The organism is Nitrospira sp. Nam80, from assembly GCF_965152575.1.
In genome coordinates, this window is the sequence record NZ_OZ224216.1 from 1259367 (window position 1) to 1317037 (window position 57671).

General features: G+C 55.6%; 51 protein-coding genes (2 of these 51 cut by a window edge). 42 read left to right on the plus strand and 9 right to left on the minus strand.

The window, feature by feature from the left end:
• The 15 genes from ACWGXE_RS05915 to ACWGXE_RS05985 all read left to right on the plus strand — a co-directional run.
• On the plus strand, positions 1-217 hold the 3' portion of the coding sequence (locus ACWGXE_RS05915; protein ID WP_447602092.1) for a formylglycine-generating enzyme family protein. Its footprint begins 683 nt before the window's first position; only the last 217 of its 900 coding nucleotides appear in the window; its start codon lies off the left edge, out of view; its stop codon occupies positions 215-217.
• A 382-nt stretch (positions 218-599) separates the two neighbouring features.
• The gene (locus tag ACWGXE_RS05920) at positions 600-722 is read left to right on the plus strand and encodes a hypothetical protein (protein ID WP_447602094.1); all 123 of its coding nucleotides are present in this window, start codon (positions 600-602) and stop codon (positions 720-722) included.
• A 96-nt stretch (positions 723-818) separates the two neighbouring features.
• Complete coding sequence (locus ACWGXE_RS05925; RefSeq protein WP_447602096.1) at positions 819-2720, plus strand: cytochrome ubiquinol oxidase subunit I; 1902 nt, start codon at positions 819-821, stop codon at positions 2718-2720.
• An 85-nt stretch (positions 2721-2805) separates the two neighbouring features.
• Positions 2806-4119, plus strand: a complete 1314-nt coding sequence (locus ACWGXE_RS05930) for a c-type cytochrome (RefSeq protein WP_447602097.1) — start codon at positions 2806-2808, stop codon at positions 4117-4119.
• A gap of 39 nt (positions 4120-4158) precedes the next feature.
• A complete protein-coding gene (locus tag ACWGXE_RS05935) occupies positions 4159-5196 on the plus strand; it encodes a c-type cytochrome (protein WP_447602099.1) in 1038 nt (345 codons plus the stop codon).
• Between the two features lie 38 nt (positions 5197-5234).
• Positions 5235-7019 carry a c-type cytochrome gene (locus tag ACWGXE_RS05940; RefSeq protein ID WP_447602101.1) on the plus strand — a complete coding sequence of 595 codons (1785 nt, stop codon included), beginning with the start codon at positions 5235-5237 and terminating at the stop codon, positions 7017-7019.
• 156 nt (positions 7020-7175) lie between these two features.
• Positions 7176-7733, plus strand: a complete 558-nt coding sequence (mobA, locus tag ACWGXE_RS05945) for a molybdenum cofactor guanylyltransferase (RefSeq protein ID WP_447602103.1) — start codon at positions 7176-7178, stop codon at positions 7731-7733.
• A 30-nt stretch (positions 7734-7763) separates the two neighbouring features.
• A complete protein-coding gene (locus tag ACWGXE_RS05950; protein ID WP_447602105.1) occupies positions 7764-8750 on the plus strand; it encodes a glycosyltransferase family 9 protein in 987 nt (328 codons plus the stop codon).
• A 95-nt stretch (positions 8751-8845) separates the two neighbouring features.
• On the plus strand, positions 8846-10612 hold the full coding sequence (gene argS, locus ACWGXE_RS05955; RefSeq protein ID WP_447602107.1) for an arginine--tRNA ligase: 1767 nt from the start codon (positions 8846-8848) through the stop codon (positions 10610-10612).
• A gap of 12 nt (positions 10613-10624) precedes the next feature.
• Positions 10625-11803, plus strand: coding sequence for a tRNA guanosine(34) transglycosylase Tgt (gene tgt, locus ACWGXE_RS05960; protein WP_447602109.1), 1179 nt, complete (start codon positions 10625-10627; stop codon positions 11801-11803).
• Positions 11800-12123: a preprotein translocase subunit YajC gene (gene yajC / locus ACWGXE_RS05965; protein WP_447602110.1), complete on the plus strand. Its 324-nt coding sequence runs from the start codon at positions 11800-11802 to the stop codon at positions 12121-12123. The genes tgt and yajC overlap by 4 nt, the downstream gene beginning before the upstream one ends.
• Before the next feature lie 29 nt (positions 12124-12152).
• Entirely contained in the window at positions 12153-13802 is a 1650-nt protein-coding gene (gene secD / locus ACWGXE_RS05970; RefSeq protein WP_447602112.1) for a protein translocase subunit SecD, read from the plus strand.
• 32 nt (positions 13803-13834) lie between these two features.
• Positions 13835-14752, plus strand: coding sequence for a protein translocase subunit SecF (gene secF / locus ACWGXE_RS05975; protein WP_447602114.1), 918 nt, complete (start codon positions 13835-13837; stop codon positions 14750-14752).
• Positions 14753-14829: 77 nt separating this feature from the next.
• A complete protein-coding gene (locus ACWGXE_RS05980) occupies positions 14830-18009 on the plus strand; it encodes a PAS domain S-box protein (RefSeq protein WP_447602116.1) in 3180 nt (1059 codons plus the stop codon).
• Complete coding sequence (locus tag ACWGXE_RS05985) at positions 18006-19457, plus strand: sigma-54-dependent transcriptional regulator (protein WP_447602118.1); 1452 nt, start codon at positions 18006-18008, stop codon at positions 19455-19457. The genes ACWGXE_RS05980 and ACWGXE_RS05985 overlap by 4 nt, the downstream gene beginning before the upstream one ends.
• 1 nt (position 19458) lies before the next feature.
• Here ACWGXE_RS05985 and ACWGXE_RS05990 read toward each other — a convergent pair whose 3' ends face one another.
• On the minus strand, positions 19459-20562 hold the full coding sequence (locus ACWGXE_RS05990; protein ID WP_447602120.1) for a WD40 repeat domain-containing protein: 1104 nt from the start codon (positions 20560-20562) through the stop codon (positions 19459-19461).
• 215 nt (positions 20563-20777) lie between these two features.
• Here ACWGXE_RS05990 and ACWGXE_RS05995 point away from each other — a divergent pair, with 215 nt between their 5' ends.
• The 13 genes from ACWGXE_RS05995 to ACWGXE_RS06055 all read left to right on the plus strand — a co-directional run bounded on the left by ACWGXE_RS05995 (position 20778) and on the right by ACWGXE_RS06055 (position 34435).
• Positions 20778-21776, plus strand: a complete 999-nt coding sequence (locus ACWGXE_RS05995) for a hypothetical protein (RefSeq protein WP_447602121.1) — start codon at positions 20778-20780, stop codon at positions 21774-21776.
• An 11-nt stretch (positions 21777-21787) separates the two neighbouring features.
• On the plus strand, positions 21788-22402 hold the full coding sequence (locus ACWGXE_RS06000) for a 4Fe-4S dicluster domain-containing protein (RefSeq protein ID WP_447602123.1): 615 nt from the start codon (positions 21788-21790) through the stop codon (positions 22400-22402).
• A gap of 441 nt (positions 22403-22843) precedes the next feature.
• The gene (locus ACWGXE_RS06005; protein ID WP_447602124.1) at positions 22844-23587 is read left to right on the plus strand and encodes a TorD/DmsD family molecular chaperone; all 744 of its coding nucleotides are present in this window, start codon (positions 22844-22846) and stop codon (positions 23585-23587) included.
• A gap of 100 nt (positions 23588-23687) precedes the next feature.
• Positions 23688-24641 (plus strand): ethylbenzene dehydrogenase-related protein, encoded by a 954-nt coding sequence (locus ACWGXE_RS06010; protein ID WP_447602126.1) that lies wholly within the window; start codon positions 23688-23690, stop codon positions 24639-24641.
• A gap of 266 nt (positions 24642-24907) precedes the next feature.
• Positions 24908-26692, plus strand: coding sequence for a B12-binding domain-containing radical SAM protein (locus tag ACWGXE_RS06015; protein ID WP_447602127.1), 1785 nt, complete (start codon positions 24908-24910; stop codon positions 26690-26692).
• 102 nt (positions 26693-26794) lie between these two features.
• Entirely contained in the window at positions 26795-27916 is a 1122-nt protein-coding gene (locus ACWGXE_RS06020) for a hypothetical protein (RefSeq protein WP_447602129.1), read from the plus strand.
• 26 nt (positions 27917-27942) lie between these two features.
• Positions 27943-28761: a tetratricopeptide repeat protein gene (locus ACWGXE_RS06025; protein ID WP_447602131.1), complete on the plus strand. Its 819-nt coding sequence runs from the start codon at positions 27943-27945 to the stop codon at positions 28759-28761.
• A 23-nt stretch (positions 28762-28784) separates the two neighbouring features.
• Complete coding sequence (gene tatA, locus ACWGXE_RS06030) at positions 28785-29057, plus strand: twin-arginine translocase TatA/TatE family subunit (protein WP_447602132.1); 273 nt, start codon at positions 28785-28787, stop codon at positions 29055-29057.
• 40 nt (positions 29058-29097) lie between these two features.
• Positions 29098-30351, plus strand: coding sequence for an NHL domain-containing protein (locus tag ACWGXE_RS06035; RefSeq protein WP_447602134.1), 1254 nt, complete (start codon positions 29098-29100; stop codon positions 30349-30351).
• Positions 30352-30429: 78 nt separating this feature from the next.
• The gene (locus ACWGXE_RS06040; protein ID WP_447602136.1) at positions 30430-31272 is read left to right on the plus strand and encodes an ethylbenzene dehydrogenase-related protein; all 843 of its coding nucleotides are present in this window, start codon (positions 30430-30432) and stop codon (positions 31270-31272) included.
• Between the two features lie 26 nt (positions 31273-31298).
• Positions 31299-31817: a hypothetical protein gene (locus ACWGXE_RS06045; protein WP_447602138.1), complete on the plus strand. Its 519-nt coding sequence runs from the start codon at positions 31299-31301 to the stop codon at positions 31815-31817.
• Between the two features lie 36 nt (positions 31818-31853).
• Positions 31854-33140: a multiheme c-type cytochrome gene (locus ACWGXE_RS06050; RefSeq protein WP_447602139.1), complete on the plus strand. Its 1287-nt coding sequence runs from the start codon at positions 31854-31856 to the stop codon at positions 33138-33140.
• Between the two features lie 62 nt (positions 33141-33202).
• Positions 33203-34435 carry a multiheme c-type cytochrome gene (locus ACWGXE_RS06055; RefSeq protein WP_447603876.1) on the plus strand — a complete coding sequence of 411 codons (1233 nt, stop codon included), beginning with the start codon at positions 33203-33205 and terminating at the stop codon, positions 34433-34435.
• Between the two features lie 90 nt (positions 34436-34525).
• Here ACWGXE_RS06055 and ACWGXE_RS06060 read toward each other — a convergent pair whose 3' ends face one another.
• A complete protein-coding gene (locus ACWGXE_RS06060) occupies positions 34526-34780 on the minus strand; it encodes a hypothetical protein (RefSeq protein WP_447602141.1) in 255 nt (84 codons plus the stop codon).
• Positions 34781-35169: 389 nt separating this feature from the next.
• Between ACWGXE_RS06060 and ACWGXE_RS06065 the strand changes: the two genes are divergently transcribed.
• From ACWGXE_RS06065 to ACWGXE_RS06085, 5 genes are all read left to right on the plus strand, one after another.
• Positions 35170-37233, plus strand: a complete 2064-nt coding sequence (locus ACWGXE_RS06065) for a sodium-translocating pyrophosphatase (protein WP_447602143.1) — start codon at positions 35170-35172, stop codon at positions 37231-37233.
• 147 nt (positions 37234-37380) lie between these two features.
• Complete coding sequence (locus ACWGXE_RS06070; protein WP_447602145.1) at positions 37381-37578, plus strand: ubiquitin-like protein Pup; 198 nt, start codon at positions 37381-37383, stop codon at positions 37576-37578.
• Between the two features lie 203 nt (positions 37579-37781).
• A complete protein-coding gene (gene recJ / locus ACWGXE_RS06075; RefSeq protein ID WP_447602146.1) occupies positions 37782-39479 on the plus strand; it encodes a single-stranded-DNA-specific exonuclease RecJ in 1698 nt (565 codons plus the stop codon).
• 6 nt (positions 39480-39485) lie between these two features.
• The gene (locus ACWGXE_RS06080; protein WP_447602148.1) at positions 39486-41663 is read left to right on the plus strand and encodes a RelA/SpoT family protein; all 2178 of its coding nucleotides are present in this window, start codon (positions 39486-39488) and stop codon (positions 41661-41663) included.
• A 52-nt stretch (positions 41664-41715) separates the two neighbouring features.
• The gene (locus ACWGXE_RS06085) at positions 41716-43233 is read left to right on the plus strand and encodes a cyclic nucleotide-binding domain-containing protein (RefSeq protein ID WP_447602149.1); all 1518 of its coding nucleotides are present in this window, start codon (positions 41716-41718) and stop codon (positions 43231-43233) included.
• Here the strand turns inward: ACWGXE_RS06085 and ACWGXE_RS06090 are convergent.
• Entirely contained in the window at positions 43230-43712 is a 483-nt protein-coding gene (locus tag ACWGXE_RS06090) for a DUF192 domain-containing protein (protein WP_447602150.1), read from the minus strand. The genes ACWGXE_RS06085 and ACWGXE_RS06090 overlap by 4 nt on opposite strands.
• A 142-nt stretch (positions 43713-43854) precedes the next feature.
• Here ACWGXE_RS06090 and ACWGXE_RS06095 point away from each other — a divergent pair, with 142 nt between their 5' ends.
• Positions 43855-44040: a hypothetical protein gene (locus ACWGXE_RS06095; protein WP_447602152.1), complete on the plus strand. Its 186-nt coding sequence runs from the start codon at positions 43855-43857 to the stop codon at positions 44038-44040.
• Between the two features lie 93 nt (positions 44041-44133).
• A complete protein-coding gene (locus tag ACWGXE_RS06100) occupies positions 44134-44736 on the plus strand; it encodes a flavodoxin family protein (RefSeq protein ID WP_447602153.1) in 603 nt (200 codons plus the stop codon).
• Between the two features lie 435 nt (positions 44737-45171).
• Here ACWGXE_RS06100 and ACWGXE_RS06105 read toward each other — a convergent pair whose 3' ends face one another.
• Positions 45172-46989, minus strand: a complete 1818-nt coding sequence (locus ACWGXE_RS06105) for a M3 family oligoendopeptidase (RefSeq protein WP_447602154.1) — start codon at positions 46987-46989, stop codon at positions 45172-45174.
• A 162-nt stretch (positions 46990-47151) separates the two neighbouring features.
• Here ACWGXE_RS06105 and ACWGXE_RS06110 point away from each other — a divergent pair, with 162 nt between their 5' ends.
• Entirely contained in the window at positions 47152-47484 is a 333-nt protein-coding gene (locus ACWGXE_RS06110) for a hypothetical protein (RefSeq protein WP_447602155.1), read from the plus strand.
• An 18-nt stretch (positions 47485-47502) separates the two neighbouring features.
• Positions 47503-48348: a hypothetical protein gene (locus tag ACWGXE_RS06115; RefSeq protein WP_447602156.1), complete on the plus strand. Its 846-nt coding sequence runs from the start codon at positions 47503-47505 to the stop codon at positions 48346-48348.
• Between the two features lie 13 nt (positions 48349-48361).
• On the opposite strand, the gene ACWGXE_RS06120 is transcribed toward ACWGXE_RS06115, so the two are convergent.
• Entirely contained in the window at positions 48362-48679 is a 318-nt protein-coding gene (locus tag ACWGXE_RS06120) for a tetratricopeptide repeat protein (protein WP_447602157.1), read from the minus strand.
• A 158-nt stretch (positions 48680-48837) separates the two neighbouring features.
• Between ACWGXE_RS06120 and ACWGXE_RS06125 the strand changes: the two genes are divergently transcribed.
• The 5 genes from ACWGXE_RS06125 (at position 48838) to ACWGXE_RS06145 (ending at position 52866) form a co-directional block, all read left to right on the plus strand.
• Positions 48838-49782, plus strand: coding sequence for a histone deacetylase family protein (locus ACWGXE_RS06125; protein WP_447602159.1), 945 nt, complete (start codon positions 48838-48840; stop codon positions 49780-49782).
• A 262-nt stretch (positions 49783-50044) separates the two neighbouring features.
• On the plus strand, positions 50045-50938 hold the full coding sequence (locus ACWGXE_RS06130) for a sulfurtransferase (protein ID WP_447602161.1): 894 nt from the start codon (positions 50045-50047) through the stop codon (positions 50936-50938).
• An 84-nt stretch (positions 50939-51022) separates the two neighbouring features.
• Positions 51023-51379 carry a small metal-binding protein SmbP gene (smbP, locus tag ACWGXE_RS06135; RefSeq protein WP_447602162.1) on the plus strand — a complete coding sequence of 119 codons (357 nt, stop codon included), beginning with the start codon at positions 51023-51025 and terminating at the stop codon, positions 51377-51379.
• 70 nt (positions 51380-51449) lie between these two features.
• Positions 51450-52244 carry a nitrilase-related carbon-nitrogen hydrolase gene (locus ACWGXE_RS06140; protein ID WP_447602163.1) on the plus strand — a complete coding sequence of 265 codons (795 nt, stop codon included), beginning with the start codon at positions 51450-51452 and terminating at the stop codon, positions 52242-52244.
• 64 nt (positions 52245-52308) lie between these two features.
• Positions 52309-52866: a YqgE/AlgH family protein gene (locus ACWGXE_RS06145; protein ID WP_447602165.1), complete on the plus strand. Its 558-nt coding sequence runs from the start codon at positions 52309-52311 to the stop codon at positions 52864-52866.
• Between the two features lie 235 nt (positions 52867-53101).
• Here the strand turns inward: ACWGXE_RS06145 and uvrA are convergent, their stop codons facing one another.
• From uvrA to ACWGXE_RS06165, 4 genes are all read right to left on the minus strand, one after another.
• Positions 53102-55888 carry an excinuclease ABC subunit UvrA gene (gene uvrA, locus ACWGXE_RS06150; RefSeq protein WP_447602166.1) on the minus strand — a complete coding sequence of 929 codons (2787 nt, stop codon included), beginning with the start codon at positions 55886-55888 and terminating at the stop codon, positions 53102-53104.
• A gap of 424 nt (positions 55889-56312) precedes the next feature.
• Positions 56313-56447 (minus strand): HepT-like ribonuclease domain-containing protein, encoded by a 135-nt coding sequence (locus tag ACWGXE_RS06155; RefSeq protein WP_447602168.1) that lies wholly within the window; start codon positions 56445-56447, stop codon positions 56313-56315.
• Positions 56448-56614: 167 nt separating this feature from the next.
• Positions 56615-56953 (minus strand): DUF3147 domain-containing protein, encoded by a 339-nt coding sequence (locus tag ACWGXE_RS06160; RefSeq protein WP_447602169.1) that lies wholly within the window; start codon positions 56951-56953, stop codon positions 56615-56617.
• 229 nt (positions 56954-57182) lie between these two features.
• Positions 57183-57671: the end of a ribonuclease Z gene (locus ACWGXE_RS06165; RefSeq protein ID WP_447602170.1), read on the minus strand. Its footprint extends 528 nt past the window's final position; 489 of the gene's 1017 nt are visible here — the last part of the coding sequence; the start codon falls outside the window, past its right edge — the gene reads right to left on this strand; its stop codon occupies positions 57183-57185.

Here is a 57671-nt window from a genome sequence, read left to right on the forward strand (position 1 = left end):
AAATGCCTATCGAGAGGCCTCGAAATCCGATCCGCGGAGCCCGGATCATGGCACTTTTAGGGTCATCCGTGGGGCTGGTTATGCCAGTTCCGGCTCCGACTTAAGGATCACGAGTCGGAACAAAATGGTGCCTGATTTCCGGGATGAAACCATCGGTTTTCGCTGCGCTCAGGATATGAAAATGGGGGGTGAGTCACGAGCAGCGGCGGAGCGATAAAATCATAAGAAATCAAAGTAGTAAAGGATGAGGAACACAGCCAAAATGATATTGACAACCATTCCAGCCAAAACTATAATGTCGAACACTTTTGAGCTTTTATTCATCGATCTTTCCGTTTTGAAATGATGAAGCGAGACGAATTGATTAGCACAGGGCTGATGGTGTGTCAATTTAAAATACGGCATTAAAACCTTTGGGGGAATTGCAATGGAAGCTGCTCAGAGCGACATCACAGTCAAGATTGGGAAGATGATTTTTTACATTACCTGCGCCGTGAGCATCTGGTTCTTTTACTGGTTCGCAGGTGTTCAATGTCCGTGCTGAGCTGCCATAACTGATCTGAACTCTTTTTGGGAAATTCAGAATTAAGGGGGCTGAGATGGGCCAAACAATCTTGTATTTCTTGATCTCTTTCGTTATCTGCCTGGCATACTTCACCGCGGTCGATCACTTCCTGATGGATATGCAAGGTTTGGATTACTGGTATTTGTTCCGCCAATAACAGGCGAGTTCAGTTCTATCTCTGTTTGGTCACTGTTGCGATGTATTTATGGAGGTAACCATGGGTCACATAACCCGAAAGAAGTGTTTGGCAATCATGGCGCTCGGCGCGATGGTTGGCCTCCTCCTTATGCCCATCTTCGTCTCTCTTCCCGCATTGGCAAGTGGTGGCGGCGAGGCTCCTGCTGGAGCGCCGGCCGATGCTGCGAAGAAGGAAGGCGAAGCGGAAAAGAAGGTGGAGAAGGCGCGAGATGTCTATTACAAGGTTGAGGGTATCGTCAGCAGTGCGCCAGCGCCAAAGACGACCGATAGCGAAAAAGATTACCCTCGGTACAATTTCGAGAGCCGCGTTCTTTTGTGGTTCGCCAATCAGCAGCATCTCTACTATGGAAGTTTCGTTCTTGCGGTTCCGATTTTCTGTATGGTCATTGAATTCATGGGAGTCGTGGCCAAAGACAAGGCGATGGCTAAAAAGTATGACCAGCTGGCCTATGACTTCATCAAGATCAGTCTGACCGCCTATTCGCTTACCGCTATCCTGGGCGGTATTCTCATTTTCACCTTCCTGACATTGTATCCGGCCTTCTTTCAATATCTGTCCAGCATTTTTAGGCCGGTCATGCACATCTATGCTTTGATGTTCGTGGCTGAGAGTGGGACCCTCTACATCTATTATTACGGCTGGGACAAGATGAAGGAGGGATTCCTGAAGTGGATTCACCTTAGCATGTCGGTCATTCTGAACGTCATTGGAACGGTTCTGATGTTCTTGGCTAATTCGTGGATTGGGTTCATGATGTCGCCGGCCGGGGTTGATGAACAGGGGCGCTTCCTTGGGAACATTTGGCACGTGTTGCACACCGCCTTGTGGAACCCGCTTAATCTTCATCGAATTCTCGGAAACATGGCGTTCGGCGGCGGCGTAGTGGCTGCCTATGCGGCGTACCGCTTCTTATCGGCCAAGAACGATGAAGAGCGGGCGCACTATGACTGGATGGGCTATATCGCCATGGCCCTCGGCGTAGCATTTTTGATTCCCTTGCCTTTTGCCGGCTATTGGTTGATGCGAGAGGTGTATGCCTATCGCCAGCAGATGGGTATCACTTTGATGGGTGGATTGCTTGCCTGGCTGTTCATTATCCAGGCCACGATGATCGGGATTCTTTTCCTTAGCACCAACTATTACTTGTGGCAGGCCCTGGGCCGTATGAGAGGTGCTGAAAAGTATCAGCGTTACATTAAGTACCTCGTATTCCTGCTCGTGTGCGGATTCTTGGTATTCATCACGCCGCATACAATAGTGATGACTCCTGCCGAGCTGAAGGCAATGGGAGGCCAGCAGCATCCGGTTCTCGGGAATTATGGCGTGATGTCGGCCAAGAATGGCGGGATCAATGTCATCATTACTACGACGGTTTTAAGTTTCGTCTGGTATATGCGGGGTAATAAGGTTTCCACCGTTTCGTGGGCGAAGTTCGGAAATATCTTTATGGGTGTATTCTTCGCCCTTGCGTACATCAATATTATCTGGTTGGCCATCTATGGTTATTACATTCCAGCCAACGTACGCGTCGGACTATCCGTTCCCCAGGTTGCGACAACTCTGTCCTGTCTATTCTTCATGTTCGCTCTGAATAGCGTCATGATGAAGGGTGCGAAGCAGATGGGGCCGATTGAATGGGGGAAGATATCCGCCCGATCTCAGTATGCGTTGATCATGCTAGCCACGGCGTTCACCTGGATGATGGGCTTGATGGGGTATATCCGCTCATCGGTCCGTCTTTTCTGGCACGTCAATGAAATCATGCGCGACAATTCCCCGTGGGCTTATACTCATACCGTCGGATTCGCCGCGAATATGATTTCGTTTAATGTCTTGTTCTTCTGGATCAGTATCATGTTCGTTTTCTGGCTCGGCACGCTCGGTGCGAAAAAAGCTCCTGTGGAGGCCAAGGCGCCGGTTCCTGGAAGAGCGCCGGAGCCCGCAGTTGGTCACTAACCTAGATTAAGCCAAATGAACGTCATGGGGGGGAGCCTCATTGGTCAGCCGATGAGGTCCTCCCCTCCTGCAGGAGGTTTGAGCTGTGATTGATCTCATAAAAGAGTCGCTCTCTATCGGCTGGCCGGCGCTCATTATTTTGGTCGGCTTGCTCTTCTACTTCAAGGCTACCATTCCCGATCCAGTCGCCAATAAGCGCACTGTGTTCAAAACCTTTATCGGTATTTTAGCTGCGATTCTCTTGTTTATGGCGGTGGCCAATTACAAGATGAATTTCTTCGGTGAATCACGATTGTTGCCTGTTTCCCTGGTCCTCATTACGGCTCTGACGTTTATGATGGCGCTGTATTTCACCAACATCAGCGCCCTACTGAAAATCGGTGGCTTCATGTTCCTAATTGCCGCGGCCTTGTCCGGCTATGGAAACTGGCTGCCGCAGGTCGAAGGTGGATTTCCTCCCAAAGAAGAGAAAAAAGATTTCAGCAATATGCCTCAAAGCGAATTGGCCGATGAGGGCGAAAAGATTATCTTCGGCGGCGTCGGGCAAAATAAGGTTCAGGGTGCAATTGGAAAAGGTCAGTGCCCGCTCTGTCATGCATTTCACAAAGGGATGCTTGGTGAACGGGCTCCTAACCTCGACGGCTTGCCGGAACGATCAGAAAAACAACTGTCGGATCCGAAATATCATAAGGGAAACCCGGCGGGTCGAGATACGGTCCAAAAAGAGGCGTTCCCTGGGTCTGGAACGGCCGAGAACGGACAGGAGTATATCGCTGAGTCCCATGCCTGCCCGAGTTGCTTTGTTGTGTCCGGATACGGTGTGAAGGGGACCAATGACAAGGAGAGCCCGATGCCGGCGATCCATAAGCCACCAATCTCATTGTCTTTGCCGGAGCTGGCGGCTGTAGACACCTGGCTTTACGTTCGCGAGGGAAGAGAGGCGCCGAGCTTCGACGATATCGTGAAGTCATACGAAAAGTTTATACCAGAGGCAGATCGGCCAAAGATGTCAGAGGATAAGCCGGCTGCTGGTGGTGGGACTACGCTGATGGCCGATGGCACCGAACCGGTGGATCAGATCTTTACAAAAGCGACGTGTGTTGCGTGCCATACGATCCCCGGCATCCCTGGCGCGGTCGGCACGGTGGGGCCTAAGCTCGACGAGGGGACTAACGCTCCATTGCGGCTGAAGGACAAGGATTATAAAGGAACGGCCAAATCGACTTCTGAGTACATTATGGAGTCGATTATCGATCCGAGTAAGTATGTGGTGAAGGGTTTCCCCGACAATCAGATGCCGAAGGTGTTCGGACAGAAACTAAGCGCGGGTGCCTTGAAAAAGATTGTAGACTATTTGTCGCAAATTCAAGCGGGCAAAGAGCCGCCAAAGATTTCGTAGCTAGGGGCATTCACCTTAGCATACTTAAGGAGTTCAACGATGAAAGCGATTATGTCCATTGGGGCGTTAATTGGGGTGGTGGCATCGCTTATCCTGATCGGTATGATTTTCGGGATAATACCATCAACCACCGTTCGCCTGGTCGAGGGCTACATGCCCATGCAGTTGTTGAGTGAGCTGGCCATTTTTGTGGCGGGATTTGCCGGCATCAGTTATATGTTGAGCTCATTGGGGATCTCCTTCCCTCGTTTCTGGCAGGGGATCCTTTTTTGGGTATTCATTCTTTTGTATCTAAAGTATCGCGTCTATCCGCCGATTCCGTTCAGTGTCCGTGCCATGTACGGTACAGTATCTCTCATCGCGGTCTTCATGTGGATGTCCAGTAATGAAGAAGACTGGAAAAAGTTCAAGCAGCCGATCATCAACGTTTTGGATGCTCAGACCGGGTTCCATAAGGCGCTTCGGACCTTGTATCTGGTCCTATTGCCGATCCTGATCGGTGGGTTCTCATATAATGCCATGAAGCCGAGCAGTGAAGAGCCGATTGAGCTGCGTACCGTACATCCTGCCCCGCCGGCCAGCACAAAGGTTCATGGAAAGACGTATACATTGCAGACGTCTCAGAACCCGTATCGGGTGAATCCTGAGGGAAAGTACGATCAAGAATATAGCAATGGTCTGATCGTGGAACAGGGCATGGGGCGACTGATGAAACCCAATGCCAATCCGTGGGACGAGAATGCACAAGGTTATTTGAAATATGTAAGGGAAGGCGGCGAAATCTTTTTCCAGAATTGCCATTTCTGTCACGGCGATAATCTTAACGGTCGAGGGCTTCACGCTTTCGCATTCAACCCCATCCCGGCCAATTTTACCGATCCGGGTACTATTGCCCAGCTGCAAGAAACCTTTATCTTCTGGCGGGTGGCTAAGGGTGGAATCGGTCTCCCCAATGAAGGATTCCCCTGGGCCTCCGTTATGCCGCCTTGGGAACAGCATCTGACGACAGATGAAATCTGGAAGGTCATCCTGTTCGAATATTGGCACACCGGGTATTATCCTCGGACATGGGATTAATCGACTTCTATTTTGATAAACAGGTCGAGAGGTTAACAATGAGCAATGTGTACGAGCTAGCAAAACCGAGGCTGATCGTGGCAGCGGCCTTAGGTATGGTTCTTCTATCCGGAGGCGTTGGTCAGATTGCGCTTGCGGACGAGGCACTGCCGGAAGGATTTAAGAAAGCTGAGTTGGCTCCAGGCCCGCCGGCCGACATGATTGAGGCAGGGAAGCGGGTCTATTTTACGAAATGCGTCTGGTGTCATGGTGTTGACGGCGCCGGGGATGGGCCGGGTGCCGATCGATTGTGGCCGCGCCCTCGGAATTTCAACCAGGGTACCTTCAAGATCCGCCATACCGCCAGCGGTGAATTGCCATTGTATAACTACAATGAAAGAACTCCTGGGTCCGGGAAGAATGACCTACTCGATACGGTGACCCATGGATTGCCGGGGTCCGCTATGCCGCCGTGGGAAGGAATTCTGACGGAGGAACAGCGTATCCAGGTCCTTGCGTTTGTCACGACGCAATTGGTGAAGGACCGAAAATTCACGGACAAGGAATCCGAGACTCAGACAGTTTTGCAACTCAGCAGCATCAATCCCATTCCGCCGAGCGAAGAGAGCATTAAAAAGGGATCTGAGTTGGTTGTCGAGAGAAAGTGTATTGAGTGCCACGGCGTCGAGGGAAGGGGTGACGGCAACGCTTTCAATCTGAAGGACGACTGGGGGTTCTCAATCCAGCCTGCCGATTGGCACAAGTGTTGGAACTTCCGCGGCAGCCGCCAGGATCCTTATAACGTGAAGAACATCTTCCGAACCTTCTCGACCGGTATCAACGGGACACCGATGCCTTCGTTTGCGGATAATACGAGTGTGGAGGAGCGGTGGCACATCGCGAACTTTGTGAATTCGCTTTGCGAGCGCGATGGAGAAGGAAATCCGCTTCCAATTGATCCTTTGACTGATAAGCCGAAGATCAACTTCGTGATCCCCTCGGCGCTCATCGAAGGAGAAATTTCGGACGATCCCGAGCATGAGATGTGGCAAAAAATGGGTCGTCGGATCGTCGCCATGGGTGGACAGATCACTCATAAGCCCAGAAACTTTGTCAATCGAATTGACGATCTATGGGTCAAGTCGCTCTACAACGATAAAAATGTTGTGTACTTGCTCCAATGGGATGATCGGACAAAAAGCATCGCAGAAGGCAAATTGAAGTGGGCTCCCACGCAGGTCAATGTTGAAAATTTCGGTGTAAAGGAGCAGGCTCCAAAGACCGGTGAGGAAGGTTCGATTGCGGCAGCACAGAACAATTATTCCGTCTATAACGACGCAGTCGCTATGCAATTCCCGATCAAATGGCAGGAGATTCCCGCTCCGTTTAAGCCACGGTACTTGTTCGGGGATTCTAAATTCAATGCCGACATTGTGAAGTGGGAAGCCGATGGTTCCCTCCGGTCGTTCCTGGGGACGGGATGGGATCAGGATTTTGAAGAACGGGATGACTTCGAAGAGCGGATGAAGCTCATGAAAGCCGAGTGGAAGAATGGACGGTGGACAGTCATGATCTCGCGGCCGCTCGGCCATGGTAAAGACGATTATGATGAATTCACCAAGTTCGACGTGGGTCGATACATTCCCACCGTTTTCTTTGCCTGGGACGGCCATAATGGGGATGCCGGGCGCAAGATGGCCGTATCGGCGTTCTATTACACATTCCTAGAGCCGCCGATTCCGCAAGAAGTGTATATTTATCCAGTGTTGATCGCGGTCGGCGTGGTCGTTCTCGAGGGCTGGATCTTGACCCGCCGGGCCAATAAGAAAAAAGGTAAGGCTTAAGAAGGGGCATAGGAAGAGAGGAAGCAGTATGGCGAGGGGGTGGGAGATCCCACCCCCTCGTTGTTTTTGAACAGGAAACGCTCTTGATCTCTAGTGTAGGCCGATATGGAAAAGGATGTGACGGCTTGCCTAATCGCCGGTGGTAGAAGTCGTCGAATGGGACGCGACAAACGACTGCTCTGCTTGGAAGGTGCTACGTTAATAGATCGTACGCTCCGAACCCTGGAAACTTTGTTCGAAGAAGTCGTCATCGTCTTGGCGACTCCGGTGGAGGGGTGGAGTAGTGAAGGGCACCGGGTGGTGTACGATGCGATGCCGAATTGTGGTAGTTTGGGCGGGTTATATACCGGCTTGATTGAATCCGGCGCTTCGCGAACGTTCGCTGTGGCCTGTGACATGCCGTTTCTCAATAGCGACGTCATTCGGTATCTGCTTGATGTCGACCCAGATGCCGACGTCGTCGGGGCAAAATTGGACGATCGGTTTCAGCCCATGCACGCCGTGTATTCCAAGCGCTGTGCTCTCCCTCTCGAGGAAATGGCAAAATCCGGGAACCTCAAGATTCAAGGGCTTTTCGAGAATCCTCTGCTCAAAATAAAGATCGTCACAGCAGCAGAACTGATCAACCTGGATCCTGCTCTTCGTTCTTTTCGAAACATCAATACGCCCGGTGATTTTGAAGCGGCGCAGGCCTTCTTCTCTCAGCGACCGTGAACGCTCGCCACTTCATGTCGATTCGTTAGGATGCGTCTGCTGATTGTCCATCCGGGCGGGATTGGCGACGTCCTTCTTGCCCTGCCCGCTATCCGAAGTCTTCGCTACCGGCACCGTGCGGACGAGATGGGATTGCTCGCCGCCAGACAAGTCGGGCGGTTGTTGCGGGATTGTCGCGAGGTCGATACGGTATTCTCTCTTGAATCAGGAGCGTTGACTGATTTGTTATCCGCGGGAGCCCCGCGAGCGACTCTATTTTTCACCTGGCTGGAAGGATGCGAGGTGGTTCAATGCTGGATGGCCGACTGGGATGGACGACTTGCCTTGAAGTTGTCCGGGCAAGGTAGGCGGCGAAGTATCATTTGTTCTGCGAGCACCGTTGCGTCGCATAATCGTCATCAAAGCGACAGCTACTTGGAAGCTGCCGAATGTTCCGGCTTGGAACCGGGGGAAGAAGAGCCGTTAGCTCTTCAAGAAGGCCTGGAGGCAGCAGGGCGAGCGGCGTTAATCCGAGCTGGCATGCCGCTCAATCAACCCTATGTCGTGCTCCATCCGGGAAGCGGCAGCCTCCATAAATGTTGCGATCCCGCATTGTTCGGCTCCATTTTATCCTGGCTGAGGCAGCGGGGGCTTGCTCTCCTTATTGTTCAGGGACCGGCGGATGAAGCACAGATTAAGAGCATCCAGGCCGAATTAAGACAGCCATTTCATCTCCTCGATTATTGTGATCTCTCGACGATAGCCTGGATTATCAAAAATGCCGTGCTCTATGTGGGACATGACTCCGGGATCACGCATCTTGCCGCGGGCCTCGCCGTTCCAACCGTGGCCTGTTTTGGCCCGACTGATGAAGCGCGTTGGGGCCCTAGAGGAAAACGGGTGTCTATTATGAGAGGCGCTGCATGCCACTGCGCCGACTGGGATGCGGTGCAACAGTGCCGAGATAAACCTTGTCTGAGAATTTCGTCCGCATCATTGATTCAGGCCTGCGAAGCTATGTTGAAGGCACAGAACTGAATGTGAACGCCTCATGTTCTCCTTGTCTCGGTCTTTCAGGCTGTGCTAGATTGACTGGTTGATTTCCTCTGTTTGAACGCAGACTTAGAGGGTATGTGAGCCAGGGTGTTATCCAAGAACAGGTGCACAGCGCCGTCGTTCAGGCCATTCTGCAAGCCAGACACAAAGGACAGCTGAAGGCACAGGGCGAGCCGGTAGTGCAGCTGGACCCTCCGAAAAAAGCTGAGTGGGGTGATTTGGCCACGACCGTTGCCATGTCCATGGCGTCCGTCGAAGGCCGAGCTCCAATCGATATCGCGCAGATCATTATCGACAATATCGCTGCGTCTGCTGTTCTTTTTGAGCGAGTGCAGATCGCACGACCCGGTTTCATTAATTTTACCCTTCATCGTTCGTTATGGGGAAAAGTTCTTCTCGACATTGAACGACGTGGAAACCGTTATGCCCATGACACGATCGGGAACGGGAAGCGCGTTCTGATCGAGTATGTCAGCGCGAATCCGACCGGGCCCTTGCACGTCGGACACGGGCGGGGTGCGGCGGTGGGCCAAGCCGTTGCAAACTTGCTAAGCGCGATGGGCTATGACGTCACGAGTGAATATTACATCAACGACGCGGGGCGGCAAATGAAGTTGCTCGGCGCGTCGGTCTACGGGCGATATCTCGAATTATCAGGGCGTTCCGCCTCGTTTCCCGAAGACGGATATCATGGGGCGTACATTCAGACGATCGCCGAGCGTCTGAAAAGGCAGGTTGGAGCCGAACTGCTAGCGCTATCGCCGAAAAAAGCGGAAGAGGAATGTAAGGGTTTTGCCTATCAAGAACTTTTAGCGGATATCCGGCAAGACCTTGAAGTCTTCGGAGTGGCGTTTCAGTCCTGGTTCAGCGAGGCGTCTCTTCTTGCCAGCGGGACCGTAGAGCAGGTATTGAACGACCTCCGATCCAAGGACCTGTTATTTGAGGAAGACGGAGCCTGGTGGTTCCGCTCTTCGCGGTTCGGGGACGAAAAGGATCGTGTCGTGCGAAAGAAGGAGGGCGACTATACCTATCTCGCGTCGGACATCGCTTACCATTGGGATAAGCTGCAACGCGGCTATGATTCGCTCATTGATGTCTGGGGAGCGGACCACCATGGCTACATCCCGCGGATGCGAGCCGCCGTACAGGCTTACGGGTCTGCTCCGGGCACATTACGGGTGGTTCTCGTGCAAATGGTTCATCTGCTTCGCGGCGCGTCTAAGGTGGAGATGTCGAAGCGGTCTGGAGAATTTGTGACGCTTCGCGAGGTGATCAACGAAGTGGGCGCCGATGCCGCCAAGTTCTTTTTCCTGATGCGCGATTCCTCGACACACCTCGATTTCGATCTCCAGCTCGCCGCACAACAATCCCGTGAGAACCCCGTGTACTACGTGCAATACGCGCATGCCCGCATTGCGAGCCTATGGCGAGTCGCCGCCGCCCGCGGTATTGAATGCCCGCGCCCAAGCGAAGCGGATTTGGACTCTTTGCGGGACGCAGATGAGGTGGCCCTCATTCGAAAGCTGTCCGGTTATCCGGCGGTTCTTCAGGCGTCCGCCGACACATTAGCTCCTCATCGGGTGGCTCATTACCTTCAAGAACTGGCCGGCCTCCTTCACCCTTTTTATTTCAAGCATCGCATCTTGCCGCCGGCAGCCGATGAGGATTTGCGGGACGCCGCCCGGAATAATTTGACGGCCCAAGCGGACTCCTGTTCCAGCCGGCAGCATGAGGTCCTGACTCCGGCGCTCACCGGGGCGAGACTGGCACTGATGTGGGCCGTGCAGCAGGTGATCAAGAACGGTTTACGGATCCTCGGCGTATCCGCTCCGGATCAGATGTAGGAGAATCGGTTCATGATCTCGTTTGAAATCCTCGGTGGCGATTCCCTGTCCCGCGCGCGGCTCGGTAAATTAATCACTGATCGAGCCGAAGTCGAGACTCCCGCTTTCATGCCGGTCGGCTCACTGGGCAATGTCCGAAGTTTGGACGGGGATGATTTGCAAAGGATGGGATATGGCCTGATGCTCAACAATGCCTATCACCTGTATTTGCGGCCCGGGCACAAGGTGATCGAGGAATTGGGCGGATTGCACTCGTTCTCGACATGGCCCGGAGCCATCCTGACCGACAGCGGAGGATTTCAAGTCTTCAGTTTGGCGAAATTCTGCAAAGTGACGGACGACGGAGCGACGTTTCAATCACATATCGATGGATCAGCGCATTTTATCAGTCCCGAACGCGCGATCGAAATTCAAGAAGCGTTGGGAGCCGATATCATCATGGCCTTCGATCAGTGTATTGCCTTGCCTTCGAATAAGGAGCAGGTGAAGGATGCCGCCAGACGAACATTACTCTGGGCGCATCGCTGCCTGGCCGCCCATCGCAAGCCCGGACAGGCGCTCTTCGGGATTGTGCAAGGCGGGCTGGAACCAGAGCTTCGTGTGCAAGCGGCGCGCGATCTGGTTCCATTGGGGTTCGACGGGTTTGCGGTCGGCGGACTGTCGGTCGGGGAAGACAAATCTGACATGTACCGGATGCTCGATGTCACCGTGCCCGAGCTTCCGTCCTCCAAGCCCCGGTATCTGATGGGTGTGGGCATGCCCGAAGATCTGGTGGAGGGAGCCGCGCGGGGCATCGATCTGTTTGATTGCGTCGTGCCGTCCCGACATGGCCGGACGGGATGGCTCTTTACCGCCACCGGTCGGGTTCTGATTAAACAGGCGCGCTATGCTCAAGACGAGTCGCCCGTGGATGCTGGTTGCCGGTGTCCGGTTTGTGCGCGGTATTCGCGCGCCTATCTGCACCATTTATTCAGCGTAAAGGAAATGCTCGGGGCAAGGTTGAACACGATTCATAATCTCTGGTTTTTTGCGGAACTCATGCGGCAAATTCGTGAATCCATCCAGCGAGGTTCGTTCGGAACGTTCCGCCGTCGATTTCATGATCGTTATCAGCCATACGAGGCAAACGCGAGCGAGGACTTTAAGACGGGGGTGTCCGAGCCGGTGAGGAATGCGGGAGGGAGAGCATGATGTGGCAGTCAGTAGCATGGGCGGAGGGAACGTCAGGCGGAGCCGGGGCGGCGGGCGGATTACTTAGCCTCGTTCCCTTTGTGTTGATTTTCGTCATTTTCTATTTTCTTCTGATCTTGCCGCAGCAAAAAAAACAGAAGCAGCTGAAGCTCATGCTCGAAGCGCTCAAAAAGGGCGACAAAGTCGTGACTGCGTCCGGTATTTGGGGAACGGTGACGAACCTCGGAAAAGAAACGGTGACCCTGCAGATCGCGGATAACACCAAGATCAAGATCCAGAGGGAACATATTGCGCGTATACGCGCCGATGAAGAAGACTGATTGTTGGGACAATAGGGGACTGCTGATCCATGAAAAAAGTCGGGGGACGATTGTTGGCGTTGACCGTGGTGGTGCTGGGGTCCATCGCATTTTTTCTTCCATCCTACCAACCGCTGTACAAGGAAATGCCGAGATGGTTGCGGGCCATTCTTCCCGACAAGGGAATCACGCTCGGCCTGGATCTTCAGGGCGGCATCCATTTGGTTTTGGAAGTCGAAGAAGAGCGTGCCGTCGAAATCGCCGTGGACCGGGCGGTGGTGTCGGCGCAAGATCTTCTCGTAGAGAAGAAAATCCCTGCTGAATCGGTCAAACGGGTCGGGTCCTCGCAAATTCTCATCTCGTTCCAGAAGGCGGATCTCAAAGAGCAAGTTCAAAAACTCCTGGACGACTTCCCGACGTATATGGAGGTCGAGGCCTCGGGAACGCCGAACAGCGTGTTATGGGCGCTGCGGGAGGCGGAAATCAAGCGCATCAAGGATTCGGCCATCAATCAAGCGTTGGAAACCATTCGGAACCGGATTGATCAATTCGGCGTGGCGGAGCCGTTGATCCAACGGCAGGGCTTGAAGCAAATTGTCGTGCAACTGCCCGGCATCAAGGATCCCAAGCTGGCGAAAGATCTCATCAAGCAAACCGCGCTGCTTGAGTTCAAAATGCTGGACGACGAGGGCCAGCGGAAGGTCGAACTTCCGGGACGAATCCAGAAAGGCAAAGACCGCGAGGACGCGTTGCAGAAGCAGTTCGAGGGCAAGATTCCGGAAGAAGATCAGATTCTGTTCGAGCGGGTGGTCGACAAGGACGGATCTCAAGAGTATTTGATTCCATATCTGGTGAAAAAACGGGTCATGCTGGCGGGCGACGTGCTCAGCGACGCCAGAGTGTCGATCGGCCAATTCAATGAGCCCTATGTTTCGGTCACGTTCGACGCAAAAGGGGCTCGGGAATTCGACCGGATCACGGGCGAAAACGTGAAGAAGCGGATGGCCATTGTCCTCGACAACACGATCTATTCCGCCCCTGTGATTCAAGAACGTATTACCGGCGGGCGCGCGCAAATCACCGGCACTTTTTCGATGGAGGAGGCCAACAATCTGGCCATCGTGCTTCGGGCCGGGGCCCTGCCCGCGCCGCTCAAAATTATTCAGGACTTGACGGTCGGGCCGTCCCTGGGCCGGGATTCCATCGAGAAGGGAATCAAAGCGACCTTGGTCGCCGGCATTCTGGTCGTCGTATTCATGGCGGTCTACTATCGGTTATCCGGAGTGATCGCCGATTTTGCCCTGGTACTGAATCTGGTGTGCCTCATCGGCGCGCTCGCGGCGCTCAACGCCACGCTGACCTTGCCCGGCATTGCCGGGATTATTCTGACAATCGGAATGGGGGTAGACTCCAACGTCCTGATCTTTGAACGTATCCGGGAAGAACTGCGCCAAGGCAAGCCAGTGCGCCTTGCCATCGATGCGGGATATGACAAGGCGTTCCTGACTATAGTGGACTCGCACGTCACGACGTTGATCACCGGGTTCGCGCTGTTTCTGTTCGGAACCGGTCCGATCAAAGGGTTTGCTGTGACCCTCTGCCTCGGGATCGCCATCAATCTCTTTACCGCTTTGGTCGGCACCAAAGTGATTTTTGATGTGATTAATCAACGGCGAAAGTTGGAGCAATTGAGCATTTAGCATTCAGCATTCCGGTAGGAAGGGGAGCGGGCATGTTTGAGATCCTGGGGAAGACGAATATCGATTTCATGGGCAAGCGCAAGTATTCATTTATTTTTTCCGGCATCATGGCCCTGCTTGGCGTGATTGCCTTGATACAGATCGCCAGGGGGGCCGCCAACATGGGCATTGATTTTGCCGGCGGTACGGCCGTCCAACTGAAATTCGAGCAGCCGGTCCGTATCGACGAGGCCAGGCGGGCGTTGGAATCGAACGGGCTCGCGCATGCGGAATTGCAGGAGTTTGCGCAGGAAAACAAGCTGCTGGTGCGCGTCAAGGCCTCGACGTCGATCGAAGAGAAAACCGCCGACCGCGTCATGGCGGTGTTCCGAAAAGAATTTCCCGCGAATACGTTCGTCGTTGATTCCAGCACCGAAATAGGTCCGACCATCGGCAAGAAGCTACAGGAAGATGCCCTTATTGCCGTATTGATTTCCTTCGCCGGCATCATTGCGTATATCGCCGTGCGGTTCGAACTTCGTTTCGGCGTGGCAGCCGCCCTTGCCACCTTTCATGATGTGCTGGCGGTGCTCGGAGCCTTTTACTTGCTCGATAAGGAGATTACGCTCCTGGTGGTGACGGCTCTGTTGACGCTCGCGGGATACTCGCTGACCGATACCGTGGTCATCTTCGATCGTATCCGGGAAAATCTCCGCATGCGGCGTCGTGAACACGAGGAGACGATTCTCAACACTGCCATCAACCAAGTCTTGAGCCGGACGATAGTGACGAGCTTGACGGTTGTGGTGGTGCTGATTCCGCTGGCGGTGGCGGGCGGCGAAGTCTTGCATGATTTCTCCTTGGCGTTGCTCTGGGGAGTCATCTTTGGGACCTACTCCTCGGTATTTGTCGCGACACCCTTGCTGGTCGTTTTGCCGGGCACGGCCGGCCGCCTGCTGAAGCGAGCGTAGGTACCGCAGCGAGCGTCGAAACCGCCCCTTCTGCCGTGTTACAGTGAGGGGCGTCCTGTGGGGCGTACTCGCACACGATGAGATTCTGGAGCCGGTCTCACAGCCTCCAGCGGAAGATCATCACGGCCATTGTGATGGTCGGCCTCCTCCCTTTGCTGCTTTCCCTGGGTTTGACCTACGTCGAAGAGCGTCGCGCGCTGCGCGAGACCATCGGCGCCAGCTTTAAAGAAGTGGCGATCGAGGCCGCCCGTCGCATTGAGATGCAGGTCACGCGTGGCGTAAACGAAGCGCAACAACTGGCCACGACGCCGTTCCTCAGGACGGCTGTGACCGAGTCAAACCGTTCCTATGTGGATAAAGATGAGCGAACGGTCCAGTCGATGATCCGCGATTGGCAGCAGCGTTGGCGGCAGCGTGACCGTAAGAGCGAATTTCCGCTGTTCATCAATCGGATTGTGACGAATTATCTGATCCGTTGGCATGACATCCGGAAGGCCGACTATGTCGGCATCTTCATCACCGACAACCGCGGGGCATTGGTGGTCAGCTCGATTCCCCAGGTCGAGTACTATCACGGGAAAATGACCTGGTGGCAATCGGTCGTGAAGAAGGGCGAAGGAAAGGTCTTCGTCAGCGATATCTTTTTTGATCCGTCCTTCGGCACCCATGTGGTCAACGTCTCGGCTCCCATTACGGATGATGAACAACATACGACAATCGGGGCCGTCACGGTGTTGCTGCGGCGGGACACACTGTTCCATTCCATATCGGAAGTCAGCGTGGGAAAGACCGGCCACGCCATGCTGTTCAACTCGGACGGAGCGCCGATTATGTGTCCGATTCTCGCTCCGGAAGAGCACAGCGTGACGCCGGAATTGGTGAATGCTATCAATTCAACACATGCCGGGTGGGTAACGGCGTCGAATGATTCACACGGAGGGAAGGACGCGCTTGTAGGATATGCGCCTGTCCGATTGGGAGACAGCCTGACGAAGGACAGTCTGGAGGGGAAACGCTGGATCACTTTCGTGCGGCAGGATCCGGAAGAATCCTTCGCGCCCTTATCCCGTCTGGTGCTGCGGGTCACCCTGTACGGCCTCTGTGTGTTGGCTGCTCTGTGGATCACGGGGTTGGTGGTCGCCAGGCGGATCGCTCGGCCAATCGGCTTGTTGCACGAGGGAGTGCGTGAGATTGGAAGCGGTCGATTGGATCAGCAGCTGAATCTGAAAACCGGCGATGAAATCGAGCACCTCGCCGACGCGTTCAATAAGATGGCATCAAATCTCAAGCATTCGTTCGGCCAAATCGAACAACGTATGGATGAAGTCAGGCGTCTCGAAGAAAAATATCGCGACTTGATTGAGAACTCGCCGGAAATGATCTGCACCCTTAACAACGCGGGACAGTTCGTGCATATGAACAAGACAGGGCTGGAAAAGTTAGGCTATGGGCTGGAGGACATGCTGGCCATGCGCCTGTGGGAGATCGTGCCCAAAGGTCGTGAACGCCAGGTATTAGCCTATCTTGAACAGTTGGTGTCTCACGGGCGCAGCACCATGGAAACCGTGTTCCTTGCCCGCGACGGCCGCACGATCGACGTAGAGATCCATGCGACCTCTCTATTTGAGCATGGAGGCGGTAAACTTATTCACTCTAGAGCGTTCGTGCGGGACGTGAGCGAGCGGCGCAGGCTGGAGGAGCAGATTCAGCGGTACACGACGCAATTGGAACAGGCCGTCAACGAGCGGACTCGCCAGCTCGTCGCCTCCCAGGAACGATATAAGGCGCTGTTCGATTTGGTGGCGGATTCAGTATTCATGATCGATGCGCAAGGGAGTGTCGTCGCGGTCAATAAACGTGAGGAGCAGGCATTGGGCTATACGGAGCAACGAGTTGTCGGCTGCAATATTCTGGACGTGGTGTTGCCTATCCATCATGCGGACATGACGGCGTTGCTCCAGACGGTCGCCGGGGGACAGCGCCAAATCTCCACGCAGGAGATCTCAGTGAGAGACGCGTTCGGCAAAGAGACGCCAGTCGAGATGGATCTGATCCTTGTGCGCGACAGCGAGCAATTGCTCATTATGGTGCAGTTGCGTGATATCACGGACCGCAAGCGTCTTGAGCGGCAAATGCAGACATACCAGCAGGAATTGGAAGTGAAAGTGCGGGAGCGGACGCGGGAGATCGAGGAGACGAAGCAGTATCTGGAGAACCTTCTGGAGAATGCCAACGACGTGATTTACACGCTGGATTCCGAACAATGCTTTACCTACGTGAACAGCAAGATTGAAGCGTGGGGATACAAGAAGGAGTCTTTGTTGGGACGGCCGTATCTTTCCTTGTTATCGAAACGCCATCGCGGGCGCCGCTTGAAATCGACATTGGATATCGGGATGAAGCAAGTGTACGAAGTCGAAGTGTTGACCCGAAGCGGAGAACCGCGTTTGGTGATGGTCAGTGTCTCGCCGCTTCACGGCGTGGACGGCGAAATTCTCGGTGTCCTGGGGATTGCCCGCGATATGACCGAGACCAAAAAACTTGAGCAACAGATCAGAAATTCCGAGAAATTGGCATCGGTCGGCAAACTCGCGGCCGGCGTCGCCCATGAGATCAATAATCCGCTCGGCGGGATTTTGAACTGTCTGTATAACCTTCGCAAAGGAACTCTGTCCGCCGCCAGGCAGGAGGAGTACGCCGCCTCGATGGAAGATGGACTGCGCAGGGTTCAGAAGATCGTCCGGCAGCTCTTGGACTTTTCTCAGCAATATGATCCGGAATTGGCGCTCTCCGATATCAATCAGGTCATTGAGCGAGTCTTGGTGCTCACGGATCATCTGTTCGTCCCTTCCCGCGTCGTCTTGGAAACGCAGTTATGTCGAGACATCCCCGGTTTGCTGATCGACCGGCATATGATGGAGCAAGTGTTGATGAATCTGATTCTGAATGCGGTTCAGGCCATGAAAGCCGGCGGCGTCCTGACGATCAAGACGTGGGTCAAAGAAGGATGCTGCTTGGTGGAGGTCAAGGATACCGGATGTGGCATCCCGGTGTCCGTGCTCCCGCGTATCTTTGACCCGTTTTTTACGACCAAGAACGAAGGAGAGGGCACCGGCTTGGGTCTTTCCGTCAGCCTGGGGATTATCGAACGCCATGGAGGAAAAATCTCGGTCGATAGCGAAGTCGGGCGGGGAACGAGGTTTATGCTTTCTCTGCCGTTGGCCAAAGACCGGTACACCATCGGAAAACTCTCATGAAGGGATTGCACGTTCTTATTATCGACGACGAACCTCTCATGCGCCTGTCCATGGTGGACGCCTTGGAAGGCGTCGGGTGTAAAGTTGTGGCCGCCGCCACCGGCACGGAGGGGATACGTGCGCTGAACAAGCGGGCATTGGACCTCGTAATTACCGACCTTCGATTGCCTGGAGCGGACGGCTTGGCGGTGTTGAAAGCGTGCAAGGAGCGTGATCCCAATATCGAAGTGATCCTCATCACCGCGCATGGCTCGGTGGATACGGCGGTGGGAGCCATCAAACTCGGCGCGTTCGATTATATTACGAAGCCGTTTCAGATGGATGAACTCCTTCTCATCGTGGAACGAGTGGGAAAAACGTTCGAGCTCCGCCGCGACAATGTCCGGCTCGATGAGGCGCTTGGAGAGGGATTCAGTTTCGGCGGCATCATCGGGCGCGACAAACGGATGCGGGCTATCCTGGACGACATCAAGCTCATCGCGGCCGCCGACTCGACCGTCCTGATTACGGGGGAAACCGGAACCGGCAAGGAGTTGGCGGCGAATGCTATTCATTTGAATAGCGCCAGAAAAGACAATGCGTTCGTCAAAGTAAGCTGCGGCGCATTATCGGAAGATCGATTGGAAGGCGAATTATTCGGGCATGAAAAGGGCGCCTTTCCCGGCGCCATGAGGCAACGGCGTGGTCGATTTGAACTGGCCGATAAGGGCACGGTCTTTCTGGATGAAATTGCCGAGGTCTCGGCCCGCCTGCAAGACAAATTGCTGGGTCTTCTCCAGGGGCGCCGGTTTATACGGGTCGGCGGGCTTGATCCGGTGGAAGTCGATGTTCGGATGATCTGTTCGACGCGAAAGGACCTCAAAGCGGAAGTATCCGCCGGCCGATTCAACGAGGATTTCTTTTCCCGGCTCCAGGCGGCGCAGATTATTATGCCGGCGCTGAGAGAACGACCGGACGACATTGTCGTGATCGCGCAAGCGGTGTCGCAGGATCGGTGCGCCCAATTGGGTAAAAGCCTGCACGGCTTTGCTCCGGCGGCCAAAGAGTTGTTGGACCGGTATTCTTTTCCCGGCAACGTGTGGGAATTAGAAACAATGGTGCGGCAGGCCGTCGAACGGGCGCAAGACGGTGAGGCGATTGAACCATGGGACTTATGCGGGCAGCGGCGCTGTCCATATCTCGGCGGGCCGATCCAGGAGGCCTGCGGATTTTGCCGTGAGAGACTGACGGGGGCAGCGCGACAGGGCGCGACCGGCTCATTCACGTCGTTAGTTGAGGCGCGAGATCGATTTGAGCATGACTATATCCAGGCGGCGATCGATAAGGCCGAAGGGAACCGCAGCAAGGCCGCTCAATTGCTGGGTCTATCCGAGGAAGCGTTGGACGAGAAATGCAGACGCTATAACGTCACGCCTGTTGGACAATCGTTCGACGGCGAAGGCCCGTAGGTCACTCCGCCGGCTCCGGTCCGCCTTCCCACAATTTCACGGTCCGGTCCCATGAAGCGGTAGCGAGCCTGCGTCCATTCGGCGAGAACGCCAAGCCACGGACGGGCCCGTCATGTCCCTTGAGGACGCGGATAGTCCTGCCGGTGGCGATTTCCCAAAATCTGACGGCATGGTCGTCACCGGCGCTCACCAGCACTTTGCCGTCGGGCGAGACGGCAAGTGCGCGGACCCAACCGGTATGGCCTTTGAGCACGCGCAGTTCCGTTGCGTCGGGCATCTGGAAGAACTTGATGGTCGTGTCGCGGCTGCCCGTAATGAGCAGCTTTGCGTCGGGCGTGAACGTCATTGCGCCGATCCAGAACTCCATCGGCTTTTGAAAGCCTCCGTCGTCCTCGATGAAATAACCCCTGGTTTCCGTAGAGTCCTCGGCGGATTCTTCCCAATGGCCGTTGTGCAGGACCTTCTCTTCGCCACTGGGAAGGACTTCCCAGATCTTGATTTTGCCGATATCGCTGCCGCTGGCCAAATGAATGCCGTCCGGCGAAAAGGCAACGCAGACGGACCAATGATGGTCATATTGGTCTTTGCCCAGAAGGGTCATGAGTTCCGTCCCGGTCGTCACTTCCCAGATCTTGATGTCCTTGTTGTGGCTTCCTCTGGCCAGCATCAAACCATCGGGTGAGAGGGAAAGACTGCACACATTGTGATCATAGCGGGTGAAGAGCAATTTCAATGGTTCGCCCGTCCTTGGATTCCAGAGTCGAATCGTCCGGTCTTCACTGCCGGTCGCCAGATGTTGGCCGTCGGGGGTGAAGGCAATGGCCCTGATATCATGGGTATGTCCACGAAGAGATCGGAGCAAGCGTCCGGTTTCGATGTCCCACATCCTCACATATCGATCGACCCCGCCGCTTGCGAGGGTCAGCCCGTCCGGCGCATAGGCCACAGTCCAGACACCGTGCGAGTGTCCGCGGAAGGTCTTGACCTCTCGTATGCCGGATTTCCAATGTTCGAGAAAATCTACGGCCGGCTGGTCTGAGCCGGGTGCCGCTCCATGAAGTCCGGGCATCGCAGCAGGTTGCGGTGTCGTCATTTGGTCAGCCATGTCGTCAATGTCCTCTCTTGCCTTACCGACCGGGAAAAGCTCCCGTCTGTTTGCAAATCAGATTTACAGGTTTGTATAATCCTCAGTCGCATCGAAGATCGTAAGAGAAGAAAAGCGATCAAGTCAAGGTCGCCTCGTCAGCGGTTGTTCCGATCTTTTCGCAAGAACCGGAGCGAGGATTCTTACCCACCCGATTGGCAATCCAGAGGTTAGACATGGAAATCCGTTTTCAACCTGCTCTGCTTCAAGAGGTCATCGACTCGTTTATCGAAAAGACAGAGCGGGAAGGCGATCCGACCTATTACAAAGAGTTTCATGAGCTCGCCGATCCGATTTACGAAAAGTACACGTTGGATGACCGGGAAGCCGAGTTTAAAAAGCTCTATCAGTATCTATTTGGCACATGGGGATTTTCCGATATCATTCGGGATGCGTTTAATGAATTTCCGGATTTAAAAGAGAAAGTCGGCATCGTGCTGGTCAAGGGTGTCCTGAAAGAGGACCAGGAGGGAGTCGATATCCTTCGGAAATGGGGTTCCGTCGAGCACGACTTGGCCAAGGAGTTTGAAGAAAAGGGGTTGAAGGGCGTCGGTATTAAGCTCATCCCGCGGCGATTTTACGATCCCGCCCTGACCCGATACTGCCGCCATGAATTGATGCATATCCACGATATGCTCGACCCTATATTCGCGTATGATCCCGATACCAAGGTGGGGCAGAACCCCGGCGAAGAAACGCTGATCCTGCATCGGTACAGGATTTTGTGGAACCTCAGTGTGGACAGCCGGCTCATCGGAGACGGCAAAGAGCCCATGCTGTCCAAGGAAGACCGGTTTAAAGAATTCCGGTCCTGGTATCGAAAAATCCCGCCTCCTCAACTGAAATCGGTATTCGAAGGTCTTTGGCAGACCGGATTCTTCACCCACTCCGAGCTGGTGGAAATGGCCACCGACACTCTGCGGGTGATGGACCGGGCCGTTGATGTGGAAGGCGGGGAAGTGCCCGAGACGACCAATAAGGTCATGTTGATGCCGGGGTTTCCCTGTCCCCTGTGCCGCTTCCCGACCTATACCTGGGTGGAAGATTTGGGAAACACGGTTGAAACCTATGTGCTGGACTTTATCCGCGAAAACCATCCGGGGTGGGATACGGAATTCGGAGCCTGCGACCGGTGTGTCGAAGTCTATAAACTTCGCGCCGACGGTGTCATGTAAGCGGAGTCTCGATGGCTGCTGATCCTACATATGGCCGGCGCGATTTCTTCAAGGATTCAGTCATTTCAGTGGCCAAGGCCGCCCATGAGTTTGTTAAACATAAAGACGCGCCGCGCGAGCAGGCTCCGCCGCCGGTTCGGACTGATTGGCTCAGGCCCCCGGGGGCAGTTGCGGAGTCTCTTTTTCTCGAACGCTGTACCCGATGCAGCGATTGTGCCAAGGCCTGTCCCCATGGAGCCATTATGTTTGATAAGCGGGACGGTTCGCCGGTAATTTTCCCAGATGTCGTCGCCTGTCAGTTGTGCGAGGATTTGCCTTGTATTGCCGCCTGTGAGACGGAAGCCCTTGTGGCTGTTGCGGATCGCCGCGACGTTCGCATGGGTCTGGCTCTGGTTTCTGAGCGTTCGTGCACGGCGGGACAGGGTTGCCATGCCTGCGTATCGCGGTGTCCGACCGATGCCTTATCGATGAATTTCGAGGACATGCGACTTGTCGTCGCCTCGGAGCGTTGTGTCGGGTGTGGCATATGTGAACAGATCTGCAAGACGGTGAATGATCGGCTCGCCATCAAAGTGACTCCAGTGCGTTGGTTGGCATCCGAGAGAAGGGCTTTGAGCGATCAGTAAGCCGCTGGAAAGGAGTTCATCATTGGAGAGTGCCGCAGCTAGGTGTAATCAATGTTTGTGACATTGTAAGTCGGAGGGACGAGTTCGTGCTTGACAAGACTTTTCCCTTTACCTATCATACGCGAACCTGTGCGAAGGTGCGGTGTGTTGCGCGGTTGTAGAAGAATGTGAAAACAGCGCCGGCGTAACCCATCGAGCGAGGAGCAAAATATACGTATGACACCGAAACATACAGTACAGGGTACCTCCCAGACCGCCAGTGCAGTGATTCCTCCCCAAGCAGTCGCCGTTAAAGATTCGCCCGCCGTAGAGCGAGCACTCAACCGCAGTAAAATGTATCTCTTGTTTTCCTGGAGTCTTCTCTACCCGGAGGACGAGGAATTTTTGGACTATTTGCAGTGCGGTGAGTTCGTCGAGGACGGCCGAGCGGCCCTTGAAGGGATGAAGGCGGCTCTTGATGGGCTAGGCGGAGAGCGTGCAAAGCAGAAAATCGCCAGTCTTCAAAAGCAGTTTGATCAGATTGAAAAGCTTGTGTCGGCTGAGTGCGTGAACTGGCAGTTAACCGATCTGCAATCCGAGCACCGCCGGGTATTCACCAACGTCATCACGCTTGATTGTCCGCCGTACGAAACCCTTTTCGGGAATGACCACGTCTTTGCCCAGTCCCACGTGATGGGTGATATCGCGGGGTTCTACAAGGCGTTTGGCGTCGAGCTTTCCAAAGACATCCATGAGCGACTCGATCACCTGAGCGTGGAATTCGAGTTCATGCATTTTCTGACCTACAAGGAATCGTATTCGCGTTGCCACGATGGAATTGAAAAAACTGATATCGTTGTCGAGGCACAAAAGAAATTTGTCAAGAATCATATTGGTCGGTGGGTTCCCTTATTCTGCCGGATGCTGGCCAAGAAGGCTGATTCAGGATTATTCAAACTGATTGCCGACTCCATGTCCGATTGGATGGATTTTGAGGTGGCCTTTCTTGGCGTGACGCCGCAGCCGTATTCTGAGGCGGACTACAGGCCGGCCACATTTAGCGCCCCTGAAGGGCAGACCTATGAGTGCGGCGCGCAAGACCAGGGCAACGAGCTCAGCATGTTGCTCAATGAGGTCGGCGCACAGTCCTTCCTGGAGAAGAAGGACAAGGAAGAGAAAGACGAAGGACCAGTCGGTAATGCATGATCCTTCGATCTGTTCTGGCGGTTGCTTGGCCTTTTTTGAGTAGTCATACGTTCACAGTTCTCATTATTATTAATCTTTTTAGAGGAGGAGGGCCTATAGTATGAGACTGGTGCAGACACGCAACAAAAGTTTGGTGTTTGGCATTCTGCTCTCTGCCCTAGTCGTCGGTATTATGATGACGATTGGGCAGGTGCCACTGGCGGTCAGCCAGCCGGTCACTATTCCGGCTAAGGCGATTAAAGGGCCGATCCCAATGGACGGTGCGAACCCGATCTGGGAAGGCGTACCTGGTGTCGTAGTTCCTCTAAGCGGTCAGTTGATCACGACGCCGATGCATCCGAATTTCTCGGTGAAGTCGGTATTTGTGAAGGCGGTTACCAACGGGAAGGAGATCGGCCTGCGCCTGGATTGGGCCGATCAGACGAAGAATGATACGGCGATCGGGCCGCAGGATTTCCGCGACCAGGCCGCTATCATGTTCCCGGTGAACACTTCCGGCGCCCCGCCATTTCAGTGTATGGGACAGTCCGGAGGCACCGTCAACATTTGGCGCTGGAACGCCGAATGGCAGAAGGATTTGGGCAAGGATAGCGCCGGTATCTGGGACGTGGATGATCAATACCCCGGCATTTTCTGGGATTATTATTTCGAAGAGCCTGCCGGCGGTGTGACCTATCCGGATCGTATCGGACGGAGCTTGGGCCCCTTCAATCCCGGCATTTGGTCCGGTAACATCATGTCCGATCCGACGTTGCGCGTGAGCTCCGTGGAGGATTTGAATGCCAATGGGTTCAGCACATTGACGACACAAGCGCATCAGGATGTGATCGGAAACGGCGTGTGGGAACCTGCCGGTTCGGTGAAGGGCGGTTGCTGCACCGGTCCAACCTGGCGGATTGTTGTGAAGCGTACGTTGGAGACCAGTGATGCCAATGACGTTCAATTTAAGGGCGGCGCGTCTGTGCCTATCGCGTTCGCGGTGTGGGACGGCTCCAACATCGAGCGCAACGGCATGAAGGCGTTATCTACCTGGTTTACGTTAAAGCTTCCGTGATGAAGTGACCCTTCACAGGGTCCCGTCGGAACGCCCAGATAGATAGAGAGTAGAGAAAGAAAGCCTCGGATCCGGTCACGGTAGGGTGGCCGCAATCCGGGGCTTTCTCTCTTTTTGCACGAGCGGGGTACACCGTCCTATGCCTGTGGACTACGAACAGAAGACAGTCGGGTTGAGTTGCTTTTGCGGAGGGGTGGAGTGTATAAAGCCTTGATGGCCGGTGGTCACTCCCTTCTGATCGTTTAATTCATTAAAGTATCTAAAGCATGAAGATTTCGTTGCTGTTTCCGCCGACGTGGCATCCATCCCAGCCGTATCTGAGCTTGCCTTCCTTGACCGGATTTCTCCGGCAAGCCGGTATCCAGAACGTGTCGCAACGCGATTTGGGGATCGAATTGCTTGATCGAGTATTGACTCGGTCGTATGGCGCGGATCTCTATCAGCGCTTGATCGAGAAGCAGCGCTTTTTAGAAAGACGAAGCGCCGCCGCCGAGACGGGGCCTGGCAGCGCCGAGCATCTGGCCCGCATCGTGGAATCGCTCGATCGATTCCCCTTTCTGATTGATCGCATCGAACCGGCAAAGGCAACACTGCGAAGTGAGGGGTTTTACGATATTGAAGCCTACCGGGACAGCCTGTTTTTGATTGATAAATGGCTTGAATTGCTTTCATCCCTCTATTTTCCGTCGAGGATGAGCGTCGTCGATAATCAGTTCGGGAACTATTCGATCTATTCGTCGAAGGATTTGATGAAGGTCATTCGGGATGAAGAACAAAATCCCTATATCGGGCTGTTCCGAGAGATTTTTTTGCCCTCCATCGTTTCGGACCAACCGGAATTAATCGGCGTCTCGATCACCGCGACTTCCCAGATTATTCCCGGTTTGACGCTGTGCCGTCTCATCAAGGAAACGGCCCCTCATCTGCATCTCACGATCGGCGGCAGTATTTTCACCCGCTTGGTGGATAATCTTCGCCGGTGCCCCAGTCTCTTTGATTTGACGGATGACTTTGTTGTGTTCGAGGGCGAGACGGCTTTGCTGGAACTGGTCAATCAAATGAGCGGTCGCCGGGACTTCAGCAAGGTTCCCAATCTGATCTATCGCCAGAACGGCAAGATCACGGTCAACCAGCCATTCTACTCCGAAAATATCAATCAATTGACAGCGCCGAATTATGATGGATTTCCGCTGGATCTGTACCTGTCCCCCGAGCCGGTCCTGCCGGTACAGTTTTCCCGCGGATGCTATTACAAGGATTGCGCGTTCTGCGCATTGACGTTGGACCATCAGAATTTTCGGCAGCGTGATCCGGGTAAGACGGTGGATGATCTTGAATGGCTGAAACAGCGGTACGGCGCGCAGTTCTTTTTTTTCACGGACGAGTGTTTTGCGCTGTCGCCTACTAAGCGCTTATGCCAACAGATGCTCGATCGCCGGTTGAACGCGAAGTGGACCTGCGAGCTTCGATTTGAAAAGAATCTGTCGCGCGAGCTCCTGACTCTTATGCGCGACGCAGGGTGCCAGAAGATCGTCTTTGGGTTGGAATCGTTCAATCAACGGGTGATGGACTTCATGAAGAAGGGCATCAAGCAGGAGTCGGTGCGCCGAATCACCGAGGATTGCATTGACCTGGGCATTGCCGTCCACTGTTATATCATCGTGGGATTCCCGACCGAGCGGGAAGAAGAAGCTCTCGAAACGATGAATTTCGTCGTCCAGAACAAGAAATTGCATGATTCCTACGGGTTTTCCTGTCAGCCTTGCTTGTTCGACCTTGAGAAGGAGGCGCCGATCATGAGCGACCCCGGGAGCTACGGGATCCGCCGAATCATGCGGCCGGCCGCCGAGGATCTCAGCCTCGGATTTTTCTACGAAGTGCAGGAAGGTATGACTCCGGTTCAGGCCGAGCAACTCTACCAACATGTCTACGAGAAGGTGAGCGAGGTCGTCTGCGAATTGCCCTTCAACTATTCGATGGCGGACGGACTGCTCTATATCGTTCGGTCAAAGGCTCAAGCCGCCCAGGTCCCTCAGCCCACTGGCTCTTAGTTCTCGATCGGCGGGTCCGCCCATCGAGATTTACCGACCTTCTCGACGTTGAATATGTTTTTGGGAGACGGCTATAATGTCACCTTGCACCTGGAGTGACACGTGGCAGCATTAGCTTTCTCCATTGAACGCGCTACGGGCCGGTTGAAGGATCAGGGGCTGCTGTTTGAATATACGATCAAACTTGTCGTCCTCACGGGGTTCTTTGAACTGATCCTCTATCGGCTCGTGTCCCGCTTGGGTATGCACCTGAGCAAGGTCGCGGCGGAGCATCCCTGGGTCGGCTCTACATTTCGGTTTCTCTCCTCCATCGGATTTGGGCTGCTGAACGTCGTCGCAATTTTTCTCTTCATTGCGATCGGCATGCTGTTGCTCAAGCGCGCGCGGCTGTATGGTCTCGCTGGTCTCAATATCATTACGGTCCCTTGCGTGGGGCTACTGCTGCTCCTGACCGTGGCCTTTCTCATCGTTCAACCGGCCATGCTGGGGTCTATTGTTTACAATGTCGTCAGCTTTATCACGCTTACCTGTTTGATGATCGAATATTTTCATGCGAATCCGGAGTGGATCTACCGGGTGATGGGAGCGACGTACTTTCTGGGTATTTCCGGTTGGCTTTACTATCAAATCTTTTCGACTACCTATGGTTGGCTTGGGTCGGTTGCTGCTCCACCGCTGGTGTATGAGATCAATCGAGCCGGTGAAGCCTTGATGGTGTTGGCCAGTATTCTGGTGTTCTGGGCGTATGGGCGGGGTGTTTCGTTCCGCAGCAGGAATAAACGGCAGCGCCGGCGGGCTATCTGGTTCTGGTCCGTGACCGGCGTCATCTTTTCAGGGTTGCTGTTCCTCGATTATATCCTGGAACTGTACAATCCTCCAATGGCGCATTCCATCAGAAAGGCCAGCGAAGGGATCGGATGGATCTTCCAAATGGGAATGGGCTACACGTTCTTTCTGCCGTTTGTTCTGTATGTAGCAGGCCTCTTATGTTGGGCCTATACGGTCATCAGACTGATGAGTATGGGACGCCTGGCCGGCTATGGGCTGGCCCTTATGTTTATCGCGGGATATGCGCTCCTTCTGTCCAATCTAACGATGATGGTCATTTTGGGGGTCATGCTGCTGACGATGGATCGGCAGCGGGGGGGCATTACAGAGCAGGCTTCAGTGACGAATGCGCCGTTGATTGGGACACGAGAGTCCCTCGCCGGCGGGCAACTTTAACTTTATTGGACGCATAAGGTCGCACGATGGAAGAACAACAACAGACATCCGCCACATCAGAGCAACAGGTCGGTGCCGCCGTTGATTCCGGTGATCAGCCATTGAACCCCGATGAAGAAATCATGGAGCTTGAAAAGCTCCTTGCCGCGGAGCCGGATGACTTCCAAGCCCGTTGCCGGCTGGGAGAACTGTATTTCAGCAAAGGGCGTATGGACGACGCGCTGACCGAAGTGAAAAAATCCATCGAAATGGCGGAGGGCCTTCGGGCGGAGATGAACCGGTCCCTGGCCATGTATTACTCGAATTTGGGCACGATTTACGCCACCAAAGGCATGATTGAAGAAGCGGAGGCGGAGTTCAAGCATGCGCTGGATGTCCATGCGTACGATGTCCTGGCCCTGTTCAATCTGGGCCGTGTGCAAGCGGATCGCAAGCAGTTCATGGACGCCAAAAGTTATTATGAGCGTCTGGTGGAAATCACCCCTGATGACCCGATCGCTTGGTATAACCTGGCCGGTGTCTATGTGGAACTCGACAATCCGCAGGTGTCGGATTACAACACCATGGACATGGCGATTCAATGCTATTTGCGGGTGCTCGAGCTCGACCCGAAACATTTGGAAGCCAGTTTCAAATTGATGGACATCGCCCTCAATCACAAAAAGACGGACTTGGCCATCAAAGTCATGGAAAGCGCCGTCGAACACAATCCCGACGAGCCGCTTGCCTACTATAATCTCATCAGCGTGTATGACAAGTGCAAGATGTTTGAACAGGCCGAACAGGCACGGAATCGGTTAAAGGAACGGTTTGCCAAAAAATCGAAAGAGCAAACGACAACCTGAATTACCGATAAGGAGATAACACCATGTTTGGAAGTCTGGGCTTTACAGAATTGATCCTGATCCTGTTTATTGTGTTGATCATTTTTGGCGCGGGGAAACTGCCTCAGTTGGGCGAGGGTTTTGGCAAGGCCATCAAGGGGTTCAAGAAATCCGTTCATGAGGCGGATGCAATTGAAGCGGAAGCCCAGGCGCATGCCCAACAAGAAGCGCAGGCGACCGCGCAGGCATTGCCTCCACAATCCTCTGTAACGCCGACCACAGGCAACGTCGCCTCCCAGCCGGTCTCGCATGCGTAACGCAGGCGCCGAGCTGATCATGAAGAACACAGGTCTATAAATGGAAGCCGAGCTACAGTTATCCACAGGCTATATTGAGACTTTCGCAGGCAATGGAAAGGCCCGCAGTACGGGAGACGGCAAGCGGGCAGTCAAGGCCGGTATTCCGCTTCCGCACCATGTCGCGTTGGATAAAGAGGAACGGTGGCTCTATTTTGCGGAGTCGGGATCGGACAGGGTCAGGAGAGTCAATCTCGCGGAAGGTACGGTGCACAATTTCGCAGGCATCGGCGAGACCTGCTACAGTGGTGACAGCGGCCCTTGCGGCGAAGCGGGTCTGTATCTACCGCTCGATGTCGCGTTCGACTCCAACAATGATCTGTATATTTGCGATTCCGGCAGTAATCGCATTCGCAAGGTTGATCATGAGACCGGGATCATCACCACCGTGGTCGGAAGCGGCCAGCATGGGTTCAACGGAGATGGGCCGGCGCTGGAAGTTAATCTGACATGGCCGGCCGCCATTGCATTCGACAAAGACGACATCCTGTACATTGCCGATACGCAGTCGCACCGCATCAGGCGCTTCGATCACCGGACCGGACTGGTCGAGACTATCGCGGGCGTATGGACCAGCGAGGACGATGCGCGCGAGCAACCGTTGGTGGCCAGGAATCTGGTTGTGCTCTCCGGCGATGCGATCGGGATTGATTTCAGTGATGACAACGGTTGGCTGATGCCGGTGTGCTCGGATGGTCTCAATTTGTCCATGTATTTGGATGACGGCCGCTCGGCCATGGACGCGCGCTTGTACGATATTGTCGGGCTCGGAATCGATGAACAAGGCGATGTATACCTTGTCGACAAGGGAAGCAATCGGGTCCGAAAGATCGACCGGAACACCGGCGTCATTTCAACGCTGGCGGGAGTCTGTCGCTATGGATTCGACGGCGACGGCAAGCCCGCCGCCAAATCTATGCTCCATGCGCCGGAAGCCGTGGTATTCGACCGTCAGAATCATGCCTATATCTCCGACACGGGCAACCACCGGGTGCGTAAGGTCGATCATCGAACCGGCCTCATGACCACGGTCGCCGGAAATGGCGACAGCGGATACGAGGACAAGAACATGGGCGGCTGCGGAGCCGCGCGATTTGTTGCGAAGGACGCTGCCGGACAAATCAAGCACGGCGACGGGTTGACCGCGGTGGAGGCGGTGGTCAATGCTCCGGTCGGCTTGACGCTCGATCGGCAGGGACATTTGTATATCTGTGAACGAGGCGAGAATAAGATCCGCCGCGTGCGATTATGGTAGAGCACGTATGAGCATCGATGAACCGATCGAGCGGCGGCGGCGAGACCGTAAATGTTTTGATGTGCTCGAGGGCGCCGCATGGTGCGAATGACTGTCGTTTGCCGATCCCGCCCGGCTCTTGTTTCATTCCTCTTTATGGTCGTGGTCGGTGCATTTGTGGTCGGCGGCCTGGGTATTCCCATTGTGAGCTCGGAAGGTATGATCATCCGGGCGCAGTGGATCAACGGTGACGTACCTGTTACACCGGAGGACCCCGCATGGCAGAAAATACCGCCGATGACCTTGCCGTTGAGCGGGCAAATCATCACGCGTCCCGTGTGGCCGGAGCCCACCGCACGGGCCTTAAGCGTTCGTGCGGTTCATAACGGCGTCGATATCGCTTTTCTGCTCGAATGGCAGGACAACACCCGAAACGATCGCCTCACTCCCGGGACGTTTCGAGACGGCGTTGCATTAGGGCTGCCGCTCGGCGATGCACCGGCATTCTTCTGCATGGGGCAACTGGACCACTACATCAATATTTGGCATTGGAAGGCTGATTGGCAAAGCGATATTGATCGTCGTGCCTCCAGAGCGGGAGAAAAGGAAAAGGGTGGTTCATCGGAGCCGCGTAGGTTCGAAGTGATCCCGCGCCGGGCGTCATCGGTCGAGGATTTGATTGGCGGTGGATTCAGCACGCTGACGACGAAAGAAAAGCAAGGGCGGATCCAAGGGAAGGCTACGTGGAAGGACGGAACCTGGCATGTGGTGATGCGGCGGCCATTATCCAGCGAAGAACAGGAAAACGAGGCGAAGCTTGTGCCGGGACGGATTCAGACGGTGTCGTTTGCCGTATGGAACGGAGAGAACAAGGAGCGGAACGGACAAAAGGCCATTGCACCGTGGTTCCAATTGGCATTGGACCCGGTCGCCAAACTCTAGCCGCCGGCCCGGTCTCAAAGACCGACATGATAAGCGCCGGTGATGGGGCGCAGCACTTGGAGGTTGTCTCGAAACAGCGCCGATTCAATGCTCAAAAAGCCCTCCCGTTTGGAAGGGCTTTTTTTGTGTGGGCATGCGTCTGTCTCATTCTCGGTTCCGGGTTGTCCCCGACCCTCCTTCATGCCGAAAAACGGAATGGAGAAATGACGGTGGACGAAGCGGTTCGTCTGGGCGAGGAATTCGGAATTGCCGTCGGTGAAGTGGACGAAGAGATTCAAAAAGAACTGAATCTCCAGAAGCCCGAGGGCGTCGCCGTGTTCGAAGTGATCGGCAATTCCCGAGCCGATTACGCGGGTATTAAGGTGCGGTCGGTCATCAAAGAGATCGACAAGCAGGAAGTCCGGTCGATGCTCGATTTCGGCAGAGCGCTCAAGCGTGCGATGCCGGAGTGCAATTTCACGGTCGGGACGTATGAGCCCGCCGACCCCGGCGATCCGGTAGGATGGGGGGTGAATTTTCATTTCGTCGGCTGCAAGCGAGACTGATCGGGACGGAACGGTATGCGGGAGGCGTCGGCAGGTATGCAAAAATGGGTGGTCGGGGTGTTACTCTGCCTGCTGATCGGGGTGAACGTCTTTTTTCATGAGCGTGCCATCGCGCAGAAGTCCGACGGTCAGGCGCCTGCCGATTGGGTTGCCGAGATTGAAAAGATTTTTATTCGCTCGGAGGATTGCAAACAGTGCCATGATCGGCATTACGAAGAATGGAAGGGAATACGGGAGCAGACACCAGATCTTAAGACTTTCGGCCGCGTCGATGCCGCCTTACTGCACGGGACGGCGTTTGAGTCGCCGGTCTTCCGCACCGTCCTCGGTCTTTGGTTGCAGACCAAACCTACCGCCGAAGAGAAACAACGATGCCTCTCTTGCCATGCGCCGTCAGTCACCGTCTTCCCGCAGTATGTGGATAAGATTACCGAACAAGTTCTATCCGGGAAGCCACAGGTCGAAGGAATCGGGTGTGCGTCCTGCCATTTGATCAACGGCGTGGAGAATACGCAGCAACCGCCACCCACCTATAAATTGAAGCCGGGTGAATTGCTTTATGGCCCCTATGCCGACCCGGAGGAGAATTTGGTTCACCCCGCCGCGCAGTCAAGCCTGTATCGCGGGGCGAATTTTTGCGCATCCTGCCATTTTGATAAGGTGAAGGATGTGACGCAGCAGGAGCTTCCAGGGGAAATCCTGCAAGGCACGATTTGCCAGGATTGCCACATGGAACCATCGACCGGCAGTTCGACATCCAAGCGCGGAGCGATGACACGGTCGATCGGACGGCATTGGTTCCGCGGGGTTGTAATTCCGGGGACGCTGCTCAAGAATCGCAATCTTCAGGCTGAATGGATGCCGAGAATCGACCTTGATGTGTCATCCTCTTCCTCAGGCGTAGACGGCACGGTGCTGGTTAAAATCGGCAGCCTGCCGCATAGCTTTCCGGACGGTGACCCGGTGTTGAAGCAGTTTTTTATTTCGATCGTAGTCAAGAATGCTGAGGGCAAATCTCTCGGCGAACAGACGAAGCATTTCGGCCTTCCTTACGATAAAATTCTGCGCGGTCCGATTCCGGATCCTTTTATTAAGGGTGGAAATACTCGGCGTGTGCCGTTTTCACAAGCCTTACCGCCTGGTTCTTCACCGGCCACGATTGAGGTGGTCTTGACCTATGCGCTCATTCCCGAACCGGACCAGGCCTTGAAGGAGCAATATCTGGCTTCCCTTTCCGAGGATAAGGCCAGGCAGACTGCCCGAAAGATTATCGACGAATATGTTCAGCCTCGTGTATTGACCTACCGGGTTAAGGCGCTGTGAGCCGATGGCGCACATGCACTTCAGTCTCGTAAGAACGGCAAGGAGAGGATAGTTCGGTGAAAATGCATCGACGACTGCTCATGGTGGGGGGGCTTGGCTTGGTCCTATGCGGCGCAATCGTTCTGACATATCAGGAGCCGGCAAGCCTGGCGCAGGGAACGAAGTCCCAGGCTATAATCGAAAAGGCCTTTCCCAATTCGAGCAAATGCAAACGTTGTCATGAACGAGTCTTTGAAGAATGGGAAACCTCGCCGCTCTCGCGTTCCATCCATACCCCGACTTTTCGAGCCGCACTCGATCAATATCTCAACGCGTTCGGCGGCAAAGACAAAGCCTTGTGTTTTCGGTGCCACGCGCCTCATGTGCGCGAATTCGCGGACCAAGCCCAATTGTTTGTGGACCAGGCGCAGTCGGGAGAACCATTGCTTGATGGAGTTGCCTGTGTGCAATGTCATTTGATCAAGCAAGTGGATCGCACGAAGCACCCCCCGGAGCCGAAATATGATGTCGGCAGCAAGACAATGTATGGTCCCTATAAAGACTTTGCGCAGAATCTGGCGCACCAATCGATGGACCTGGATCTGTTTCGTAAATCCGATTTATGCCTGAATTGCCATCAATCCGTCCCGGCCGCCGCAAATCTCGGCCAGAGCAACGACCTACTCGGCAATTGGGATCAAAGCAAAGCGGTGAAATCGGGCAAGGAATGCCAGACGTGCCATATGCCCGAGCAAGTCGCGGAATCGGCGAACGGAGAAAGTAAGCGAAAGGTAGCCAATCACACGTTTCCCGGCCGCATTGGAAAACTGAGGCAGGAAGCGGCAAAACTGGAAGTCGTCACCAAGGTCGAGGGAGAGAAGACCACCGTGGCGGTCACCGTCCGTAGCCTGGTGCCGCACAATCTTCCCACGACTCATCCAGGATGGGCCAGCGTCGTGCTGAATCTGGAGATCAAAGGCAAGAATCTCAAAACCGTATTCAGCGACAAGCGCGTCTACGGACGGTCCTATGCGGACGCCAAGGGACAACAGACCGTCTTCGATTTCGAAGCCGTCAAAGTGCTCAACGATACGGTCCTGAAGCCGGAAGAGAAACGAGTCGAAACCTTCAGCTTCCCTACGCCGAAGGACACCAAAACATTTGATGTGGAGGCCACGCTGAGTTATGCCGCGGTCACAGGTCCGGCCTCATTCCTTCAGCGTATTGAAGCCGAGTCAAGCAAGGGCGCGCAGGATCCGGTGTTCCAGCCGATTGAAATCGTCAAGTTCTCAGAAAACATTCCGGTCGTGAAATAGCGCGGTTAATCTCTCACAAAACGCATTTCGCCCGACATGCCGGCTGACGCTTAAGCGAGGAGCACGCTATCTCACCAACCAGGTTGATTTCTATTCGGCGATGATGCGCGAGCCGGGTGATTTCATCTTGAAGATCTGAATGGCGGCGTAGATTCCTTTGGCGGGATGGTTGAGGATGAGGCGGGAATTCGTGACATGCGTGTCGATCAATTCATATTGCCCGCCGCTGTAGTAGATGTCGCAGTCATCAATGGAACAATTCTTATAGACGTGATTGTCGAGCGAGAGCTTCGCCTTGTTGAGCGTCTGCCCGTCGATCACGATATATTCCGGTGCCAGCCCCATGTGGTCTCCGGACCGGACTATAGCAAAGTCTGATCGGGTCCGCAAACCGATGCTTCACCTGGCAATGGACCCCATGCTGCCATCGCGCGCGCTCTTTCTCAAGCGGCTTCTACGTATAGCCAATTCTGCTGTCTCTTGTATGAACCATGGCGCCGCTCTCCCGCGCCGATTATCTCAGTAGCCGAAGGGGGCTGCTTATCCGCTTCGCCTTCTTTCGTCTTGATACTCTTTGATCATCCGTATAAAATGGCCCAATTTTTCCGTCGGTTATCTGCAGATTGAATCGTGCCAACCCTGCGGACTCTTCCATTTGGAAATGGATTTTTGATGGATTGAAGGGAGGGAGAACGTGTGGAATCAATTCCCCTCAGGAACAGAAGGAGCGACCTGTGAGTGACTCAGCAATTATTACGTTTGCCTTGATCGCGGCGGCTGCGGGTATCGCTTATGGCCTGTATCTCGCCATGTGGGTGTTTAAACTGGATGCGGGCAATCAAAAAATGCAACAGATTGCCAAAGCGATTCAAGAAGGGGCCGCCGCATATATGAACCGGCAATACCGGACGGTCGGGATCGTCGCGGCGGTGTTGTTTGTCGTGCTGTGGGGAGCGGGAGCAGTCTCCGATAAATTCGGCCTGCTGACCGCAATCGGGTTTCTGATCGGCGCCGGCGCCTCGGCGCTAGCCGGGTATGTCGGCATGATCATTGCCGTCCGGGCGAATGTGAGGACGGCGCAGGCCGCGCATAAGGGTATGAATGAGGCCTTGACCGTGGCGTTCCGCGGAGGAGCGGTGACTGGCCTGCTGCTGATCGGCTTGGGATTGCTTGCCATCACGGGCTTCTATGGGCTTGCCGAATCAATGGCCGGTCAAGAAAAGGCAATTCATGCGTTGCTGAGTCTGGGATTCGGTGGCAGCCTGATCTCGGTCTTCGCGCGCGTGGGCGGTGGGATTTACACGAAGGCTGCGGATGTCGGCGCCGATTTGGTCGGGAAGGTGGAGGCGGGAATCCCCGAAGATGATCCCCGCAATCCGGCGGTAATCGCGGACAATGTGGGAGACAACGTCGGCGACTGCGCCGGGATGGCGGCGGATCTTTTCGAAACCTATGCGGTGACCACGGTCGCGGCGATGGTGCTGGCCTTTACGTTGTTTAAAGGTCAAAGCGCGCCGATCTTATATCCGCTCGCACTGGGTGGCGTGACGATCTTTGCGACGATTATCGGCATCCTGTTCGTGAAAGTGAGCCCGGGCGGTGAAATTATGCCGGCTCTCTACAAGGGGCTTTTTGTGGCTGGCGGGCTGGCGGCCGTGGCCTTTTTCCCAATCACGACCAAGATCATGGAGGATGTGGGCGGGGTGAGCGGCCTGAGTTACTATGCTGCGGCGCTCATGGGACTGGCGGTCACGCTGGCGTTGGTATTTATCACCGACTATTACACTTCGAAAAGCTATGCCCCCGTGAAGGATATCGCAAAGGCAAGCGAAACCGGCCATGCGACGAATATCATCGCAGGCCTCGCGGTCGGCATGCAGGCGACCGCTTGGCCGGTGGTCGTTATCGGGGCCGCCATTCTCGGTAGCTTTTTGATCTGTGGCGGCGCGGCGTCGGGTGGTCTGTACGGCGTGGCGGTCGCGGCTGTCTCAATGTTGTCAATGGCCGGAATCGTGGTGGCGATCGATGCATTCGGCCCCATTACGGACAATGCCGGCGGTATTGCCGAAATGGCTCACCTGGGTAGTGAAGTTCGAAACATCACAGACCCTTTGGATGCCGTCGGTAATACGACGAAGGCCGTGACAAAAGGCTATGCGATCGGCTCCGCCGGTTTGGCGGCGGTGGTCTTGTTTGCGGAGTTTGCGCGGGAGGTGGCAAAGGGAAGCACGGCAGGCGCTACAAGTGCCTTTGATCTCTCGAATCCCTTTGTGCTCGTCGGGTTGTTTCTTGGCGGGATGTTGCCGTTTATTTTCGGCGCTTTGTGCATGAAGGCGGTGGGGCAAGCGGCCGGCTTGGTGGTGGAAGAAGTTCGGCGGCAATTCCGGACCATTAAAGGTATTATGGAAGGCACGGGAAAGCCGGAATATGGCACCTGCGTGGATATTGTGACACAGGCGGCGATCAAAAAAATGATGGTCCCGGGACTGATTCCTGTCGCGGCCCCCATCCTGGTCGGCGCGGTTCTTGGCCCGCAGGCGCTCGGCGGGGTGCTGGTCGGCAGTATCGTCACCGGTTTGTTCGTGGCGATTTCCATGACGAGCGGCGGCGGGGCTTGGGATAATGCCAAGAAATACATCGAAGAACAGGGCAAGAAAGGGTCTGAGACGCATAAGGCGGCCGTCACCGGTGATACAGTCGGTGATCCTTACAAGGATACGGCCGGTCCGGCGATCAATCCCATGATCAAGGTCATCAACATTGTAGCGTTGTTGATCGTGTCCTTAATTGTTGGTTGAGCCTGTATGAAGCCTTGCCGAGATGAGAAGGTGATGGAGCATGCTTGTGCACGCGGCTTGACGAGGTGAATCACCCTGGAGTAAGTTCATCGTAGGTGTAGTTTCGAGTCACGGCCGAGTCTCATCCCGAAGTATTGGAGGGATCAGATGGAAAAACAAGAGAGGAAACAAGAGTCCAGGAAGGACACGCATAGTAAAGAAGAGACCAAACCAAATCCGAAGGTGGTCGAAACCGGAAAAAAGCTCAAGGAAGACATCGATAAACTCGTCGATGAAATCGATGACGTGCTCGAGAAGAATGCGGAAGAGTTTGTGAAGAACTATGTGCAAAAAGGCGGCGAATAGATTCTTAACATACGCCGCCGTATTGAACCAGCGACCTCACGCCCACCGTTTTATTTGAGTCTCACCCCCTCTGTCCCTGTCCGGCGGAGTCTTTTGTTCCTTCCCGTTTTGAGACAGTCTGTTTGACAAAGCAGGGGGGACTCTATACCATCCGCTCGATTGTCAGTAGTTTATGACGACGGTCTCGCTTCAGTAAGGGGAGAATGCGAAACAGGCTCTGGGTATTTCGAGATACCGATCCGGAGTTGCAGATGTCCCTTGCTCGCGCGCTTTCCATTTCGCCGGTCACGGCTTCAATTCTTCTGGCCCGAGGTGTGACCGATGCCTCCGGGGCCCACCGCTGGCTCTCGTCTACCGATCCATTCCACGATCCATTTTTGATCCCTGATATGGAGCAGGCTGTTGACCGTCTCCATCGCGCGGTCATGGCCCGGGAACGTGTCTGTTTCTACGGGGACTATGATGTCGATGGGGTCTCCGCCACCAGCCTGTACCTGTCCTTTTTTGAAGCGGTCGGCGGGCAGGGGTGCGCCTATATTCCCCATCGACTCCACGAGGGGTATGGGCTCAATGAGGCGGCTATACGGCGCGTCCATAGCGAGGGAGTCACGCTGCTCGTGACATCGGACTGTGGCACGACATCTCATCGCGAGATTGCACTCGCGCGCCGCCTTGGAATGGATGTCATTGTAACCGACCACCATCAAACGGACGACAGGATGCCTGACGCCTTGGCGGTACTGAATCCGCATCGCCGCGATGCCGTCTATCCGTTCAGGGGGCTCTGCTCGGCCGGCTTGGCGTATAAATGCGTTCAAGCCTACTGCGCAAGGTTCGGAGGTCATTTTGCTCTTGAATCCGTCCTCGACCTGGTCGCGCTGGCCACTGTGGCGGACATCGTTCCCTTGCATGATGAAAACCGGATCTTCGTCCGTGACGGTCTGGCGCAGATTTCGCGCGGCGCCCGTTGCGGGATCAGGGCACTGAAGCAGGTGGCGGGAGTCACCCGCACTTGCAACAGCGAGACCATCGCCTTTCGACTAGCGCCGAGGCTGAACGCCGCCGGCCGCATGGACCATGCACTCACCGGAGTTCAATTATTAACCACAGAATCGGACCTCGAAGCGCGTCAGCTGGCTGAACGGCTGGAGGCGCTCAATCGAAGCCGTCAGCAGATCGAAGAAACCATCGCGCGGGAAGCCTTGTCTTCAGTGGAAGCGTGCGGAGAGGGCCCTGCGGTGGTCGTCGCCTCCCGGCGCTGGCATTTAGGCGTCGTTGGGATTGTCGCGGCCCGGTTGGTTGAAAAACATCATCGTCCGGCGATCGTGATCGCGCTGGATGACCGAGGGGTGGGAAAAGGATCTGCGCGCACCGTAGCGGGATTCGATCTCTATCAGGCGCTCGCGCGCTGCCGGGATCTCTTGGTCGCGTTCGGCGGCCATCCCAGCGCGGCAGGGCTCACGATCGAGGAATCTAGGTTGCCGGAATTTCGGGAGCGCTTCAACCAAGTCGCCGCCGAGTGGACGGCGCAGAGCGGCACGGTGCCGACCCTCAACGTGGATGCCCAGGTGCATCTATCCCAGGTAAATCTGAAATTGATTCAAGAGCTTGAATCTCTTCATCCCTTCGGAGCCGGTAATCCCGAGCCGACCCTGGCGGTCCGTGGCCTGGAGGTCGTGGATGCCAGGGTTGTGGGGGACAAGCATCTCAAGCTGCGGGTACGCCAGCCGAACTCGTGGACGTTTGACAGCATCGGATTCCGAATGGGGTCCTTTGCCGACCTTGGTCTGACTGTCGGGCGACCGGTGGATCTGGCCTTTAGTCCGGAACGCAACCATTGGAATGGGTACGATAGAATTCAATTGCGGATTCGGGCGCTGCGCATGAGCCCGGAGGCATGACGGATCATGGTGTACGAAACAGTCACCGAGTTGGATCAGTTGCTCGATCGGATTAAAGGCTATAATGCCGACGCCGATCTGCCGATCGTCCGCAAGGCGTACGAATTCTCCGCCAAAGCCCATCAAGGACAGGTTCGCCGCTCGGGGGAGCCGTATCTGCGGCATCCGCTTGCCGTGGCAGGAGTGCTGACCCTCCTCAGGACCGATGTGACGGCCATTGTCGCAGGGCTTCTCCACGACACGTTGGAAGACACGCTGGCGACCTCCGATGAGCTCGAGCGAGAGTTCGGCGCCGAGGTGGTGCACCTCGTGAGCGGGGTCACCAAAATCGGAAAGATTACGTTCAGAAATTATGAAGAAAAGCAGGCGGAGAATTTCAGAAAAATGGTGTTGTCGATGGCGGACGACATTCGCGTCGTCCTCATCAAGTTGGCGGATCGGCTCCATAACATGCGCACCCTGCAATATCTCAGTGAGCGCAAGCGGGTGGAGATTGCGCAGGAAACGCTGGAGATTTATGCCCCCCTTGCCAATCGCCTCGGCATAGGCTGGATTAAAAACGAACTCGAGGACTTGTGCCTGAAACATCTGAAGCCGGATGTGTACGAAACGCTCCGCGTCCGCGTCGCCAAACGGGACGAGGATCGGCAGCAGTATATTGAGGAGGTCATCGGAGTCGTCAAACAATCGATGGCGGACACGGGGTTGCCCGCTGAAGTATATGGCCGTCCCAAGCATCTGTACGGCATTTATCAAAAAATGGAGAAGCAGTCGATTACCTTCGAGGAAGTGTACGACTTGGCCGCGTTGCGCATCATTACGGACAGCAAAATGAATTGCTACGCCTGGCTGGGGGTTATCCACTCGTTATGGCGGCCGCTTCCGGGTCGATTCAAGGATTACATCGCCATTCCGAAATCCAACCTCTACCAGTCGCTCCACACGACCGTGGTGGGGCCGAAAGGGGAGCACGTCGAATTTCAGATTCGAACGGAAGAAATGCACCGGATTGCGGAGCAGGGCATCGCGGCCCATTGGAAGTACAAGGAGCAGGGCCGCATCGATGAAAAAGAGGGAAAAGTGTTCAGTTGGTTGCGCCAGTTCGTGGAATGGCATCAGGACCTGCCGGACAATCGCCAATTCATGGATTCGGTCAAGCTGGATCTCTTTCACGACGTGGTCTATGTGTTCACGCCGAAAGGCATGGTGAAGGAATTGCCCAAAGGGTCTACCCCGGTTGATTTCGCCTATGCCATCCACACCGAGATCGGCGATCATTGTGTCGGCGCGAAAGTAAACGGAAAGATTGTGCCGCTCAAGCATGCCGTATCGAGCGGGGATACCGTCGAAATTCTTACGTCCGCCAATCAGACACCGCACAAAGACTGGTTGAAATTCGTCCGGACTTCCCGTGCCAAGACGAAAATCAAACATTGGATCAAGGCGGAAGAACACAAACGCAGCATTGAAATCGGACGGCGTTTGCTGGAGGCCGAGTTCCGGCGCCAGGGATGGGCGCCGGCGCAAATGATACGATCGGACCAGCTTGTCGATGTCGCTCGGCAGGCCGGCTATGAGACGACCGACGAACTGGCGGCCGCGGTGGGATTCGGGCATCTTCCCACGGCGCAGATTATCGGAAAACTTGGCGCCGCCATGCCGGGGGCCCAGACGCCCGCGACAGAACCGCCGGCTCCTGCCAAACCTCCGGCCGCCAAGGCGGAGGAAAAGGGTGTCAAGGTCAAGGGCGCCCGCGATCTGCTTATGCAATTGTCCCGCTGCTGCAATCCCGTTCCAGGCGATCGTATCCTCGGCTATATCACCAGAGGACGCGGCCTCACGATTCATACCGTCGATTGTCCCAACCTTGAAGCGCTGGACTATGACAAGAACCGGCTGGTCGAGGTCGAATGGGATACCTCCATGCCGAGTACTCATGCCGTCAAAGTTTCCGTTCTGGCGGTGGACAAAACGGGCGTGCTGGCTAATGTCTCGGCGGCAATCTCGGAGTGCCAGGCCAACATCAGCCGGGCGGAAATTACCACCCGGGAAGACCGGAAGGCCATGTTGGACTTTGTGATCGAGATCGCCGATACCGCCCACCTGAGCCGGGTTCTGAAAGCGGTAGAACGAGTTGACGGCGTCATTACAGCTCGGCGCATGCGATCATGGCAAGACCGCTGACGTGCTCTGTCTTATGTGACCTCTCGGGTGATCCGGCCGCCATACCATCACTATGAGCGTTGGCCTCTTTTTCGGCTCTCTCCTCCTGACCGCGCTGATCATCATGTTTTCTGTTGCAGCGGTCGCATATCGAGCGCACCGGCGGAGTAAAACTGCTTCCTTCACGGTCCTGTCCGCGGCAGTTCTCTCTTTCCTATTTGCAGGGTCCGCGTTGGTTCTGCACAGCGAATGGGCGGCAGGAATCGCGCCCGCGACTGTCCTTTCCCTGGTTGACGCCGCAGCTTATCTCAGCGTGGCTTTTCTTATCCTGACTGTCCTGGACGCGCTCGTGCTTGGAGAGTATTTGACCGAGCATAGAAACCAGTACATTCCCGAAGTCGTGCGCAATCTCATGCTCGGCGTAGGCGTCGTCATCGCCGCAATCATCATTCTGCGCCTGGTGCTGAATATCAATGTGGTTGCGCTCGTGGCGCTTCCTACTGTGGCTGCGGCGGTCGTCGGCGTGGCTCTTAAAGACACGCTGGCCCGGTTTTTCGCCGGAATTGAATTGGGCAAAATGGTGAAGGTGGGCGATTGGATTGCGACGTTGGAACGGGAAGGAATGGTCACGCATATCGGTCTCGAGCATATCACCCTCGTGACTCGCGAGCAGGATTACGTGAACTTGCCCAATGACAATGTCATCCAGGCAGGGGTGACGAATTACAGCCGGCCTACCATGACCCATATTTGTTCCGTGTATGTCGAGGCTGCCTACCGGACTCCGCCGGACGAAGTCTGCGCGACACTGGTGGATTTGGCCTCCGCGGTGGAGGGCGTGCTGAGCGATCCTAAGCCGGTGGCGATGGTCGCAGCATTCAATGAATCGGGCATTCAATACAAGCTTAAATTTCCAATCGGAGACTATGCCCGTCATCCGCAAATCGAAAGCGCAGTGCGCACTTACGTATGGAATGCATTTTCCCGCAAAGGCATTGAAATCCCGTTTCCTCAGCGTGTGATTCAGCAAGGCGTCTCCACCGGCCGGACAGAGCTGTCTCAGGTCATGGAAAAAGAAGTTCGGCGCTGTTTGGCCGCCGTGGATTTCTTGGCTACGCTCACACCAATGCAGCTGGAAATGGTCGCGCGGCAAAGCCGCATTGAGGAGTTCTTAACGGGTGAGTGCGTCGTTCGGCAGGGCGAGCCGGGACAGGAGCTGTACGTGATCGTCGAAGGAGGAGGTGACGTCCTGCTTGAACAGAACGGTATGAGGTCGGTGGTCAGTCGGTTGTCGGCCGGGGAATTTTTCGGCGAAATGTCCCTGCTTACCGGAGAGCCCCGCTCGGCGACGGTGGTTGCTGCCTCCCGATTGAGGGTCATCGTGGTCGGCAAAGATACGTTGGTTCAGCTGGTCAATGAGGATCGGCAGGTCATCGATCGGATTGGACAAGTGGTCGCCCGACGTCAGGCTTCGACGGCGGCCGCCAAGGAAGAACTCAATCGAGGAGCAACAAAAGCGGCGGCCGGGCATCGCACGCGGCCGCTTATTGAACGGATCCAGGACTTTCTGTGGGGACAAGCCAGGATTTAGGGTAGTTTGAAATCCAGCCGTTTGCCACGTTGCAGATCAAGCGCATCTGCACGTCCTCCGGCAATTTCCAACACAAACATTGCACCGTCATTCGAGCGGTATTGAGGGCAGGTGTCGTCGGTTTTTGTACAGACCGGCACGTTCCGCTCGATATGCACGATTTTCTTCTTGTCGTCCATCCAGACGATGTCCAGAGGGATTCTTGTGTTTTTCATCCAGAACGACCAGGTCTGCAAGTCGCCGAACGTGAACAACATGCCCCGGTCCGCCGCGAGGTGATCACGAAACATCAGGCCGCGCCCGCGCTTCACCGGAGTGTCGGCCAACTCCGCATAGATGAAAAGTCCCTTGGGCGTTTTGATGGGAATAAGAGTTTCCTTCTCTCCGGCCGATTCAAGTTCCGTCGCGCCCGCTCCTGCGAGCGCGCCACAGAGGGCAAGAATCAAGCAACAGACCACAGCAAACGCGGATCTCATCATGCTCGTATCCTAGCCGCGGGAAGATGACCCGTCAAGACAAGAGCCGCGGCGTCGATGATTTCATCTGATACGCGCGCATCTTGCAATCGGGAATGATCGTGTGCCATTCTCAATCGACTATTTCCGAATCGGAGGGAAGAAGATGAAGGAAAAGCGGCGAGTGCTCTACAAGAAGGGCGTATTTGTGTGCCCCAAGTGCCGGCAATCGTATGTTCAGGATAAGTGGATGGAGGAGTGGCGCATTCGCTGTCACAAGTGCGATTACCGAGGCACCTTGACCGAGGTTTCGGTCGAAGAACATGTGGATGAAGAGACGGTGCGCCACTAGGACCGCCGCCTCGCTGGTTTTGTCTCATCCCGCTCGTGCGATCTCCCAACGCCGTCTTTCGACGGCATTTCCCAATTAATAGGCGAGGTGAATATGTATCGCGTGGTGACCATCTTCATTGCCATGATGGGGGTCGTCGCGGCGACCCCTGGATCGGTGGACGCAGGCGATACCGCGCGGCAAGTACGAGTCCTGGTCGCCTACCATTCAGTTTCCGGCAATACGGAAAAGATGGCGGAAGCGGTGGGTGCCGGCGCTCGGACGGTGTCGGGAACCCATGTAGTGATCAAGCGAGTGGGGGAGGTCGTGGCCGACGATCTCTTCGATTCGGACGCGATTGTGGTGGGATCGCCGGTCTATTGGTCGAATATGGCGGGGGAAGTGAAAACATTCTTTGACAACTGGCAGTTCAAGTTCGGAGTTTTCCCTGACTTCAAGATGAAGAACAAGATCGGAGCGGCCTTCGCAACAGGCGGCCAGGTATCGAGCGGTAAGGAAGTAACCATGTTGTCGATCCTTGCGGCGATGCTTGGAAATTATATGATCGTCGTGAGCGGCGGCGGCGCCTTCGGAGCATCGGCCACGACTGAAGGAGACAGCCCAGGAATTGACGATCAGGAGCTCGCGAACGCTCGCGCATTGGGAACTCGTGTGGCCGAGACAGCGAAAGCGATGAAAGCAGGACTACGCGACTAATGTTTAACAGCGGAAGCTGCCGCAGGGGCCGATACCGGTGTCGGTCCGGCCTGATGCTGGGGATATGTTCGATGTGCTATTTGGATGCGGTAGATCTTTGCAAGGGACAATCAAGCGGGGATTTTGCCAGTGACACCAGTTCACAAATGTTCTTGGCACAGCGTCCGCAACAACCGCTTTCTTTCAGCCCGAACTGCGTAATAATCTGACGAGCTGTCGAACAGCCCGAAAGACCCGCCTCGCGCACATCCGACTCCGTTAGTCCCTTACAGAGGCAAATATACATGGGATGATTCCTTATGTTCGAGGACCCGCGAGCATCCGGCGTTGGTCATGAACGATTATGATAACCGTTATCATGACCCAAGTATACATAGGACCTTTCAGTGTGTCAACTGGCTGGGGAAACACTATGGAACCGGGACGGAGACTCGGCTAGTCCAGGGTGTTCTCCAACTGGGCCACCATATCGGATATGGCCTGAAATCCAGATTGCCAGAACGCCTCGGACGCCATATCGACTCCGACCTGCTGCAAAATGTCCCGCGGCGGCTTGGACCCTCCGGTGGCCAGTACATTGATGTAGCGCGGGACGAAATCTGCCCCTTGGTCCTGATACATGCGATACAGAGCCAAAACCAGAAGGTTCCCGAAGCTGTAGGCATAGCAATAGAATGGGCTGGCGAATATGTGGGGAATCGTCAACCATTCCCATTGGAATTCGCGCGGGATCCGCATGCTTTTCCCAAATTGCTCCCGGAGTGAGGCGAGATAACTTTGGGTCAGGTCCGTGACCGTCGCACCGCCCGAAATCATCTCATGTGCGCGTTGTTCGAACAGCACAAAATATGCTTGCCGCATGACAGTCGCATAGATATCGTCGAGCTGTGCCAAGAGCAGTGCCTGCTTCACCCGCCTGTCTGATTCTTGGTTCATGAGCGCGTCGGACAGAATACGCTCGCCGAACACCGAAGCTGTTTCAGCCAGCGGCAGGGTGGAATGAAATGTGAAAATCGTATGATGGGCGGCCAGCATCCCATGGATGGCATGTCCCAATTCGTGAGCCATCGTCGCGATATCGCGGGCTTCACCGGTGAAATTTAGGAGCAGGTACGGCGTCATGGAGGGCACGATGCTGTAACAGTAGGCCCCTCCCATTTTCCCGGTGCGGAGTTCAGCATCGATGTGCCGTTCCGCAAAGACGCGCTCCGCCAATTCGGCTAACTGGGGGGAGAATCCTCGGTAGGCGTCGAGGACCATGCGAACCGCGTCGGCATATCGATACCTTTTGCGCTCCGCCCGGTGCGGCGCATAGATATGATATCGGGACATTGGCTTGATCCTGCACAGGCGGGCTTTCACCTTGAAATAATGTTGAAAGACTTCGCGGTTTTTGACACATACCGACAAAAGCGCATCGACCGCTTGGTCGGGAATATCGTTACCCAGGTTTCGAGAAGCAATCGGGGATGAGAAATGCCGCAATTGAAGATTTTCGGCTTTCCAATCATTCACGAGGGTTTTATATACTTCGCCCAACAGATCATGATGGGCGGAATAAACTCGGTAGAGTTCCTGATACGCTGCCTCGCGCATGGAGGCCTTGGGATGGCGGAGATAGGCCATGAGCGCCTCTCGCGACATCGTCTTTTTCGCGCCCTGGACACGCAATGAAAATGTAAATCCATTCGTGACGACGTCGTACAAGGTTCGGATCGCGCTGCGGCCGGTGATGTTCTTGATGTTGACGATCTGTTCTTCCGGCTCTGTCAGGGTGTGCGGCTTGAATCGGCGGATGGTTTCCAGATAGTAGTGAAAATCTCCTGACTGCTCCATCAGCCGCAGTGCGTTCGAATCATCGACGCCTTGCCACCATAACTCAAAAAACAAGAGCCGGTTTTGAAGCGCCGTGAGCGCCTCTTCGACCTTGGTCTTGAACGAGCGTGCCTTGAGATCGGTCGTGTTCTCTGAAAACCACAGGTAGGCGTAGGCGCCGAGCATCGACGAGCGCTTGGCTATCTCCTCATTGAGTTGCAGGATATCCAGAAATTCCTGGTCCGGAATCGAGGGCGCGAGGCGGGCGCGCCGCGCCTCGAGTCGCGCTACGAGGTCCTTCAATTCATCGAAGTAGCGATCAAAGTGGGTCACCGGGTCCTGGATGATTGCTGAGAGGTCCCATCGCGACGGAATGGGCTGCCGGCCATTGTCCGATCGTCGTCGAGATCGTGTCAGCAAAGAACCATCTGCCTTCATACCGTGCTCCTATTTTGTTGGTGTCGATCAGACCGATCATAGCATTCGAGTCTCATGGGAGTGGAAAATTTTTTCCGGCGTGTTCCGGAGGTCTTGTCATCATGTCCGCCGTTGACAGCCGTGACGCGGTATGCTTTACAATTTCATCAGAGGACGTGAGCCATGACCGATCAGGAACTGAACCGTGCCGTTCAATATGTAACGGCAAGCACTTCCCATAGCCGGGAACTCGTAGATAAGATATTGCGAACCGGCTTTGCCGAAATGACCGCGCTCGCGGTTCACGCCACGTGCCGTTTCAACCGAGCGGATCTCGTCGGGTATATCTGCCAATGGACCATGAAACAGACCGGCCAACCGGAACCGTTGGTGCGCGAAATACTCGATTGCGCCGGGCGCTGGCTGGACGACATGTCGCGCACAATACCACCTCGGGAGTCAGGCGAACGCAACGTACCGGGCGATGAAGACGCGGGAACCGGAGCCGCCTCGTGATTGGTGGAGGAACGAGTCATGCCGCGATTCAGGCGTTATCGACAGACTGTTCCGTGGTTTGGCGAAGATGTCATAGGTCCGCGTCGCATTCGGCATTTATTGACTTCAAAAGCGGCGGCAGATGGAGCGCAGGCCCGGTGGGAGGCGCTTCATCGGCAATGCGCGGATGGCGGGAGTCGGCAGCGGCTCGACCGGCTCATTCACCGGCTCAACGGCCGAGATCGGGGTGCTCAGGAAAGCGCGTTGGCTGAATTGGAATTGGCGACGTTGCTCATCCGGGTCGGCGCAACGGTGCGGTTCTTGCCGGAATCGCAGGCTCGTTCGGCGGATCTCGAATGTCACCTCGGCAATGAGCGATTCTTTGTCGAGATCACGGCCATGGTGGGAGCGGCTGAACGATCGAGGCAGCTATCCCTTCGGCTGCGGCCGCTGCCGAGCGGTGAGGAAGTGGCGTCGATGCCGGGAGATCTGTTGACGCATGCGATCCTGGCCCGAGTGCGCCAAAAAGCGAAACAACTATCGGACTATTGCGATCCGGTGCTGCTTGCAATTTCGGTTCCGAATGTTGAGAAAAGAAGTCTATCGCCTCGAGCGAGCGGTCCTGTGCTGCTGGATATCAAGCAATTCACCGGTGCTCTCAGTATTCTGCTTCCTTCATTGCGACATCTGAGCGGTGTTCTGCTCGCTCTTTGGGACGTGGAACCTGTGCCGTCTAAATCCGGCGTGCGGCTCCGCAATGTCGTGGTGGTGGAGCGTTCCAGACACCAGCAGGCTTATCCGCGAGTCCGGATGCTCGTCTTGAATCCCTCGGCGGACCAGCCGTTGCGGGAGAGCGGGATGGTGGCAATGCGCCAATTATTGTAGAGAGGCCGGCTGATCAGCCCGTGAGCGTGCTCTTCAAGTGTTCGAGGTTCTTGGTGACCATGGCATCGCCGTTCTTGGTAGAGATTTCGATGCCTTGATCGCAGATTCGGCGACAGTCGTCGATGCGAGCGAGCCGCTGGAGTGACTGGGCTAAGGCGTAATAGGCGGCCGAGTAGGTCGGCTTCACTGCGATACAGCGTTCGAGGGCCGTCGCCGCCTCCTGCCAATTCTGATCTTCCATGTAGGCTTTGCCCAAGCCGAACCAGGCCACATCGTCATTGGGATCGATCGCGAGGACTTTCTTGAGCGGCTCGATACGTGGGTTTGCCATGGCAGCCTTCTCCCTCTCACAGTGGACCGCGACGGTACCACGGGCGTGCGTCATTGTCTATGATCTTTCGCGCGTGATACGATGCGAGGCGCCGCAGTACAGCGTGGAGTATAGATCATCTCGGTTCACGCCTTTGTTTCACGGTCACGGATTCTACGATGGCTCGTACAGGTTTCATTTATCATCCCTCTTACCTGAACCATGACATGGGCTCGGGGCATCCGGAGTCCCCGCAGCGGCTCAAGGCAATCCTTACCCGGCTCCAATCGACCGGGCTGCTCGATCGCCTGATCCAAATCGAGCCGTCTCCCGCCTCGGATGACTGGCTGTTGCAGGTTCATGCTGCTTCCTATGTGGAGGGACTGAAGGCCCATGCCCCGGCCCGCGGCCGCGTCTCACTGGATCCCGATACCGCCATGTCGCCGGGGACGCTGACCGCGGCCTATTTGGCGGCCGGAGGCGCTCTGACCGGTGTCGATGCCGTCATGGCCGGACGGGTGGACCATGCGTTCTGTGCCGTGCGGCCGCCCGGGCACCATGCCGAGTATGATCGAGCCATGGGATTTTGCTTTTTTAATAATGTGGCAATCGCCGCGCGATATCTGCAGCGCCGGCATGGCATTCAGCGGGTGCTTATCATCGATTGGGACGTGCACCATGGCAATGGGACACAGCATACGTTTTACGACGATCCGTCGGTGTTGTTCTTCAGCACACATCAATACCCTCATTATCCCGGAACCGGGAAAGCGGCTGAACGCGGCGCAGGGAAGGCCGAAGGACTCACGATCAATGTGCCCCTCTCCGCGGGAGAAGGCGATCGGGAGTATGCGGAGATTTTTCGGCGCGTCTTGACGCCGGCCGCCGACTCGTTCAAGCCCGACTTTGTGATCATTTCGGCTGGGTTCGACGCTCACCGGGACGATCCATTGGCCGGCATGGGATTGACGGAACAAGGCTATGCGGAATTGACGGGCATGGTCGCAGGTATCGCTGTACGCCATTGTCGAGGTCGCGTGCTATCTTGCTTGGAAGGCGGGTATCACCTCCCTGCGTTGGCTGCATCGGTGGAGAGCCATTTGTCGGCATTGCTGGCCGCATAAGCCGGAGGCGCGCGCAAATATAGCTGATTGTCGCTGCTTTATAGCCGCCGGAACGGCGGCGCAGTTGAGTCTCAGAGCGATGGTGCGGTATCAGATCTTGACGGAAGCTCAATGGGTCATGTTAAGAACAGGCCGGTCTCGCGATGAACGACGATCCGACCGTGTCTTCCGTGCTGCTCGGGACTAAACCGGATGGAATTCCGTCAGTCGGACCGGTCCGTAGCAAGCAGTTCATGATTGAACCATGAGGTAGAAATCCACGATGGCACATCCATTACTCATCGATACGGATACGCTTCAGCAACGGCTGGGGCAGCCGGGCCTCGTCATTATTGATGTCCGAGGCAAGGCCGCGTACGAGTTCGGCGGCCATATTCCTGGAGCAGTCCATACCACCTGGCACGATTACAGTGATCCCAATGCCGTGGCCAAAGGACTGCTGGACCCGGATGTGGCAAGGACCGAAAAGAAGCTGCGGTTGCTGGGGATCAATAATGACAGCGAGATCGTCATCTATTCCAATCCCTTCGATAACTGGGGGGATGAAGGCCGCATGTTCTGGATGCTGGAATATCTGGGACATCGCAATCTGAAGATTCTCGACGGAGGTTGGGTCAAGTGGATCGAGGAACGCAGGCCGTTCGAGCACGGCCGCGTCGTGCCCAAACCCGGAACCTTCACGATCGTCGCCGACAGCGACAGAATGATGACCAAAGACGAGTTAAAGGCGGTGGTCCGGCGGGCGCATCCGGACACCATCATCGTCGATGCTCGAAGTTTGGAGGAGTTCTTGGGAAAGGAAGTGTCCGGCATCCCGCGGCCGGGCCATATTCCCACGGCGATTCACGTGGCATGGAACGGCTTTCTCAATCCCGATGCAACCGTCAAGGATCTGGACAAGATTCAGTCGTTGCTCGATCACAAGGGATTGGACAGGGGAAAGCAGACGGTCTGCTATTGCACGGGCGGCGTCCGATCAGCGTGGCTGTATTTCGTCCTAAGACTTGCCGGATATGAGAACGTGAAGAATTATCCCGGTTCCTGGTGGGAATGGAGCCGCGATTTCGGCTGTCCGGTCGAACAGGATCTCGCCTCGCTGCAGAAAGTGTTGGGACTTCAGGAGGCGCCGGGAAAAGCCGCACCGCGACCGTCTTGACACTACGTAGGGGGCTGGTTATGCTGAATACGCACGTAAACATTTGTCTTACCAGCGCCACACACACTTACACAGGAGGATTCCATGCAAACAGCAATGTTGCGGAGAGCCGTGGTCGCCGGCGCCATGCTGGCGTTCGTTGTCGCCCCCATCATGGGGGGTATGGCCTTCGCCAAGGCCAATAAACATCAGGCTGAGGCGGTGGAGCACGCGCAAGAGGCGGTGGCGCATGGGAAACAGGGGCATGCCGATGCGCTGGTCAAACATGCAGAGGGAGCGCTGAAACATGCGGAGGCCGCCATGGCCGAAACAAAAAATCCTCATGTCGGTGAAGGTATCAAGGGATTGAAGGATGGAATCGAGCATGGGAAGGCCGGTCATGCCGATGTTGCGACAAAGGCCATTGAAAATGCCATTCCCCACCTCTCCGAAGGCATGTGATACGGCACCGTCCATGTGACGAGGAAACGGGCAGGGGACTCCCTGCCCGTTTTTATTTGTCCGGAACAGCATGATGAAAATCGGCTTTTTACAATTCGCTCCCGTGTTTGGAGACGTCAAGCGCAACCTGGATCGGGTCGCCGCGCGGCTCGAACGGGCGGAGTCCGAGGTGATCGTCCTACCCGAACTTTTTGCGACAGGCTATCAATTCGTGTCGCAAGAGGAGATGCACCAGCTCTCTGAACCGGTTCCCGACGGCGACACGACGAAAAGGCTCCTGGACCTCGCGCGAGCCAGGCGCATGACGATCGTCGCCGGGTTACCCGAGCGCTCCGGCAACCGGTACTTCAATTCGGCCGTTGTCGTAGGTCCATCCGGCTTTATCGGGTGCTATCGCAAGACGCATCTGTTTTTTGAAGAGACATTATTTTTTACGCCGGGTGATACCGGCTTCCTGGTCTGGGACATCGGCCCCGCAAAACTTGGGGCCATGGTGTGTTTCGACTGGTTCTACCCCGAAGCGGCACGCACGTTGGCGTTGAGAGGCGCCGATGTGATCGCTCATCCTTCCAATCTGGTCCTGCCTCATTGTCCGGACGCGATGGTGACCCGTTGTCTGGAAAACCGGGTGTTCAGCGTGACGGCGAATCGTACCGGCACGGAAGCGCGCGGCGGAAAAGATGCGCTGACGTTCGTCGGACAGAGCGAAATCGTGACACCGCGCGGCAAGATCCTCCATCGAGCGTCGCATGATCAAGATGAGTTGACCGTCGTCGAGATCGATCCAGCCCAAGCCCGCGACAAACAGCTCAATGCCTACAACGATCTCCTTCGGGATCGCCGTTCCTCAACCTATGAGCGATAACCGTCCTTGCCGATGACTCGTGCATCGCTTGCGCCCTTCACAGGGCCGCGGTAGGATAGAGTTGATGACACCGTTGGGGAAAGGAATATTTTTGGTGGCGGCGCCGGCATTGCGGGATCCGAATTTCAGGCAAACCGTCGTGCTGTTGTGCGAGCACAGTCCGGACGGCGCCCTTGGTGTAGTCGTCAACCGGCCGACCGCGATGTCGATTTCCGAAGCGCTCCCTCAAGTTCCTATTCTTGAGGGCCAGCGGCACGTCTTATTCGCCGGCGGGCCGGTCCAGACGAATCAAGTCATGCTGCTGTATCGGTTAAGCCAAGTGCCCGACAATAGTCATCCGGTGTTTGACGGAGTCTGCCTGGGAGGGGACCTGGATGTGATGGAGCGCATCCTCACCGAAAAACACGATCGGGATGCGTTCCGCGCTTATCTTGGCTATTCCGGGTGGGGGCCCGGGCAACTGGAAGCCGAAATGCAGACCGGTTCGTGGATCACCGTGCCGGCCGATCCTACCATCGTATTCGAAAAGGAGCCGACCCGTATCTGGGCGGACGTGCTGCTGGCAATGGGAGACGACTATCGCCAGTATGCCGATATGCCGTTCGATCCCTCTTTCAACTAAACAGGATGTTGAAAAGACTCGTCAGCTGCGTTCTCGCTTCGCTCAATACCTGCAACGTACGAAAAAAGTACACCTCGGTATCTTGCTTGCTGCGGCCTTGCTGAACAAGCTTTTTGAACATCCTGCGGGTCACGCTTTAAGCTTGTCACTTTAAGAAAACGGCGACATCCTGCGTGATCGTAAGGTTCACGAGATACGCTTCACGAGCGACGGTTTTTGAGATACGAGCGACGCGTTACTTTGCGCGCGCTTCGCTTAGAATCCTCGCCAGAAATTTGCCGGTATAGGATGTTGCGACTTGCGAGACCTGTTCCGGACCTCCTTCGGCGAGAATCTGTCCTCCAGCCTCTCCGCCTTCGGGTCCCAGATCAATAATCCAGTCGGCGGTTTTGATCACGTCCAAGTTGTGCTCTACGATGACGACGGTGTTTCCCGCGTCCACCAGCTTGTGCAAAATGGCCAGCAGCTTTTTAATGTCATCCAGATGAAGCCCGGTCGTCGGCTCGTCCATGATATAGAGGAGATTCCGGGCCGACGGATCCTTGAGTTCCGCCGCTATCTTCAACCGTTGCGCTTCGCCGCCCGAGAGCGTACTGGCCGGTTGTCCTAATCGGAGATATCCCAGGCCGATGGAAGTGAGCAGCCGAAGCTTCTCCGCAACTTTCGGCGACCCTGAAAAAAACGACTGGGCGTCGGACGCCGTCATGTCGAGCACTTCATTGATGCTTTTGCCACGGTACCGGATGTTCAGGACCTGCGGCTTGAACCGACGGCCGCCGCAGACTTCGCACGTGACATACATGTCTTCGAAGAGGTACATCTCCAACTTCTCATAGCCGTTTCCTTCGCATCGTTCGCAACGTCCACCGGCGGCATTGAAGGAAAAATGGGCCGGCGTGAATCCCTGGCGAAGCGCAGCCGCCTCCGACGCAAACAGTTGCCGGATCTCATCGAAGGCCTTCAGATACGTGACGGGATTGGAGCGGGGCGTGCGGCCGATCGGTTGTTGATCGATAAGTCGGACGCCGCTCAGATGTTCAAGGCCCTTGATGGCTCGGAATCGCCCCATGGGCAGCGTGGTCGCTCGGAATGCGCGGGCCACCGCCCGGTAGAGCGTCTCCTCGATCAGCGTGCTCTTGCCGGACCCAGACACTCCCGTGACGCAGACCAGCATCCGCAATGGAATTTTCACCAAGAGGTTTTTGAGATTGTGTTCGGCGGCGCCGGCGATGCTCAACACCTTGCCCGAGCCGGTTCGCCGCCGCTGCGGCACCGGAATCGTTTCGTCTCCCCGCAGATATCTTGCCGTCAGCGGACGCGGATCTCTTAGGAACTGTTCACGTGGCGCGGCACAGACGATCTCTCCGCCCTTCTCGCCCGACCAGGGACCCATTTCGACGATATAGTCCGCCGCCCGAATCATAGCCGGATCATGTTCCACGACCACGACGGTATTCCCAACCTCCGCCAGGTTCCTTAGAATCCCGGCGAGGGTGGCGGTATCGCGAGGATGAAGGCCGATGGTCGGTTCGTCGAGGACATACAGAGCGCCGATGAGCCGGGATCCCAGTTGGTTAGCCAGCGCGATACGTTGAGCTTCTCCTCCGGAAAGCGTACGGGTTTGGCGCCCGAGCGTAAGGTAGCCGAGCCCCACGCGCAGCAGAAAGCCCAGTTTGTCCTCGATCTGCCGGAGAATGTCCTTGGCAATCTCCCGATCGGCATGGCTCAGTGTCAATTCGCCGCACCAACGGACAGCCTCTTCGATCGTCAGTTCGGAGATCTGGTGAATGTCCTGCCCGCATAATTTGATCATTCGCGCGTCCGGCTTGAGCCGGCTTCCGTGGCAGAGAGGACAGGTGAACGGGCTGCGGTATCGACTCAAGAGGACGCGCACGTGCAACTTGTAGCGCTTCGTTTCCAGATGTTCGAAATATTGCCGGACGCCTTCGATGGCTGCGTCGCCTTCCCAGATGACTTCTTGAATCGCCGGAGGGAGCTCGTTGAAGGGAGCGGTCAGACTGACATGGCGCTTTTTCATCGCGACCAGGAGCTGCTGCTGCCACCAATCCGAGCCCGGTTTGCTCCAAGGTTCCACCGCGCCGGCCGCGAGCGACCGGGTAGGATCAGGAATCACCAGACTTCGATCATAACGCAGGATGTTGCCGAACCCTTTGCATTCAGGACAGGCGCCGAGCGGATGGTTGAACGAAAACAGCAGGGGCCGCACCGGCTCAAACGTCCGCCCGCACCGCTGGCAGCGAAAGCTAGCGGCAAACGTCTGCAGGCTTCGGCCGATGATATTGACATGGCAGAGGCCATGGCCTTCATGGAACGCCGTTTCGATTGCTTCGATCAACCGCGAGCGGTTGTCTTCACGTAAGATCAGTCGATCAAGCACGACTTGTAGGCCCTGCTCGGTGCGATCAGGCAACTTAGTCTCGCCATGAAGATCCAGAATCTCATCTCCGCATTTGACGCGGGTGAAGCCCCGCGTGAGGAGCGACTCGATGAGGGCGCGATCGTGGCCGGGACCGAGATCTTGGAGAGGAAATAGAATCATGGCGCGCGCGCCAGAAAACTTGGAGAGCAGTTCATCGGTGACCGACGCCGGATGGTAGCCGCGGGCTTCGACGCCGCAGTCCGGGCACACCGGTTTGCCGACTTTGGCAAAGAGCAGCCGGAGCAGATCGGATATTTCGGTGGCGGTTCCGACGGTGGAACGGGCCGTGCGGACCGGATTCTTTTGTTCAATAGCGATGGCGGGCCGGATATTGATGAGCCGATCCACCTCCGGCCTGTCCACCTTTTCGATGAACATGCGCGCGTACGTGGAAAGCGATTCGACATAACGCCACTGGCCTTCCGCGAACAGCGTATCGAAGGCCAAGGAAGATTTTCCCGAGCCGGACACACCGGTGACGGCGGTAACCTGATTGTGCGGGATTCGGAGCGAGATGTTCTTGAGGTTGTGTTGGCGCGCCCCTTCGATAATCAGGTCGCCGGACGTCGAGTCAGTGGGCATAGGGTCGCATGAAAACGGCTCAGCCGTAACATGACCTGCCATCGTAGCAACCGGGCGGGATGGTCTGCAATGTGCTGGGGCGCCTTTCCAGCCGGCCTGTTCGGCATGTTGCCCTCACGCCACAGCGCTCCATCGCTTCAATCGGCCCTCGGTTGGTGTCCGGCGGAGAAACCAGTTGGAAGAATGTGGGACGAGATAGGCTAAGAAAGAAAGCTGCCTTTTTATGCGATTCGAACGGAGGAGAACCTCTTACATGGATCCAATCAAAAGCCCGATGGACTTCTTCGGAATAAGTCACCCGCACGCGAGCTTTTGCTGAGCTGCCGACGATTATTATTAAAGGTGGTGTGGAGCTGGGTCACGTATGCCGAAAACCAGGCAGTGAGGCGCGCCAACTGCAGTAAAAAAGGGATATCTATTAACTCTATGGCTCGCTGCTCGCGAGGTGCCGCTCAACAGCCGCGATGTATTGCGGATAGAGGTCCTGCGCTTGACGAACAACAGCGATCACAATTGTATCGTCGATGGCTTCGTACTCGTGGACGAGCCGATTGCGCAAACCTGCCGATGGCGCCAGCGCTACGGCGAGGTCTTGTGGCAGAATTCCTCATCCTCTCAATTGGACAAAACTCTACCTTCCTCAAGCAGGGTCACGGTATCAATCTATCGGTAAGCGGTCAAGGTTGACGGGCAGGCGCTGAAGGCTCATGCATTGGCCGGCCTCATTCACCGTAGCGCCAGTTTGATTACCCCCACGCATCCCATATACAGAACAAGCGAGGCAGCCATGGCCGGCCAAAATCCCCAGCGCGGCACGCCGACGACCATGGCCAACACATACACCAGCCAAGGCGGCACGAACCAGAGAAGATTGCGGGCGTAGTGGACGATCGCCTCGCTGCCTCCATTGAGGAAGATCAAGATAAACGTCGCGCCGGTGATCGCCGGAAATGTACTGGCGAAGGCGGCCAGGAATGATCGCCCCTGCGACCCTAAATACGTTGATAGACTCACAATCATCCCGCCCAATAAAAAATACATCGAGTACTTCACAACCTCACTCATCCGTTCTCCTTCCCTATGCTGAATGTAGGCGCTGGTTCTCCGTGGCGAACATTCCAAGACAATTTAGCCGGAGCGATGGAGACTCGCCCGCCGTTCGGATGGAAAGCCAGTACTGACTACCGCACCGTGGTCTTGGATCACGGCGACGGGAATACCGGAAGCTTGGCCAGACGAAATCGGAAGGCCCGCTTCGAGAGGTGGGACGAGCAAAAGATCCCGCAACCCCACGTCATCTTCCAAACTCTTCCATCGCCTCCCGCACAATGTCATCCCCTTGTCCCGTATACCGCGGCGAAAAATGAAACACGACCAATTCACGCACCCCGGCTTTCCGTGCCATCAATCCTGCCTGCTTCGCTGTCAAATGGTAGCGCGCTGCTGCCTTGTCCGCATCCCGGTCCAGGTACGGCGATTCACAATAGAAAAGATCCGCGCCGCGAGCGAGCGCAATAATCTTTTCCTCGTTTCCCTGGTCGTACCGGGCATCGACGACATAGGCAAGTTTTTGTCCGCGCGTCACCGTCAGGAACCGATCCCGCACCTCGCCGAGGATGAACTCCAACTCTTGTTTCCGGTGCTCGAAATATAATGTTGCGGTGAAGCGATAATCGTCCGGCTTGCCCTGCCAGAGATACTGTTTCACGTCCTTCAGCCATGAGCCGACAGGGAGTCCGGCGTCATGCAGCTTTTGCTTGTTGACATTAATGTGAAACTGCTC

Excerpts from the sequence above, each read along its gene's own strand:
- ACWGXE_RS06145 (WP_447602165.1), top strand. The coding sequence starts at position 52,309 with ATGACACCGTTGGGGAAAGGAATATTTTTGGTGGCGGCGCCGGCATTG.
- ACWGXE_RS06105 (WP_447602154.1), bottom strand. The coding sequence starts at position 46,989 with ATGAAGGCAGATGGTTCTTTGCTGACACGATCTCGACGACGATCGGAC.
- secD (WP_447602112.1), top strand. The coding sequence starts at position 12,153 with ATGAAAAAAGTCGGGGGACGATTGTTGGCGTTGACCGTGGTGGTGCTG.
- ACWGXE_RS05940 (WP_447602101.1), top strand. The coding sequence starts at position 5,235 with ATGAGCAATGTGTACGAGCTAGCAAAACCGAGGCTGATCGTGGCAGCG.
- ACWGXE_RS06000 (WP_447602123.1), top strand. The coding sequence starts at position 21,788 with ATGGCTGCTGATCCTACATATGGCCGGCGCGATTTCTTCAAGGATTCA.
- ACWGXE_RS06055 (WP_447603876.1), top strand. The coding sequence starts at position 33,203 with ATGCATCGACGACTGCTCATGGTGGGGGGGCTTGGCTTGGTCCTATGC.
- smbP (WP_447602162.1), top strand. The coding sequence starts at position 51,023 with ATGCAAACAGCAATGTTGCGGAGAGCCGTGGTCGCCGGCGCCATGCTG.
- recJ (WP_447602146.1), top strand. The coding sequence starts at position 37,782 with ATGCGAAACAGGCTCTGGGTATTTCGAGATACCGATCCGGAGTTGCAG.
- ACWGXE_RS06050 (WP_447602139.1), top strand. The coding sequence starts at position 31,854 with ATGCAAAAATGGGTGGTCGGGGTGTTACTCTGCCTGCTGATCGGGGTG.
- ACWGXE_RS06025 (WP_447602131.1), top strand. The coding sequence starts at position 27,943 with ATGGAAGAACAACAACAGACATCCGCCACATCAGAGCAACAGGTCGGT.
- ACWGXE_RS06060 (WP_447602141.1), bottom strand. The coding sequence starts at position 34,780 with ATGGGGCTGGCACCGGAATATATCGTGATCGACGGGCAGACGCTCAAC.
- uvrA (WP_447602166.1), bottom strand. The coding sequence starts at position 55,888 with ATGCCCACTGACTCGACGTCCGGCGACCTGATTATCGAAGGGGCGCGC.
- yajC (WP_447602110.1), top strand. The coding sequence starts at position 11,800 with ATGATGTGGCAGTCAGTAGCATGGGCGGAGGGAACGTCAGGCGGAGCC.
- ACWGXE_RS06160 (WP_447602169.1), bottom strand. The coding sequence starts at position 56,953 with ATGAGTGAGGTTGTGAAGTACTCGATGTATTTTTTATTGGGCGGGATG.
- ACWGXE_RS06095 (WP_447602152.1), top strand. The coding sequence starts at position 43,855 with ATGAAGGAAAAGCGGCGAGTGCTCTACAAGAAGGGCGTATTTGTGTGC.
- ACWGXE_RS05920 (WP_447602094.1), top strand. The coding sequence starts at position 600 with ATGGGCCAAACAATCTTGTATTTCTTGATCTCTTTCGTTATCTGCCTG.
- ACWGXE_RS06125 (WP_447602159.1), top strand. The coding sequence starts at position 48,838 with ATGGCTCGTACAGGTTTCATTTATCATCCCTCTTACCTGAACCATGAC.
- ACWGXE_RS05985 (WP_447602118.1), top strand. The coding sequence starts at position 18,006 with ATGAAGGGATTGCACGTTCTTATTATCGACGACGAACCTCTCATGCGC.
- ACWGXE_RS06115 (WP_447602156.1), top strand. The coding sequence starts at position 47,503 with ATGCCGCGATTCAGGCGTTATCGACAGACTGTTCCGTGGTTTGGCGAA.
- ACWGXE_RS06110 (WP_447602155.1), top strand. The coding sequence starts at position 47,152 with ATGACCGATCAGGAACTGAACCGTGCCGTTCAATATGTAACGGCAAGC.
- ACWGXE_RS05995 (WP_447602121.1), top strand. The coding sequence starts at position 20,778 with ATGGAAATCCGTTTTCAACCTGCTCTGCTTCAAGAGGTCATCGACTCG.
- tatA (WP_447602132.1), top strand. The coding sequence starts at position 28,785 with ATGTTTGGAAGTCTGGGCTTTACAGAATTGATCCTGATCCTGTTTATT.
- ACWGXE_RS05925 (WP_447602096.1), top strand. The coding sequence starts at position 819 with ATGGCGCTCGGCGCGATGGTTGGCCTCCTCCTTATGCCCATCTTCGTC.
- ACWGXE_RS06035 (WP_447602134.1), top strand. The coding sequence starts at position 29,098 with ATGGAAGCCGAGCTACAGTTATCCACAGGCTATATTGAGACTTTCGCA.
- ACWGXE_RS05990 (WP_447602120.1), bottom strand. The coding sequence starts at position 20,562 with ATGGCTGACCAAATGACGACACCGCAACCTGCTGCGATGCCCGGACTT.
- ACWGXE_RS06080 (WP_447602148.1), top strand. The coding sequence starts at position 39,486 with ATGGTGTACGAAACAGTCACCGAGTTGGATCAGTTGCTCGATCGGATT.
- ACWGXE_RS06005 (WP_447602124.1), top strand. The coding sequence starts at position 22,844 with ATGAAGGCGGCTCTTGATGGGCTAGGCGGAGAGCGTGCAAAGCAGAAA.
- ACWGXE_RS06130 (WP_447602161.1), top strand. The coding sequence starts at position 50,045 with ATGGCACATCCATTACTCATCGATACGGATACGCTTCAGCAACGGCTG.
- ACWGXE_RS06070 (WP_447602145.1), top strand. The coding sequence starts at position 37,381 with ATGGAAAAACAAGAGAGGAAACAAGAGTCCAGGAAGGACACGCATAGT.
- ACWGXE_RS06100 (WP_447602153.1), top strand. The coding sequence starts at position 44,134 with ATGTATCGCGTGGTGACCATCTTCATTGCCATGATGGGGGTCGTCGCG.
- secF (WP_447602114.1), top strand. The coding sequence starts at position 13,835 with ATGTTTGAGATCCTGGGGAAGACGAATATCGATTTCATGGGCAAGCGC.
- ACWGXE_RS06085 (WP_447602149.1), top strand. The coding sequence starts at position 41,716 with ATGAGCGTTGGCCTCTTTTTCGGCTCTCTCCTCCTGACCGCGCTGATC.
- ACWGXE_RS06090 (WP_447602150.1), bottom strand. The coding sequence starts at position 43,712 with ATGATGAGATCCGCGTTTGCTGTGGTCTGTTGCTTGATTCTTGCCCTC.
- ACWGXE_RS06045 (WP_447602138.1), top strand. The coding sequence starts at position 31,299 with ATGATAAGCGCCGGTGATGGGGCGCAGCACTTGGAGGTTGTCTCGAAA.
- ACWGXE_RS06015 (WP_447602127.1), top strand. The coding sequence starts at position 24,908 with ATGAAGATTTCGTTGCTGTTTCCGCCGACGTGGCATCCATCCCAGCCG.
- mobA (WP_447602103.1), top strand. The coding sequence starts at position 7,176 with ATGGGACGCGACAAACGACTGCTCTGCTTGGAAGGTGCTACGTTAATA.
- ACWGXE_RS06120 (WP_447602157.1), bottom strand. The coding sequence starts at position 48,679 with ATGGCAAACCCACGTATCGAGCCGCTCAAGAAAGTCCTCGCGATCGAT.
- ACWGXE_RS05935 (WP_447602099.1), top strand. The coding sequence starts at position 4,159 with ATGAAAGCGATTATGTCCATTGGGGCGTTAATTGGGGTGGTGGCATCG.
- ACWGXE_RS05980 (WP_447602116.1), top strand. The coding sequence starts at position 14,830 with ATGAGATTCTGGAGCCGGTCTCACAGCCTCCAGCGGAAGATCATCACG.
- ACWGXE_RS06010 (WP_447602126.1), top strand. The coding sequence starts at position 23,688 with ATGAGACTGGTGCAGACACGCAACAAAAGTTTGGTGTTTGGCATTCTG.
- ACWGXE_RS06040 (WP_447602136.1), top strand. The coding sequence starts at position 30,430 with ATGGTGCGAATGACTGTCGTTTGCCGATCCCGCCCGGCTCTTGTTTCA.
- ACWGXE_RS05950 (WP_447602105.1), top strand. The coding sequence starts at position 7,764 with ATGCGTCTGCTGATTGTCCATCCGGGCGGGATTGGCGACGTCCTTCTT.
- tgt (WP_447602109.1), top strand. The coding sequence starts at position 10,625 with ATGATCTCGTTTGAAATCCTCGGTGGCGATTCCCTGTCCCGCGCGCGG.
- ACWGXE_RS06140 (WP_447602163.1), top strand. The coding sequence starts at position 51,450 with ATGATGAAAATCGGCTTTTTACAATTCGCTCCCGTGTTTGGAGACGTC.